The sequence below is a fragment of the Sphingomonas sp. HITSZ_GF genome (assembly GCF_029543155.1).
Lineage (GTDB): Bacteria > Pseudomonadota > Alphaproteobacteria > Sphingomonadales > Sphingomonadaceae > Sphingomonas.
In genome coordinates this window covers 1-57,671 of sequence record NZ_JARQXA010000005.1, presented here as the reverse complement: position 1 = coordinate 57,671, position 57,671 = coordinate 1, and the positions used below count along the sequence as shown (strand labels likewise).

General features: G+C 67.2%; 35 protein-coding genes and 2 tRNA genes. 23 read left to right on the top strand and 14 right to left on the bottom strand.

The genetic code is table 11. The features are described 5' to 3' along the window. The first annotated feature begins 92 nt into the window (after positions 1-92). The 11 genes from leuD to nadA all read left to right on the top strand — a co-directional run bounded on the left by leuD (position 93) and on the right by nadA (position 8,815). Positions 93-722, top strand: coding sequence for a 3-isopropylmalate dehydratase small subunit (gene leuD / locus P6144_RS14370; protein ID WP_277768469.1), 630 nt, complete (start codon positions 93-95; stop codon positions 720-722). Next, positions 685-1,680, top strand: a complete 996-nt coding sequence (locus P6144_RS14365) for an NADPH:quinone oxidoreductase family protein (RefSeq protein ID WP_277768468.1) — start codon at positions 685-687, stop codon at positions 1,678-1,680. The genes leuD and P6144_RS14365 overlap by 38 nt, the downstream gene beginning before the upstream one ends. Before the next feature lie 171 nt (positions 1,681-1,851). Further along, a complete protein-coding gene (locus P6144_RS14360) occupies positions 1,852-2,175 on the top strand; it encodes a DUF1476 domain-containing protein (RefSeq protein ID WP_277768467.1) in 324 nt (107 codons plus the stop codon). Continuing rightward, the gene (locus tag P6144_RS14355; protein WP_184169471.1) at positions 2,175-2,414 is read left to right on the top strand and encodes a BolA family transcriptional regulator; all 240 of its coding nucleotides are present in this window, start codon (positions 2,175-2,177) and stop codon (positions 2,412-2,414) included. Before P6144_RS14360 ends, P6144_RS14355 begins: the two co-directional genes overlap by 1 nt. Positions 2,415-2,419: 5 nt before the next feature. Next, on the top strand, positions 2,420-2,734 hold the full coding sequence (gene grxD, locus P6144_RS14350) for a Grx4 family monothiol glutaredoxin (RefSeq protein WP_277768465.1): 315 nt from the start codon (positions 2,420-2,422) through the stop codon (positions 2,732-2,734). A 453-nt stretch (positions 2,735-3,187) separates the two neighbouring features. After that, the gene (locus P6144_RS14345; RefSeq protein ID WP_277768463.1) at positions 3,188-3,556 is read left to right on the top strand and encodes a BlaI/MecI/CopY family transcriptional regulator; all 369 of its coding nucleotides are present in this window, start codon (positions 3,188-3,190) and stop codon (positions 3,554-3,556) included. Continuing rightward, positions 3,553-5,160: a M56 family metallopeptidase gene (locus P6144_RS14340; protein ID WP_277768462.1), complete on the top strand. Its 1,608-nt coding sequence runs from the start codon at positions 3,553-3,555 to the stop codon at positions 5,158-5,160. The genes P6144_RS14345 and P6144_RS14340 overlap by 4 nt, the downstream gene beginning before the upstream one ends. A gap of 154 nt (positions 5,161-5,314) precedes the next feature. Next, the gene (locus tag P6144_RS14335; RefSeq protein WP_277768461.1) at positions 5,315-6,184 is read left to right on the top strand and encodes an MBL fold metallo-hydrolase; all 870 of its coding nucleotides are present in this window, start codon (positions 5,315-5,317) and stop codon (positions 6,182-6,184) included. Continuing rightward, on the top strand, positions 6,166-6,885 hold the full coding sequence (locus P6144_RS14330) for a DUF4230 domain-containing protein (protein WP_277768459.1): 720 nt from the start codon (positions 6,166-6,168) through the stop codon (positions 6,883-6,885). Before P6144_RS14335 ends, P6144_RS14330 begins: the two co-directional genes overlap by 19 nt. 69 nt (positions 6,886-6,954) lie before the next feature. Beyond that, positions 6,955-7,734 carry a hypothetical protein gene (locus P6144_RS14325; RefSeq protein WP_277768458.1) on the top strand — a complete coding sequence of 260 codons (780 nt, stop codon included), beginning with the start codon at positions 6,955-6,957 and terminating at the stop codon, positions 7,732-7,734. A 52-nt stretch (positions 7,735-7,786) separates the two neighbouring features. Further along, positions 7,787-8,815 carry a quinolinate synthase NadA gene (gene nadA / locus P6144_RS14320; RefSeq protein ID WP_277768457.1) on the top strand — a complete coding sequence of 343 codons (1,029 nt, stop codon included), beginning with the start codon at positions 7,787-7,789 and terminating at the stop codon, positions 8,813-8,815. A 153-nt stretch (positions 8,816-8,968) separates the two neighbouring features. On the opposite strand, the gene P6144_RS14315 is transcribed toward nadA, so the two are convergent. After that, entirely contained in the window at positions 8,969-9,961 is a 993-nt protein-coding gene (locus tag P6144_RS14315; RefSeq protein WP_277768456.1) for a phytanoyl-CoA dioxygenase family protein, read from the bottom strand. Between the two features lie 249 nt (positions 9,962-10,210). Here P6144_RS14315 and nadC point away from each other — a divergent pair, with 249 nt between their 5' ends. Continuing rightward, a complete protein-coding gene (gene nadC / locus P6144_RS14310; RefSeq protein WP_277768454.1) occupies positions 10,211-11,065 on the top strand; it encodes a carboxylating nicotinate-nucleotide diphosphorylase in 855 nt (284 codons plus the stop codon). Further along, entirely contained in the window at positions 11,065-11,787 is a 723-nt protein-coding gene (locus tag P6144_RS14305; RefSeq protein WP_277768453.1) for a ribonuclease T, read from the top strand. Before nadC ends, P6144_RS14305 begins: the two co-directional genes overlap by 1 nt. A 7-nt stretch (positions 11,788-11,794) precedes the next feature. On the opposite strand, the gene P6144_RS14300 is transcribed toward P6144_RS14305, so the two are convergent. Continuing rightward, complete coding sequence (locus tag P6144_RS14300; RefSeq protein ID WP_277768927.1) at positions 11,795-12,190, bottom strand: DUF4112 domain-containing protein; 396 nt, start codon at positions 12,188-12,190, stop codon at positions 11,795-11,797. Positions 12,191-12,210: 20 nt separating this feature from the next. Then, on the bottom strand, positions 12,211-13,674 hold the full coding sequence (locus P6144_RS14295; protein WP_277768451.1) for an ABC transporter substrate-binding protein: 1,464 nt from the start codon (positions 13,672-13,674) through the stop codon (positions 12,211-12,213). A 167-nt stretch (positions 13,675-13,841) separates the two neighbouring features. Here P6144_RS14295 and P6144_RS14290 point away from each other — a divergent pair, with 167 nt between their 5' ends. Beyond that, a complete protein-coding gene (locus P6144_RS14290) occupies positions 13,842-14,072 on the top strand; it encodes a hypothetical protein (protein WP_277768450.1) in 231 nt (76 codons plus the stop codon). A gap of 45 nt (positions 14,073-14,117) precedes the next feature. Here P6144_RS14290 and P6144_RS14285 read toward each other — a convergent pair. The 3 genes from P6144_RS14285 to rpsA all read right to left on the bottom strand — a co-directional run bounded on the left by P6144_RS14285 (position 14,118) and on the right by rpsA (position 16,422). Next, positions 14,118-14,204, bottom strand: a tRNA-Leu gene (locus P6144_RS14285). A 52-nt stretch (positions 14,205-14,256) separates the two neighbouring features. After that, positions 14,257-14,535, bottom strand: a complete 279-nt coding sequence (locus tag P6144_RS14280) for an integration host factor subunit beta (protein WP_116838546.1) — start codon at positions 14,533-14,535, stop codon at positions 14,257-14,259. Positions 14,536-14,709: 174 nt separating this feature from the next. Then, on the bottom strand, positions 14,710-16,422 hold the full coding sequence (gene rpsA, locus P6144_RS14275; protein WP_277768448.1) for a 30S ribosomal protein S1: 1,713 nt from the start codon (positions 16,420-16,422) through the stop codon (positions 14,710-14,712). 305 nt (positions 16,423-16,727) lie between these two features. On the opposite strand from rpsA, the gene P6144_RS14270 reads away from it, so the two are divergent. After that, the gene (locus P6144_RS14270; protein WP_277768446.1) at positions 16,728-17,003 is read left to right on the top strand and encodes a hypothetical protein; all 276 of its coding nucleotides are present in this window, start codon (positions 16,728-16,730) and stop codon (positions 17,001-17,003) included. On the opposite strand, the gene P6144_RS14265 is transcribed toward P6144_RS14270, so the two are convergent. Beyond that, on the bottom strand, positions 16,993-18,303 hold the full coding sequence (locus P6144_RS14265) for a pepsin/retropepsin-like aspartic protease family protein (protein ID WP_277768445.1): 1,311 nt from the start codon (positions 18,301-18,303) through the stop codon (positions 16,993-16,995). The two genes, P6144_RS14270 and P6144_RS14265, sit on opposite strands and share 11 nt — an antisense overlap. 59 nt (positions 18,304-18,362) lie before the next feature. Between P6144_RS14265 and P6144_RS14260 the strand changes: the two genes are divergently transcribed. Both P6144_RS14260 and P6144_RS14255 read left to right on the top strand, forming a co-directional pair. Further along, positions 18,363-18,857, top strand: a complete 495-nt coding sequence (locus P6144_RS14260) for a DUF2975 domain-containing protein (protein WP_277768444.1) — start codon at positions 18,363-18,365, stop codon at positions 18,855-18,857. Between the two features lie 10 nt (positions 18,858-18,867). Beyond that, complete coding sequence (locus P6144_RS14255; RefSeq protein ID WP_277768443.1) at positions 18,868-19,086, top strand: helix-turn-helix transcriptional regulator; 219 nt, start codon at positions 18,868-18,870, stop codon at positions 19,084-19,086. On the opposite strand, the gene P6144_RS14250 is transcribed toward P6144_RS14255, so the two are convergent. From P6144_RS14250 to aroA, 4 genes are all read right to left on the bottom strand, one after another. Next, positions 19,083-21,452 carry an HAD family hydrolase gene (locus P6144_RS14250; protein WP_277768441.1) on the bottom strand — a complete coding sequence of 790 codons (2,370 nt, stop codon included), beginning with the start codon at positions 21,450-21,452 and terminating at the stop codon, positions 19,083-19,085. The genes P6144_RS14255 and P6144_RS14250 overlap by 4 nt on opposite strands. A 62-nt stretch (positions 21,453-21,514) precedes the next feature. Beyond that, entirely contained in the window at positions 21,515-22,150 is a 636-nt protein-coding gene (cmk, locus tag P6144_RS14245; protein ID WP_277768440.1) for a (d)CMP kinase, read from the bottom strand. 61 nt (positions 22,151-22,211) lie between these two features. Continuing rightward, positions 22,212-23,198 carry a proline iminopeptidase-family hydrolase gene (locus P6144_RS14240; protein WP_277768439.1) on the bottom strand — a complete coding sequence of 329 codons (987 nt, stop codon included), beginning with the start codon at positions 23,196-23,198 and terminating at the stop codon, positions 22,212-22,214. Continuing rightward, positions 23,195-24,520 (bottom strand): 3-phosphoshikimate 1-carboxyvinyltransferase, encoded by a 1,326-nt coding sequence (gene aroA / locus P6144_RS14235; protein ID WP_277768438.1) that lies wholly within the window; start codon positions 24,518-24,520, stop codon positions 23,195-23,197. The genes P6144_RS14240 and aroA overlap by 4 nt, the downstream gene beginning before the upstream one ends. Positions 24,521-24,622: 102 nt before the next feature. Between aroA and P6144_RS14230 the strand changes: the two genes are divergently transcribed. The 3 genes from P6144_RS14230 to P6144_RS14220 all read left to right on the top strand — a co-directional run bounded on the left by P6144_RS14230 (position 24,623) and on the right by P6144_RS14220 (position 26,050). Next, the gene (locus P6144_RS14230) at positions 24,623-24,946 is read left to right on the top strand and encodes a TIGR02300 family protein (protein WP_277768437.1); all 324 of its coding nucleotides are present in this window, start codon (positions 24,623-24,625) and stop codon (positions 24,944-24,946) included. Positions 24,947-25,029: 83 nt separating this feature from the next. Beyond that, positions 25,030-25,105: transfer RNA gene (locus tag P6144_RS14225), tRNA-Ala, on the top strand. A 138-nt stretch (positions 25,106-25,243) separates the two neighbouring features. Beyond that, positions 25,244-26,050: a phosphatase PAP2 family protein gene (locus tag P6144_RS14220; RefSeq protein ID WP_277768436.1), complete on the top strand. Its 807-nt coding sequence runs from the start codon at positions 25,244-25,246 to the stop codon at positions 26,048-26,050. Here the strand turns inward: P6144_RS14220 and P6144_RS14215 are convergent, their stop codons facing one another. Both P6144_RS14215 and P6144_RS14210 read right to left on the bottom strand, forming a co-directional pair. Beyond that, positions 26,051-27,985: an ATP-binding protein gene (locus P6144_RS14215; protein ID WP_277768434.1), complete on the bottom strand. Its 1,935-nt coding sequence runs from the start codon at positions 27,983-27,985 to the stop codon at positions 26,051-26,053. Further along, positions 27,972-28,682: a response regulator transcription factor gene (locus tag P6144_RS14210; RefSeq protein ID WP_277768433.1), complete on the bottom strand. Its 711-nt coding sequence runs from the start codon at positions 28,680-28,682 to the stop codon at positions 27,972-27,974. The genes P6144_RS14215 and P6144_RS14210 overlap by 14 nt, the downstream gene beginning before the upstream one ends. 195 nt (positions 28,683-28,877) lie before the next feature. On the opposite strand from P6144_RS14210, the gene P6144_RS14205 reads away from it, so the two are divergent. From P6144_RS14205 to P6144_RS14195, 3 genes are all read left to right on the top strand, one after another. Further along, the gene (locus P6144_RS14205; protein WP_277768432.1) at positions 28,878-30,020 is read left to right on the top strand and encodes a helix-turn-helix transcriptional regulator; all 1,143 of its coding nucleotides are present in this window, start codon (positions 28,878-28,880) and stop codon (positions 30,018-30,020) included. Positions 30,021-30,350: 330 nt separating this feature from the next. Then, entirely contained in the window at positions 30,351-32,063 is a 1,713-nt protein-coding gene (locus P6144_RS14200) for a ShlB/FhaC/HecB family hemolysin secretion/activation protein (RefSeq protein ID WP_277768431.1), read from the top strand. Positions 32,064-32,074: 11 nt separating this feature from the next. Further along, positions 32,075-54,823: a YDG domain-containing protein gene (locus P6144_RS14195; protein ID WP_277768430.1), complete on the top strand. Its 22,749-nt coding sequence runs from the start codon at positions 32,075-32,077 to the stop codon at positions 54,821-54,823. Positions 54,824-54,944: 121 nt separating this feature from the next. Here P6144_RS14195 and P6144_RS14190 read toward each other — a convergent pair. Continuing rightward, a partial coding sequence (locus P6144_RS14190; RefSeq protein ID WP_277768429.1) for an autotransporter domain-containing protein occupies positions 54,945-57,671 on the bottom strand: 2,727 nt, incomplete at its 5' end.

Below are 57,671 nucleotides of genomic sequence, written 5' to 3'. Positions count from 1 at the left end.
GAGCGGCCTGGTGGCCGCCTATGCCGCGACGGGCAAGGTCGTGGAAGCCAAGGCGGAGCTTGCAGCCACCCGCTGATCCGGGAGGTTTTGTAATGGAAGCGGTACGCCAGGTTTCCGGCAGCGCCTATCCGTGGGGCGCCAAGAACATCGACACCGACATCATCATCCCCGCGCACTGGCTGAAGACCACCACGCGCGAGGGGCTGGGCAAGGGCGCCTTTGAGAGCGTCCGCGCGCAGCCGGGCAATGTGTTCGACGACGAGCGCTATGCCGGTTCGCCCGTGCTCGTCGCCGGCGACAATTTCGGCTGTGGCTCGAGCCGCGAGCATGCCGCCTGGGCGCTCGCCGATCTCGGCATCAAGGCAGTGATCGCACCGAGCTTCTCGGACATCTTCTCGGGCAATGCCTTCAAGAACGGCATCGTGCCGGTGGTGCTTCCCCAAGAGGCTGTGGACCGGCTGGTCGAAGTCGCCAAGACCGACGAGATCACCGTCGATCTCGAGACGATGACCGTCACCACCCCGTTCCAGGATCGCTTTCCCTTCGATCTTGATCCCTTTCGTCGCCAATGCCTGATGGAAGGGCTGGACGAGATCGGCATCACGCTGGCACAAGATACCGCGATTTCGAAATTCGAATCCGGGATGGCACAGAACCGTCCCTGGATCGCGGTGGAGACGGCGAATGAAGGCACTGCTCTCGAAGCAAGCGGGCGGACCTGATACTCTAATCCTGGAAGAGGTCGCCGATCCGGTGGTCGGCAAGGGGCAGGTGGTCGTGGCAGTGAAGGCCTGCGCGATCAACTATCCCGATTTCCTGATCATAGAGGACAAGTACCAGTTCAAGCCGCCCAGGCCCTTCGCGCCGGGCGGCGAGATTGCCGGCGTGATCGAAAGCGTCGGCGAGGGCGTGACCGATTGGGCAGTGGGCGATCGGGTGATCGCCGTCACCGGCCATGGCGGGCTGGTCGAGAAGCTGGCGATCGAGGCAGTCCGCCTGTTCCGCTTGCCCGAGGGGCGCAGCTTCGAGGAGGGCGCGGCGTTGCTGCTCACCTATGCGACGACGATCCACGCGCTGCTCGATCGCGGGCATCTGCGCGAGGGGCACAACCTGCTCGTGCTCGGCGCGGCGGGCGGCGTCGGCCTCGCGGCGGTCGAGCTCGGCAAGGCGTTCGGCGCCCGCGTGATCGCGGCGGTCTCGTCGGAGGAAAAGGCGGCCGCGGCCAAGGCTGCGGGTGCCGATGAGACGTTGGTCTATGGCCGCGCACCCTTCGACAAGGACCAGTCCAGGGCGGTGGCCGAGCAGTTCAAGGCGGCGCTCGGGCCGCAGGGCGCCGATGTGATCTATGATCCGGTCGGCGGCGACTATGCCGAGCCGGCGCTGCGGTCGATCGGCTGGGAAGGGCGCTACCTCGTGGTCGGCTTCCCCGCCGGCATCCCCAAGCTGCCGCTCAACCTGACCCTGCTCAAGAGCTGCGACGTCTGCGGCGTGTTCTGGGGCGCCTTCGCGGCGCGCGATCCCAAGGCAAATGCCGCGCATGTCGGCCAGCTGTTCCGGCTCTGGTCCGAGGGGCGGATCGCGCCCAAGGTCACCGAGACGTTCCCCCTCGCCGATGCCGGCCAGGCCATCGCCAAGATGGCGGCGCGTGCAGTGATCGGGAAGGTCGTGGTGACGATCTAACCCATATCCGTCATCCCGGCGAAAGCCGGGATCTCAGGCGGAGGCGCGCAACGGCGGGGCAAGAGCCGCCCGAGATCCCGGCTTTCGCCGGGATGACGGTTCTTTCGCGTTCGCTTGCCCTCCGGCCATCGCCCCCCTATCTCCGCAGCAAACGCCACTAAGGGGACTGCAATGACCACGTTCGACGATCGCGAAAAGGCATTCGAGGCGAAGTTCGCCCGCGACGAGGACATGGCCTTCCGCGTCACGGCGCGCCGCAACCGCCTGGTCGGCCAGTGGGCCGCCGCGCAGATGAAGCTGACCCCGGAAGAGACCGATGCCTATGCCAAGGCAGTCGTCCAGGCAGATTTCGAGGAAGCCGGCGACGAGGACGTGATCCGCAAGCTGCTCGGCGACCTGCTCGCCGCTGGTGTGGAGACCGATGAGGCCACCGTGCGCCGCGCGCTCGAGGAGCAGTCGGTCGAGGCGCGCCGCCAGCTGATGGGCGAAGCCTGATGCCGATGGCCGCCAGCGAGATCGAGGACCTGATCAAGGCCGGCATCCCCGATGCCCGGGTCGAGATCACCGATCTGGCGGGTGACGGCGATCATTATGCGGCGCGGGTTGTCGCGCCGATGTTCAAGGGCATGCCGCGGGTGCGCCAGCACCAGGCGGTCTATGCCGCGCTCGGCGGGCGGATGGGTGGCGTGCTTCACGCGCTCCAGCTCACCACCGAAGCGCCTGTCGAGGAGTGAGTGAAGTGACCGACGATACCCAGGCGCGCATCAAGGCGCTGGTCGAAGCCAATGACGTGCTGCTGTTCATGAAGGGCAGCCCGCTGTTCCCGCAGTGCGGTTTTTCCAGCCGCGCAATTGCGATCCTCAACCATCTCGGCGTCGAGTTCGAGAGCGTCGACGTGCTCCAGGACCAGGGCATTCGCCAGGGGATCAAGGAATTCTCCGACTGGCCGACCATCCCGCAGCTCTATGTGAAGGGCGAGTTCGTGGGCGGTTCGGACATCATGATGGAGATGTACGAGAGCGGCGAACTCGCCCAGCTCTTCGCCAAGGCCTGATCGCCGGCATACGAATTCGAACCGCGCCCCGGTGAAAGCCGGGGCGCTTTTCTTTGTCCGGATGACGTCATGGCAGCACGGCGCCATGGCGTGACGTCATTGCGTCAAGCCGTCCGATTCGCTGGTTTGCTGGAGACCCCGGGGTGGGTGGGTCGACGCGAGACCGGGGAGTAAAGCGGTCGACCCACCCTATGAATGAAGCGTAGAACGCTTGGGGTGCCTTATACTTTGCATTCGCCGTGCCAGTTCGTGCCAGGCGCTGATTTCTGCGGGTTTCGATGGTTATCGTATTTTAACCAGACCCCGCACTTGTAAGCCATTCCGACAGTTTGGGAGGTTTTTGACGCCGGCACCCCGCGCCGGATCGTCAGAATTCGTTCAGCCAGCGTTCACCCGCTTGACTACATCCGTAATCGTGACGATTACACAAGTAGTCATTTCAACGAGGAAACGATGACCGAACGGATCAGCGACGCCGAGCACGCCGTGATGGAAGTGCTGTGGGAGGAATCGCCGCTCACCGCTCAGGAAGTGGCCGAGCGCGTGCCTGCCGAGCGCGACTGGAGCGCCAACACGGTCAAGACGCTGCTGGGGCGTCTCCTCGCCAAGAACATCATCGCGCACAAGGAAGAGGGGCGTCGCTACCTCTATCGCCCGCTGGTTGCCCGCGGCGATTATGTCGCCGGGGAATCGCGCAAGCTGATGGATCGGCTGTTCGGCGGCAAGCTGACCCCGCTGGTCGCCCATCTCGCCGAGCGTGACCAGCTCACCGAACAGGACATCGCCGAGATCGAGGCACTGCTGAAGGACCTGAAGCAATGACCGGCTGGATCATCGAGACCTTCGTCGCGAGCACGCTGCTGATGCTGCTGGTGCTCGCCCTGCGTGGCCCGGTGCGCCGCGCCTTCGGCCCGCAAATGGCCTATGCGCTGTGGCTGATGCCGGTGATCCGCATGCTGATGCCGCCGCTGCCGGGCGACTGGCAGCTCACCAGCCTGATCGCGCCCTTCATCCGCCAGGCAAGCGAAGGCCCCGGGGTTGTCGCCGGGGTGATCAAGCCCGAGGCGCTGCCTGCGGGGATCGATCAGAACGCAGTGACGATCGTCGAGCTCGGCACCGGCAGCCACCCGGCTTCCGCCGCGCTGGTCGCGCCGACCGCGGCGGCGGGCGGGCCCAGCCTGCTGGTACTCGCCATCGGCCTGTGGGCGATCGGTGCGCTGGCGTTCCTCGCCTATCACCTGATCGCGCATCGCCGGCACTGCAACCGGCTGCTCAAGGCCGCGCGCGTCGATCGCACCGTCGCCCAGGGCCGGGTGCGCGTGATCGAGACCGATGCGGTGCACGGCCCGCTCGCGTTCGGCGTGCTGCGCAAATATGTCGCCTTTCCGTGCGACTTCACCGAGCGTTACGACGAGCAGGAGCGCGATCTCGCGCTCGCCCATGAACTGGGCCACCATGTCCGCGGCGATCTGATCGCGAACTGGGTCGCGCTGATCGTCCTTGCGCTCCACTGGTTCAACCCGGTCGCGTGGCGGGCCTTCCGTGCCTTCCGCGCCGACCAGGAAATGGCCTGCGATGCCTTGGTGCTCGCCGGCCGCGCCCAGGCACTGCGCCATGCCTATGGCCGTGCGATCGTCAAGTCCGCGCATGGGGGTGCGGTCTCGGCGGCATGTCACTTGCACACGATCAACGAAGTTAAAGGGAGGCTCCGCATGCTCTCGAAGACCCACAAGAACACCCCCGCCCGCCTCGCTGCCGGCCTGGTCGGCACCGGCGCGCTCGGCCTCGCCGCGCTCGGCCTCACTGCCTCCGGCACCCAGGCCGCCGAGACCATCAAGGTCAAGGTCGAGAAGGTGACCGGCATCAAGCTCGGGCAGGACGTGCCCGCGCCGGCTGCTGCGCCCGCCCCGCAGGCAGTGCCCGCCCCGGACGCCACGCCCGAGGCGCCGGCCAAGCCCGAGGGCCCGGTCAAGGTCCGCACCTACACCTACACGGTCAGCGCCGACGGCAAGGACCAGGACAAGGGCAAGGACGGCAAGCGCGTCACCAAGATCGTCATGGTCCACGCCGATGGCAGCCAGACCGAGAACGAGATGCCCGACATCGAGGCGATCCGCGCCTCGGTTCCCGAGGTGAAGAACGGCAAGTGCCCGGGCGATGCCGACAAGCCGGTGGTCGAGAATTTCGAGCGCGACGGCAAGAAGGTCATGATCATCTGCTCGAACCGCATCGAGAAGATCACCGTCAACGCGAAGAAGGTGGCGATGGAAGCCAAGCGCGCCGGCCTGAAATCGGCGATGGTGGGCCTGCGCATCGCCCGCCGCTCGATCGAGAACCAGGCGGACCTGAACCCCGAGCAGCGCGCCAAGGCGCTGAAGGGCATCGACGAGGCGATCGCCGAGGTCGAGAAGGACGACGACAACTGACACGAGGGGAAGGGCGCTCGGCAAATGCCCCTTTCTCGAGCGCCTTTCGACGGGGCCGGCCGACACTCCTTCGCGGCCGGCCCCGTTTCGTTTTGAAATCGGGCGAGTGTCCCCCGGCCTTGCGCTGCGGCGCGGCAAAGGCCATTTCGGGGGCATGGACATCATAGCGGACGCCCCGACCGGGCTGGCCATGGCGCTCGATCCGCTGGTGACGCGCATCCTGGCGCCGAACCCGTCGCCCTTCACCTATACCGGTACCCAGACCTATCTGGTCGGCACCACCGAGCTGGCGGTGATCGATCCGGGCCCGGACGATCCCGCGCATATCGAGGCGCTGCTCGCCGCGATCGCCGGCCGCAGGGTGGTGGCGATCCTCTGCACCCACACCCACCGCGATCACAGCCCCGCAGCCGCGCCACTCAAGGCGCTGACCGGCGCGCCGATCATCGGCTGCGCGCCGCTGTCGCTCGCCGATGCCGGCCCACGCGCCGATGCCGCGTTCGACACCGGCTATGCCCCCGATCGCGTGCTGGCGGATGGCGAGCGCGTGCAGGGCGAGGGCTGGACGCTCACCGCGATCGCTACGCCCGGCCATACCTCCAACCATCTCTGCTTCGCGCTCGAGGAATCCCGAGCCCTGTTCAGCGGCGATCATGTGATGGGCTGGTCGACCACCGTGGTCGCGCCGCCCGACGGCGACATGGCCGCCTATATGCGCAGCCTCGACACGCTGATGGGCCGGGCCGACGACCGCATCTACTATCCCGCGCACGGCGAGCCGATCGAGCGGCCGCACCGCTTCGTGCGCGGGCTGATCGGCCACCGCAAGCAGCGCGAGGGGCAGATCCTGCGCCTGCTCAAGGCGGGCACCGGCGCGGTTCCCGATATGGTGGGCCGCATGTATGTAGGGCTCGATCCCAGGCTCACGGGGGCGGCCGGGCGGTCGGTGCTCGCGCACCTGATCGACCTGCGCGACCGCGGGCTCGTCATCGAGGAGGGCGATGCGTGGAAGATGGCGGCGTGAAGCAGGGGGGCGGCTGCCTCAGGCTGTTCGGCGTTACCCTGGTGATCCTGCTGGCGATCGCGCTGATGCTCGGCGCCGGCTTCTGGTTCCTGGGCGACACGATCAAGCGGCAGTTCCAGGGCGCGACGCCCGAGACGGTGGCGCAGGCCAGCCTGGCAGGCCTGCGCGAGCAGAACCGCCTGTCCGCCTTTGCCGCCAAGTTCGTCGCGGTGGTCACGTCCAAACAGAGCCAGCTCGGCTTCACTGCGCAGAAGACGATGATCATGCCCGGCAGCGTCCGCTACGAGGTCGATCTGTCGAAGCTGCGCCAGGAAGACGTGGTGTGGGATGCGTCGGCGAAGCAGCTGACGGTGAACCTGCCCCAGGTCGAGGCGACCGATCCCGCGGTCGATCTCAACAATATCCGCCAGTACGACAATGGCGGCATCCTCCTCTCGGTCACCGATATCGGCGGCAAGCTCGACGAGGCGAACCGCAAGGCCGGCCAGCAGGAGCTGCTCCGCCAGGCCCAGTCCGCTCCCTATATGCGCATGGCCCGCGACGCGACGCGCAAGGCGATCGAGAGCAGCTTCGCCATGCCGCTGCGCGCCGCGGGGATCGACGCCAATGTGCGCGTGATCTTCCCCGACGAGGCCAATCGGCCGACCGAGCGCTGGGACGAATCGCGCCGGCCGGAGGACGTCGTCACCAACAAGTGGTGAGGCCCGTTGAGCGGCGGACCCGAACAGGATATCTTCGCGCCATTGCAGCCTTCAGTTGGGGGACTGAACATGGCGACCCTTGCCGAACCGATGCCGATGGCGGCGCGCCGCGACCGCTTCTTCCTGATCCTGTCGCTGGCGATGATCGCGGTGATCGTCGGCGGCTTCTCGCTCAATATCGTCGCGGGCCGGTCCAGCTTCGGCCTGCCGCTGATCTATCATGTCCACGCCCTCGTCTTCATGGGCTGGATCGCGATCTACCTGATGCAGACTCTGCTGGTCGCCGGCGGAAACGTCGCGATCCACCGCCAGCTCGGCTGGATCGCGCTGGCCTGGGTGCCGGCGATGCTGGTCATGGGAATGGCGATCACGCTCTATTCGGTGTGCCACCATGGCGGGCCGCCCTTCTTTGCGCTGCCCGAATTCCTGTTCGGCAACCCCGCCGGGTTGCTCTGCTTCGGCGGGCTGGCGTTGGCCGGCTTCTCGATGCGCAAGCGCTCCGACTGGCATCGCCGGCTGATGCTCTGTTCGATGGCGGCGATCACCGGGCCGGGCTTCGGGCGGCTGCTGCCGGTGCCGTTCATGATCCCCTGGTCGTGGTTCGCCGCCGCGCTGGTGGCGCCGTTGATCTTCCCGCTGATCGGCGCGGCGCGGGACTGGATGCGCAGCGGCCGCGTCCATCCCGCCTGGCTATGGGGCATCGCCGCGATGGCCGGCAGCTTTGCCGTCGCCGAGGCGCTGGCCTTCACGCCGCTGGGCGAGGGGATCGCCCGCGCGGTGGTGGCGGGCACGCCCGGCGCCGATCGCCCCTTCGCCGCGCATTGGCCGCCTGCGCCTGTGAACCCTTGAACCCGCGCCCGCGCCGGGCCATGTGCGGCGCGGGCAAGGGAGTTTGAGGACGATGGACGCGCGTAACGGCATTGGCTGCAGCCTGACGGGCCTGGATCTCCGCGCAGAGATCGATCGGCTGCGCAAGGAGCGCAACGCGGTCATCCTGGCGCATTACTATCAGAAGCCCGAGCTGCAGGACCTCGCCGATTTCGTCGGCGACAGCCTCGATCTCAGCCGCAAGGCGGCCGAGACCGATGCCGAGGTGATCGCGTTCTGCGGCGTTCGCTTCATGGCGGAGACCGCCAAGATCCTGTCGCCCCAGAAGATCGTGGTGCTGCCCGACATGAATGCCGGGTGCAGCCTCGAGGACAGCTGCCCGCCCGAACAGTTCGCCGCCTTCCGCGCGGCGCATCCGGACCATATCGCGCTGACCTATATCAACTGCTCGACCGAGGTTAAGGCGCTCAGCGACGTCATCGTCACGAGCTCGTCGGCCGAGAAGATCCTCGCGCAGATCCCGGAGAGCCAGAAGATCATCTTCGGCCCGGACCGCAATCTTGGCGGCTATCTCAAGCGCAAGACCGGTCGCGACATGCTGCTCTGGCCGGGCGTGTGCATCGTGCACGAGGCCTTTTCGGAGACCGAACTGCTCAAGCTCAGGGCGCAGCATCCGGGTGCTCCGATCGCCGCGCATCCCGAATGCCCGCCGCACCTGCTCGATCATGCCGATTATGTCGGCTCGACCCGCGGCATCCTGGAATTCTCGCAGGCGATGGAAGGCGACACGCTGATCGTCGCCACCGAGCCGCACATCATCCACCAGATGCAGAAGGCGATGCCGGGCAAGAATTTCATCGGCGCGCCGGGGGCCGACGGTAACTGCAACTGCAACATCTGCCCGTACATGGCGCTCAACACGATGGAGAAGCTCTACCTCGCGCTGCGCGACCTCGAGCCGCGCATCGAGATCGAGGAGGGGCTGCGCCTCCAGGCCAAGAAGAGCCTCGATCGCATGCTGGAAATGGCCTCGGGCACGGTCGGGCAGGGCGATCTTGGGCCGGTGCCCGTGGTGGGCGGCGATCCGACGAAGGGCGACTGAGCGGATTTCTCTGCTCTTCTGCTTTCCCCGGCGAAGGCCGGGGCCCAGACTAAGCGTGCGCGGCGAAGACGCGTTACCGCGCGTATGTCTTTAAGGGCTGGGCCCCGGCCTTCGCCGGGGAAAAGCTATATTGCCGCGATCCCGGCATGCGCGTCACCGCCAGACCGGCTGCATCGCCATCTTCGCCGCGTAGAAGTTCACATATTGCGCCAGGCGCGGCAGCGCGGCGGTGTTGGGGCTCGCGCCGTGGGGCAGGTCCTGGCGCCAGATGATCAGGTCGCCGGCGCGGCCGGGGACGTGCACCGCACGGTCGCTCAGATCTACCCGGCGCGGATCGGCATCGCCCTGTGTTTCCAGCCATTCGGCCAGTCCGTGATGAAAGCCGGGGACCAGCTCCAGCGCCCCCTGATCGGCATCGGTGTCGGCGAGATAGAGGATCGCCTGCGTGCCGAAGGGGATCGGCTGCACTAGGCTCACATCCCAGTGGAGTCGGGGCGCCGCGAAGGCATGATGCGCGTGCACCGGCGCGTTGAAGCTCATCCGGTCGATATGGACCCACAGGTCGCTGGTGCCCCAGAGCTGGGCAAAGGCCTTGTGCACACGTGTCGAGCGCCGCACCGGCTCCAGCGCTGCATGCTGGAAACGCTGGACCATCAGCCCGTTGGTGCGCGGGCCGTACCAGCTTGACGGGTCCGCCGGGTCCGCGCCTACCGTCTGCCACAGCAGCGTCGCGGCGGCGGCGACCTCCTCCGGCGTGATCGCGCTGCGCAGGATCACATAGCCCTGCGCGCCCCAATGGGCGATGTCCCCCGCATCGAGCGCGTCCGGCATCGCGTCGATCATGGCGAGGTGCGCGGCCGTTTCGGGCGGTGGTGGCGCGCTGTCCAGCGCCGCATGATAGCGCGCGATCGTAAGCGCGTCGGGCAGGCCCGCGGTGGCGACGATCCAGCGGCAGAAGCCCTCGAAACCGGGTGCCTCGGCAGCAAGGAATTCGAGCACCTGCTCCAGCCCAAGCCCGAGCGCGTCGAGCAGCAGCTTGTCGGCGATCCAGTCGCCGGGCGGCGAGGATCGGTGGGCGAGGCGCCGCTCCCAATAGGTGCGCAGGCCGCGGATCGGAGGCAGCAGGGCAGGTTCGGCATCGGCCATGCCCCATCGATGGCCCTGCCGCGCGGCCGCGGTCAATGCGACCGCACGGTATCGGTTGCAATGTAGGATTTTGTCTGCTGACGTGCCGCCATGGCATGTCGCTTTCGCCTTCGGCCCGTTTCCGGCAAGGGGCGGGCAGCTTCGGGCAAAGTGAAACGATTTGCCCCGACTCCCTTCACTTTGCGGGCAATGGCAAGGCCGGGTCATCCCGCCATTGCCGCCGCCGGGCGCGGCTTTTAAGGGGCAGGCATGGCCTTTACGCTCGATCGTTTCGATCTTCCCGCCTTTGTAGCCGCCACCCTCGCCGAGGATCTGGGCGACAAGGGCGACATCACCTCCGCCGCGGTGATCCCCGCCGATGCGGCGTTCACCGGCGTGATGGACAGCCGCGACGCGATCACCGTCGCCGGTCTGCCGCTCGCCGAGGCCTTTTTCCGCGAACTCGATCCCGGGGCCGAGATCGAGACGCTGGTCCGGGACGGCGACCGCGTCGCCCCGGGGACCGATCTGATGCGGATCCGCGGCAAGGCGCGCGCGCTGCTCACTGCCGAGCGCTCGGCGCTCAACACCGTGCAGCACCTCTCCGGCATCGCCACCATGACGCGCGCCTATGTCGATGCGATCGCCGGCACCGGTGCCACGCTGCTCGATACCCGCAAGACGCTGCCGGGCCTGCGCATGCTCGAGAAATATGCCACCCGCATGGGTGGCGCGACCAATCATCGCATGGGCCTGTGGGACGCGGCGATGATCAAGGACAATCATGTCGCCGTCGCCGGATCGGTCGGCGAGGCGGTGCGCCGCGCCGTGGCCGCGGGCATCGAGCAGATCATCGTCGAGGTCGACCGGATCGATCAGATCGACCCTGCGCTCGAGGCGGGCGCCACCCATCTGCTGCTCGACAATATGAGCCCCGCGACGCTGCGCGAGGCAGTGGTGCGGGTCGGCGGGCGCGTGCCGACCGAGGCTTCGGGCGGCGTGCGGCTCGACACGATCCGCGGCATTGCCGAGACCGGCGTCACCTATGTCAGCGTCGGCCGGCTTACCCAGTCGGCGCCCGCCGCCGATATCGGCCTGGATTTCGGGCAGGAGGGAGCGGCGTGATGCGCAAGCGGGTTCTCAGGTTCGCCGGTGCGGGGCTGGCGCTGCTGCCCGGCATCGCCTCCGCCCAGGCGCTGGTCTGCCGCCCCGCCGGCGGCGTCGAGCGGCCAAGGCCCGATCTGCCCGATGCCAGGCAACCGCGGCGTATCCTGCCGATCGGCGCCTATACGCTGGCGCTCACCTGGAATCCGGGCCTGTGCCGGGCAAATGGCAGCGACCCGGAGAACCGCTTCCGCTGCGGGCGCGATGCGCGCTTCGGCTTCACGCTGCACGGCCTGTGGCCAGACGGCGTGGGCAAGACCTGGCCGCAATATTGCGCCGGCACCCGCATCCTGCCGCCGGCGCAGATCAGGCAGATGCTCTGCACCACGCCTTCGGCGCAGCTGATCCAGCACGAATGGGCCAAGCACGGTACCTGCACGACCATGTCTCCCGCTGCCTTTTTCGGCACCGCCAAGCGGCTCTACGATGCGGTGCGCTATCCCGACATGGACCGGCTGTCGCGCGGCGATCTCACCGTCGGCCAGTTCAAGGCGCGCTTCGCCGCGGCAAATCCCGGCATCCCGGCGCATGCGATTCGCGTGACGGTGACGAAGGAAGACTGGCTCGACGAGCTGTGGCTCTGCCTCGATACCCGCCTGCGCTACGAGCCCTGCCGGCCGGGCAGCGGTGGCGCGGCGGACGGCAACCCGCTCAAGATCTGGCGCGGCGGCGGGCGGCGCTGAGCGTCGGCTAGCGATGGTTGATCGTCGAGGTGCCCGGGTGGTGCTTGTCGAGGTGTCGCTTGATCAGCTTGAGGTTGCGGCTGTTCGACTTGAACACGAAATCGGCGGCGTCGCCGACGACGGGGACCAGGCCGATCAGCCAGTCGAAGCCGACATTGCCCAGCATGCGGGCCATGGTGGTCGCCGGCATCTTCAGGTTGCGGGCTTCCCAGACGATGTAGAGGCCGAGCAGCGCCGCGATCACGTCGCCGCCGACGGGTACCAGGCCGAGAATGGCGTCGAGGCCAACCTTGGTCTTCAGCCCGGGGATGGGCACGCTGCGCTCGAGCAGATGCTCCATCATCTCGATGCGCCGGCGGACATCGCCCGCATGGCGGCCCAGGGGCAGGTTTGCCGAAGCCATCCGCGTCGTCTTCGCCACGTTCACCTCGTTTCGTTGCGCAGGTGGTTCAACGGGTGCCACGCCCGGGCGTTCCCCTGCCACGCCTGCAAGCGCAGCGCGACGATAGACCATCGGAAGGGCTGGGCGATAGGGATGTATGCAACATCGGCTGTGAGCGCCGCATCGGCCTCGGCGATCCGCTGGGCGCGGGCGTCGAGATCGGGGGCATCGCGACCCGCCTCGACCAGCAGCTGGGCGTCGCCCGAGCAGGGCTGGCAGGCCGATGCGACGAACCAGCGCGCGCTGTCATAGGGTGCGACGGCGTCGATCAGCTTCAGCTCGGCGGGATCGTCGATGCCGACGCGTACCGGGGTGATCCCGATCGCATAGAGCGCCTCGGCGAGCCGTGCCCAGACCAGGGTGGCACCCGGGCCGGCGGGGAGGGCGAGGCGCAAGGTCACCGGGCCGGGATGCGCCCGCTTCCAGGCCGCAACCGCGGCGCGGGCATTCTGGCGGCGCTGGCCGAGGTCGAGCGGTGCCCAGCCGGGCTGGGCGGGGGGTGCCGCCGAATCGAGCTGGGCGGGGAGCAGCGTCTCGGTCGGCGCCCAGTCCGGATGGACCTGGTGGGTGACCATCGGCCGGTCGATCGCCATCGCAATTGCGGCGCGGTTGGCAGTGTCGGCCAGGAAGCCGCTGCGCGAGACCACGAGGAGCCCGAACAGGCCCGATGTCGCGTCGATCCGGACGTTGGGTCGGGCGATCCCCGTCGCCTCGATCAGCGGCCAGTCGACGAAGCTGCCGCCCAGCACCAGGTCGGACCGGCCTTCGCGGAAGCGGGTGACCGCCACTGCAGCGCGCTCGCCGCGGAAGAATAAGGTTTCCTGTGGCCGGGGCGCCGCGCCGTCCTCGCCGTCGCCCGGCTGGGGCACCGGGCGCAGCACGATGCCGTTGCCGCGCGCGCTGGCGCGGAAGGGGCCGCTGCCGTCGAGCTTGCCGGTGCGGAACACCGCCATTTCGGGCTGGGCGAACAGCTTGAGCAGGTCGGGGCGCGGCCGCTTCAGCCGCACCTCGATCACCTGCGGAGTCATCTCGACGATCTCGTCGATCACCGCGAGGAAGGGCGCCAGCTCGTTGTGGGTGCGCGGCGCGATCACCCGGCGCAGCGTGCGCACCACTTCCTCGGCGGTCACCGGCGTGCCGTCGGGCCAGGTCGCGTCGTCGCGCAGGCGGAAGATGTAGCTGCGGCCATCGTCGATCACGATCCAGCGCTCGGCCAGGCCGGGCTCGATCTGGCCGGCAGCATCGAAGCGCACCAGCCCCTGTGCGGTTGCACCCAGCAGCGCGCGGCGGGCGGGGTCGAGCGGGCCGGCGTCGGGATCGGCGAGCGCGCTGCTCGCGCCGATCGCGCTGACCACAACGGCGGTGTCGTCGCGTCGTTGCCCGGTGCCGCTGCTACACGCTGCGAGCGCGAGTAGGGGGAGCAGGCAGGAGAGGCGAGGGCGCATCAGGTCATCCGGGCGAGGTGTTCCCGGTGTATGGAAGCGGGCCGCAGCTGCCAACCCCTGCGGCGCTTGTCGCAGTGCAGCAACGACTCGACGTGTTGCGGTGCAACATGAGGAACCGCGCCCGCGGGGACCGGTTTTCCGTTGCGTCTCGGAAGGGAGTGTAACCTATGCGTATCCTAGGCCGTGCGGCAGCTGCTGCCGCGCTTGTGTCGCTGGCGGCTGCGCCGGCATTTGCCGCGCCCGGCTCCGCCTCGAAGCTCTCGCTGCGTGCAGTGACCGATTCGGAGCATGATTCGGATATCGCGGGCGCGCCGATTATCGCGATCATCGGCGTGGTGGCGATCGTGGCAGGCGGCGTGATCATCGCCACCCAGGACGACGATCCTGACAGCCCCTAACATCGGTTGAAGCCTATCCGTCTTCCCTGCTCAGGCGGGGAAGGCTGGTGCGGACGGCGGGACTCGAACCCGCACGCCCCGAAGGGCAGAAGATTTTAAGTCTCCGGCGTCTACCGGTTCCGCCACGTCCGCACGCGCCCATGCCAAGCGCATGGGGTCGCCAGCGTCAAGCGGTACGCAGCGCTCAGACGTTGAGCTTGATGCGCATTTCCTTGCCGGGCTTGAAATAGGGGACGCGCTTCGCGTCCACTTCGACCGTTTCGCCCGTGCGCGGGTTGCGGCCGGTACGCGCATCGCGTGCGCGCGTCGAAAAGGCACCGAAGCCGCGTAACTCGACGCGACCATCTTCCTGCAGGCGACCGACGATCTCGTCGAAGAAGACCGACACGATCTTCTCGACCTCACGGACCGAAAGGCCCGGATTGTCCTGCACCAGCAACTGAACCAGCTCCGAGCGGATCATCCGCAACCTCCCTTTGCGCGTCCCTGCCGCGGAAATTTCCGCGCGCGCCCAATCCCTTTGGGTTCTCTAGCCCCGTTCAGCAACCTGCATCAACCCGCAGATTGTGATTAACCCATGATATTCGGATATAGTCGGAAACGGGGAGCGGTTTTGCCGCTCCCCGTCCCAAGGTTCTTAGTTCTTTTCGCTGCGGGCCTTGAGGGCCTCGCCCAGGATGTCGCCCAGCGACGCGCCCGAATCGGACGAGCCATACTGCGCCACCGCCTGCTTCTCTTCGGCGATCTGCATCGCCTTGACCGAGAAGGTGGGCTTCTTCGAGCGATCGAAGCCGGTGACCATCGCATCGAGCTTCTGGCCGACCTGGAAACGCTCCGGACGCTGCTCGTCGCGGTCGCGGCCGAGATCGGTGCGCTTGATGAAGCCGGTCGCGCCGTCTTCGCCAACCTGCACTTCGAGGCCCGCGTCGCGAACTTCGAGGATGGTCACGGTGACGACCTGGTTCTTGTTGAGGCGATCGGCCGATGCGGTCGAGGTCGCCGCGGCAACGCCGCCGCGCTCGAGCTGCTTCATGCCGAGCGAGATGCGCTCCTTGTCCGGCTCCACGGCGAGAACGATGGCCTTAACCACCTCGCCCTTGCGGTGCAGGTTGAGCGCGTCTTCACCCGAGATGCCCCAAGCGATGTCCGACATGTGGACCATGCCGTCGACGTCGTTGTCCAGGCCGATGAACAGGCCGAACTCGGTGGCGTTCTTGACTTCGCCCTCGACCTCGGTGCCGACCGGATGGGCAGCCGCGAAGGCCTCCCACGGATTGCCCTGGGCCTGCTTGAGGCCGAGCGAGATGCGGCGCTTCTCGGCGTCCACCTCGAGCACCACGACTTCGACTTCCTGCGAGGTCGAGACGATCTTGCCCGGGTGCACGTTCTTCTTGGTCCAGCTCATCTCCGAGACGTGGACTAGGCCTTCGATGCCCGGCTCCAGCTCGACGAACGCGCCATACTCGGTGATGTTGGTCACGCGGCCGGTCAGCTTCGCGCCGACCGGATACTTGGCGCCGGCGCCATCCCACGGATCGCTCTCGAGCTGCTTCATGCCGAGCGAGATGCGCTGGGTGTCGCGGTTGATGCGGATGATCTGCACCTTCACCGTGTCGCCGATGTTGAGCATCTCCGACGGGTGGTTGACGCGCTTGTAGCTCAGGTCGGTGACGTGCAGCAGGCCGTCGATGCCGCCCAGGTCAACGAACGCACCGTAATCGGTGATGTTCTTGACGACGCCGTCGATGATCTGGCCCTCGGCCAGGCTCTGGATGAGGCCCGAACGCTGCTCGGCGCGGGTCTCTTCGAGCACGGCGCGGCGCGACACGACGATGTTGCCGCGCTTGCGGTCCATCTTGAGGATCTGGAAGGGCTGCGGGATGTCCATCAGCGGGGTGACGTCGCGCACCGGGCGGATGTCGACCTGCGAGCCGGGGAGGAAGGCCACCGCGCCCGAGAGGTCGACGGTGAAGCCGCCCTTGACGCGGCCGAAGATGACGCCTTCGACGCGGGCCGACTTGGAGAATTCGGTCTCGAGCTTGTCCCAGGCGGCTTCGCGGCGGGCGCGGTCGCGGCTGAGCATTGCTTCGCCATTGGCGTTCTCGACGCGGTCGACATAGACTTCGACTTCGTCGCCAACCTTCAGGTCGGCCTTCTGGCCAGGGGCTGCGAATTCGCGCAGCGGCACGCGGCCTTCGCTCTTGAGGCCGACGTCGATGACGGCGAGGTCGTTCTCGATGCCGGTGACGGTGCCGATCACGACGCGGCCTTCGAAGCCGTCAGCCTGACCGATCGTCTGGTCGAGGAGTGCCGCGAAATCGTCGCGGCTCGGATTTGCCGAAGTGGCCATGTGTTAGAGTTCCTACTTCACGTTTTTCCGGCCAACCGGTTGAATCCGGCGGTCTTTGGGCCAGAATTGCCGCGGCGGCCGAGCGCCGTTCGCGGCATCCTGCGGACAAGGGCAAGCGGAGGAAAAGCCAGACGCCGATCAAAGCGAAAAGGGCGCGTGAGAGTCGTCCCTCCGCGCCTTCCTCCGCGGGCACCGCCCGCTGGACGCGCGCGCCTTAGCCGAAACCGCCTTTTGCCGCAAGCATTGCGAAGCGGCGGCGAGGATGCGACGTGCGGGCTTTACGGCGAGGTCGCGAGAGAATCAGCATGGTCTATGAAAATGAGCTTTTCGAAGGCGTGACCGTCACGCTCGACGGCAATTCCTACAACAAGTGCACCTTCCGCAACGTCCAGCTGCAATATTCGGGCGGCCCGGTCGACATGAGCGAATGCGGGATGGACCGCTTCTCCTTCGCCTTTGGCGGCGATCTCGCCCAGGGGCTGTTCACGCTCTACCAGCTGTTCGGCACCGAAGGCATGCTGCAGATCATCCGCGGCTTCACCGAGCCGAGCCAGGGCGGCGAGATCGAGATCAAGGTGTAGCCGTCACGGGCGGGCCGAACTCGAAGCGCATCGCGCGGAAGTCGACCGCCCACCATTCGAAGGCGTGCAGCACGTCCTGGCCGATCGTGCCGGTGTTGGCCTCGCGCCCGGTCGGGCCTGGCGTGAGCACCAGCTGAACCTGGGGCAGGGTAGTGGTGCGTCCGTCGATCGCCACCGTTGCCGGGCGCCACCAGGCGATCGGCTGCTGGATCACGCCGCCCGCGCCGGCGATGTTGCGTGCGCCGCGCGGCAGCGTCGCCACCAGGGCAGCATGGTCGCCGGCGAAGCGCGAGGTGAGCGCGGTGGCGCTTGCGCCGGTATCGAGATGCAGCGTGGCGGCCGCGTCGTTTATTCGCGCCGCGACATAGAGATCGTTGCCGGTGGAGCGCAGATTGGCCGCGCCCGGCGCCGCCGCGCCGCCGGGCGTGAAGCTGCCGGCGCGGTCGAACCGCACCCGGCCCAGCGCGCGGAACACCGGGAAGCCGATGATCGCGTCGATCTGATAGCCGCCGGGGATCGGGAAGCTGAGCGCGGCATCGTCGAACACCAGGAAGACGACGTCGTGCAGTTCGATGCCGGCGATCACCAGCCGCTCGGCGATGGCGAGGCGCGTCGGCACCTTGGCGCTGCCGGTGCTGACCACGCTGGCCTCGCCTTCGAGCATCTTCAGGCCCAGGCGCTTCGCCGTGGACGCAGTGACGACGGAGAGGTTGGCGCCGGTATCGAGCACCGCGTCCTGCGCGGTTCCGTTCACGCGCACCTCTGCCCGGACGAGCCCGGCCTTGTCGCGCGCCGTCAGCGTGGCGACCGGGACGCCGCCTGCGACGCCCTGGCGCGGCACTGCCGCCAGCAGCGCAGCGACCGAGAGCGTTCGGCGCGCCTCATTCGCCGCATCGGCCTTGCCGTTCGCCTCGAGCAGCGGCGCAAGCGCATCTATCGCCTCGGCGGCGGCGGCATAGTCGCCCTCGGCAAAGGCGAGATCGGCGCGGATCGAGAGCGCCGCGGCGCGGTGCAGCGGGGTGCGGTCCCCCGAGCGGTCGAACGCCTCAAGCGCGGCATCGGTGGCCGGGCGATCGAGCCGCAATGCGGCGATGCGCGCGCGGAGCAGCGACGCCGTACCCTTGTCCCTTGCCGCTGCCAGCGCGGCCTCGAGCGGGGCGATTTCGCCAGCGGGGGCTTCGTCGATCAGCGTCGAGACGTCGCGGTCCTGCGCAACGGCGATTGCCGCGGGGCCGAGCGCCAGCGCGGCAAGCAGCAGGGCGGCACCGGGGCGGCACAAGCTTGTGAACGATCTGGACATGGCGTACCTTCCGAATCGCGAGAATATCTTTTCGTAAAACAGAAAGATCATTTTGTAAAATGGCAATCCCCTTGCCCCTGGCGCGCCATGCCCGGCGCCTTCGCATCGCGGCCGTCGCCGGTGCGGTGGCGCTCCCGTTGTTGCTGGTCGTCGCGGCGTTGCTGCCGGCCGGGATCGTCCATCTCGAAACGGATGGGTTGCCGCTCGGCTGGGGCGTGGTGATCGCGCTTGTCGTGATCCTGCCGATGTCGGCGGCGCTGTTCGCGCTGGCGGCGATGCTGGGGCGGATCGAGGTAGGAGACCGCTTCAGCCCGGCGGTGACGCGCGACTTTCACCGCTTCACCCGCCTGCTGCTCGTCACCGCGATCGCCGAAACGCTCCGGCCCAGCCTGGCGCAGCTCGTCGCGGCGGCGCTCGGAACCGGCAAGCGCATCCTGCTCGGCATCGATGACAGCCATTTCCTGCTGCTGATCGTCGCGCTGGTGCTGTTCCTGGTGGCGCGGCTCTTCGACGAGGCTGCGCGCCTCGAAGAAGACAGCCGCTCGATCGTCTGAGGCGGAGGCAATGGCGATCACCGTCCGCCTCGATGTGATGCTGGCGCTCCGCAAGGTCCGCTCGAAGGAGCTGGCGACCTATGTCGGCATCACCGAAAGCAACCTGTCGCTGCTCAAATCGGGCAAGGTGCGCGGCATCCGCTTCGAAACACTCGAGAAGATCTGCGAGTATCTCGATTGCCAGCCGGGCGACATCCTCGTCTGGGAAAAGGACGCCGGCCCGGGCTAGGCGGCGGCGCGGAGCTGGACGGTTGCCGCGCGGGCGACGACCGGGCGGAACACCAGCGACAATACCATCGGCTCGCTGCCCTCCGGCGGAGCGGCGATCAGCACGCCGGTGGGGCTCGCACGGAACAGGCCCGGGCTCATCTGCTCCATCGCGTCGGCGGTGGCCTTGGCGGCGACCGTGGCGGCGCTCTGGCCCTTCTTCAGATTCTCGAGCGGAATGAAGCCGAATTCCTCGACCTGGACCCATTCGCAGGTCTGGCCGAGCTGCACCGCGATCACCGGGCGCTGCTCCCCCACCGGCACGCGCAGCTGGTAATAGCCCTCTGCCGTCGGCCAGGCGGTGAACTCCATCACGCCCTGCTGTGCGGCGCCGGCGAGGATCACCGGAACCTGGATCCCGCCCACTTCGAAATCGGTGGAGCGCAGATCGAGCTTGAAGCGCGAGGTCGCGAAATTGGCGAGGCTCATCGATAGGCCCTGCGCCTGGAGCTCGGCGGAGAGGAATTGCGGGCGCTGGTCATTGTAGAAGGTAAGGCCCCGGCGCCGCAGCCCGTTGCGGCCGCGGTCGGTGTCGACCAGCGTTTCGGTGTGGGCGAGACCCATATTATAGTCGAAGTCGAAGCGCTCGAAGACCGAGACTTCGCCGGCATTGGGCAGGAACGACAGGCGAGCCAGGATCGCGGTGGCGGCGCGGCAGCGGCTGTCGAGATCGTCCGCCTCGGGCGCCTTGAGCACGGCGTTCCCCGCCGCACGGACATAATCCATGCAGGCGGCCTGGACGGCATCGCGGGTTGCGTTATGCGTCGCCTTGCGATCGAGCTTCTCGCGGATGGCTTCGCCCGTCGCGGTGAAGTCGATCGTCGATCCCTGCGACACATTGCACAGCTGCTCGAGCGACACGATCGACAGCGAAAGGGCGTGGAGCGTGCGATAGTCGTAATTGCGCACGTCGATCATACCGCGCTTGTCGAGCCCCGACCTGCGCTTCTCGCGTAGGAAGACGTAGCGGCCCATCACCGACACGCCCATCGTCTCGGCGAGGATCGGCGTCACCAGGTTCTGGACGGTGCCGTTATAGCCGGTATCGACCAGCATCACGGTGTCGCCGGGCGCGATGCCGACATGGTTCATGTGCGCGACCAGGCGCTTCAGGAATGCCTCGCGGCGGGTGAAGATCTTGCGCTGGATGTCGGAATTACCGCGCACCCATTTGGCAAGTGCGGCGCTCTGCGTCTCGGCGCTGCCCGCCTTGGCAAAGCGGGCATATTCGTTCTCGAACAGCATCAGCTGGCGCGCCAGCGACGGGAGCGGCAACGTGTCGCTCCATTCATCGAGATGCTTGCCGAGCGAAGCTTCGTCCTTGATGCTGGCGCGCAGCGCGACGAAGCGGCTGAGATCGACCGTGCGGGCGCCGACTTCCGGATAGAGCGCGTCGAACACCTTGTGCGGCAGATAGCCGTCGCGCATCACAAACAGCGGCTTCACCGGCTTGCCGGCAGCTTTGCTGGCCGTATCGATCTCTGCCTTCAACCAGTGCGCGTAGGTCGCCATGGCCGGGCCCATGATGTCATGGCCGAGCACATAGGTGGGCTCGTTGCAGGTGCGCATCGCCACGGCGGCGCGGTGGGCCTGGGCGATCGGCCGGCTGATGCCGCACAGCGGATCGAGGATGCGGGCGGTTGCCGCTTCCATGCGCAGGCGCGAGGCCGATTCTGCGTCGAACTGCGCGAGGTGGACGGCATGCAGGCCGTGCTCGATCGCCGCGTCATAGTCCGCCGCGCGATTGTCGCCGATGTGCAGGATGCGGTCGGGCGCCACGCCCAGCGCCTCGATCACATGGTCGAACAGGCCGTCGCGCTTGCCTTCGCCATAGGCGCTGGAAACGAAGACCTGGTCGATCAGCGCCATGACGTCCTCGCCCGCCGCGGCGCCGATGTGCGCGCGCAGCTGCGGTTCGGTCAGATACATGTCGGAGACGATGACGATCTTGAGGCCGCGGCGTCGAGCCTCGCGCATCAGCGCCACAACGGGGCCGAAGGCGAAGGCGTGCCGCGCCTCCAGCGTCAGTTCATGGGTGACCGCCGCCTCGACCTCGTCTTCGGAGGCATGGGCAAGCATCTCGCGATAGATGTCGGTGAGGCCGATCTCCTTGGCGCCGCTGCGTGCCATTGCACGCCGGCGGGCATTGCCCTCGGCCCAAGACCGCGGCTCGACGGCGCCGCCGGTCATGTCGATCTCAGCGAACACGTCGGACGGCGCATGGGTGTTGCGCCAGATCAGCGTGTCGAAACAGTCGAGCGACAGGACCTCGATGCCCTCAGGCGCCTGGTCGAGCAGGCCCTCGATCTCGAACGCGCGCACCGTCATCTGCATTGGTAATCCCCCGGGTTCCTCCGGGACAATACTGAGCAGTCATGGTTATAAAGGCGTTAACCAGAATGTTCGGGGTGCATCTTCGCATCGACGATCGCGATCGCGCGCTGCACGGCGGCGTCGATCGAGAGGAAGCTCGTGTCGAGCAGCGTGGCATCGGGCGCCTGGAGCATCGGCGCTTCGCTGCGCTTGGAATCGCGCTCGTCGCGCGCGCGGATATCGGCGAGCACCTTGTCCAGGCTGGTGAGGATACCATTCTTGCGCAGCTCGAGATGACGGCGCTGGGCGCGGATCATCGGGGTTGCCTTGACGAACAGCTTCACGTCCGCGTCGGGCGCGATCACCGTGCCGATGTCGCGCCCGTCGAGCACGGCGCCGCCGGGCTGGCGGGCGAACTTCTTCTGCCGGTTGAGCAGGGCGGCACGGACCAGCGGATGCGCGGAGACGATCGAGGCGACCTTGCCCACCTCGTCGGTGCGCAGCCACGCGTCGTTCAGCAGATAATCCTCGAAGCTGCAGGCGGAAACCGCATCCGCTTCCTTCGCCGGATCCAGCTCCTCGCGCAGCACGGTAGCGGCGACGGCACGGTAGAGCAGCCCGGTATCGAGATGCGGCAGTCCGTAATGCTGCGCCAAGGCGCGCGCGATGGTGCCCTTACCCGAGGCTGCCGGTCCGTCGACTGCGATGATCATGATGGCCTCAGCGTTCGCGGCACGCGGGCGCGCCGTCAAGCGATTCGGACACAAATCGGCATCAAATAGCGTCGTGGCGCGCCATCCAGCCGCGCAGCAGCGCCAGATAGGCCTCGGGCTGGTCCGAAAGGATCGAATGCGCCGAGCCCGCGATCTCCCTGAAGGTCGCGCCGGGGACGCGTGCCGCGAACCGCGATACGGTCTCCGGGCGGGCCTCGTCATATTCGCCGCAGACGAACAGGGTCCTGGGCCCATCGAGCTTCTTGAGCAAAGGTTCGCCGTCATAGTCGCGCAGGGTGCCGGTCGAGACGAACTCGGCCTTGCCCCACATCCGGTTGTAGAGCGTGTCGCCGGCGTCGCGCGGGGCCTGGGCGCGATATTCGGCGATGCCTTCGGCGCGCTTCGACCGGATCACATAGCGGCGATAGAAGTCCCAGGTCGCTGCGTCACAGGCCGCTTCGGGGGGCGGGGCGGCGGTGTCGCACTTCTCCAGCGTGGTGCGCACCGCGGCGGGCATTTGCGCGCGGAGCAGATTGGCGTCGGCGATCCAGCTCTTCGTCGAGACTAGCGGCGACTGCACGATCAGGCTGGCGGTGTCCGGCCGGCGCCGCGCGCCATATTCGATCGCCAGCGTGCCGCCCCAGCTGCCGCCGCCGACATGCCAGCGCGTGATGCCGAGCGCGTCGCGGATCCGCTCGATCTCGTCGACGAAGCGCCCGACCCGCCAGTTCTTCTGATCGAGCGGTGCATCCGAGCGGCCGCTGTCGAGCTGGTCCCACAGGATCACCGCGCGCTCGCCGGCCAGCGCGGTCAGGGGCAGCAGGCCCGAATGATCGCCGCCCGGACCGCCATGGGCATAGATGATCGGCGGGCGCGGGCCCTTCAGGTCGCCGTTCACGCGCACATAGACGCTGCCGCCCTCTACCGGGATCATCCGCTCCAGATCGGGCTTGAACCGGATCTCGTCGCGCATCCGCGCCCAGGCGGGCAGGGTGACGGCCCCGGCGGCCAGGCCGCCTAGAAAGGCGCGGCGGCCGAGCAGGGTCATGCGGTGAGGCTGTCCAGCACGTCGAAAAAGGCCGGGTAGCTGGTCTGGACCGGCGCGACATCATCGATCGCGATCGGCGCTGCAGCGGCGAGGCCGGCGACGGTCATGCTCATCGCGATGCGGTGATCGAGCATCGTCACCGCGCCGCCGCCGCCCGGGATCGGCGCGCCGCCGGTGCCGGTGATCGCCAGGCCGTCTTCGAACTCCTCGGTCACCACGCCATTGGCTTCGAGAGCGGCCCGCATGGTGGCGATCCGGTCCGATTCCTTGACGCGCAGCTCGTGCGCGCCGCGCGCGACGGTGCGCCCCTCGGCGACGGAGGCCGCCACGAACAGGATCGGATATTCGTCGATCATGCTGGGTGCCAGCGCGGGCGGTACCTCGATCGCCTTGAGCGGCGCATGGCGCACGCGCAGATCGGCGACCGGTTCGCCGCCCACTTCGCGCGAATCGACTGCCTCGATCGAGGCGCCCATCATCCGCAGCGCCTCGATCAGGCCGGTGCGGGTGGGGTTCATGCAGACATTGGCGATGGTGATGTCGGATCCCGGCACGATCGACGCGGCGACCATCCAGAAGCCGGCGGAGCTGGGATCGCCCGGCACGACGATGTGCTGGGGCTTCAGCTCGGCCTCGCCGCGGATCGAGATGATCTTGCCTTCGGGGCTGTCCTCGACGGTCAGCTCGGCGCCGAAGCCGCGCAGCATGCGCTCGCTATGGTCGCGAGTCGGCACCGGCTCGATCACGCGGGTGATGCCCGGCGTGTTGAGCCCCGCGAGCAGGACGGCCGACTTCACCTGCGCCGAGGCGACGGGCAGGGTGTAGGTGATCGGCACGGCGGGATTGATACCCCGCAACATCAAGGGGAGGCGGCCGCCCGGGCTGGCGGTGATCTCGGCGCCCATCTGGCTGAGCGGCTCGATCGCGCGGCCCATCGGACGGCTGGAGAGCGAGGCGTCGCCGGTGAAGGTCACGGTGATCGGATGGCTGGCGACCAGGCCCATCAGCAGCCGCGTCGAGGTGCCCGAATTGCCCATATCGAGCGCGGTCTCGGGCTGGAGCAGTCCGCCGACGCCGACGCCGTTCACCGTCCATACGCCATCTTCGCCGCGCATGATCGTTGCGCCCATCGCGCGCATCGCGGCGGCGGTAGCCAGCACGTCTTCGCCTTCGAGCAGTCCTTCGATTCGGCTTTCCCCCACGGCGAGCGCCGAGAACATCAGCGAGCGATGGCTGATCGACTTGTCGCCGGGAACGGTGACTCGACCCTTCAAAGGGCCACGGGAAGAGACGGCGAGCGGGCGGGGCGTGGAACCGGACATGACACGCGGCTTTGACAGCGCCCTTGCGGCATGGCAAGGCGCGCCCCACTTTCCGGGACAACATCCCGAAATCCGAGATTTTGAAAGGCGAAGAGGCAACACATGGTGAAGCCGGAATGGGGCACCAAGCGCGCGTGCCCGAAGTGCGGTACGCGCTTCTATGATCTGACCAAGGACGAACCCGTCACCTGCATCAGCTGTTCGTTCAGCTGGGATCCGGAACCGATTCTCAAGTCGAAGCAGCCGCTGCCCTTCGAGGTGGTGAAGAAGGACGGCGAGAAGCCCGAGACCGAGGATGGTGATCTGGGCGATGAGGATCTGGACATCGGCGACGACGACGAGGAGCCCTCGGCGGATGACGACGTCGATCTGGGCGGCGACGACGACCTGGGCGTCGAGACCGGCGGCGACGACGACGAGCAGTAATTTCGGGAAAAATGGCGGGGCCCCGAAAAAGGCCCTTGCCAGACCGGAAGGGGCCATCTAGAGGCCCCGTCTCCCGAGGAAATGGGGCCGTAGCTCAGCTGGGAGAGCGTCGCAATGGCATTGCGAAGGTCAGGGGTTCGATCCCCCTCGGCTCCACCATTCCTCCCGAAGAAGCCCGCGGCGATGCGGGCTTTTTTCGTTTCCGCGGACGCGGTTGATCCAGGTGCCGCCGGCGCCTACCCAAGGCGGGCGCTGCCTGGCCGGCATCGCAGGTGAAACCGGGAGGACGAAGCAAGCATGATCGGTCGGAAGCTGCGCTATGCCGTGGGGGCGGTGCTGATCCTGGGCGGCGCCGCCGCGTTCAGCGCCGACAAGCCCTATGGCGGCTATCTGACGCCCGGCGAGTTCGAAGTCACCCGCGTCCTGCCGCCGGCGCCGATCGCAGGAGACGCCCGCTACGAATCGGATCGCGCGATCTTCCGCGGCACGCGCGCCCTGCTGACCACGCCGCGCGGCGCGCTCGCGACTTCGGACGTGGTCAGCTCGCCCGAGGCGCTGATGCGCGACTTCAGCTGCGCCGTCGGCGTGTCGCTGACCCCGGAGAATGCCCCGAAGCTGATGCACGTCATCCGCCGCGCCGGCATCGATACCGGCGCGCAGACTAACATCGCCAAGAACCTGTTCAAGCGCGAGCGCCCCTTCAAGATCGACGAGGGCGACATCTGCGAATCCAAGGCCGAACTCGCGGACAGCTATGACTATCCTTCCGGCCACACCACGCGGGGTTGGACCTGGGCGATGATCCTTGCCGACCTCGCGCCGGACCGGGCGCAGGAGATATTGAAGCGCGGCCGCGCCTATGGCGAAAGCCGCTTCATCTGCGGCGCGCACAACCAGAGCGCAGTCGAGGCCGGGTTCATCTCCGCCAGTGCGACGCTGACGCTGGTGCGCACCAAGCCCGCCTATCGTGCCGACCTGGCGGAGGCGCGGGCCGAGCTGGGCGCGTTGCGCGCGAACCCGAAGGCTGCGCAGCCGACTGCGTGCGCCGCCGAAGCTGCCCTGATCGACCAGCCGGTGACGATCCCCGCCGCCGCGGGCCGCTGATCACTCGGCCCCGGGGGCCGCTTCGCCGGACTGCGCCGTGCCGGCCACGGGCAGCAACAGGGTGAAGCGGGTGCCCGCAGGCCCCGATTCGAGCTCGACGCGCCCGCCGATCACTTCTGCGCGACGGGCCTGGTTGCCCAGGCCGCGACCCTGCGCCGCCGCCGCGGTGTCGAACCCCCGGCCATTGTCGGCCACGCCCACGCAGACCTGACCCTCGCGCACGCCGGTGGTGACGACGATCTTCGTCGCCCCGGCATGCTTGATCACGTTGGTGAAGGCTTCCTGCAGGATGCGCAGGACGTGGAGCGAGTGGCGCTGGTCGAGCCAGGGCAGGGGCGGGACGTCGCGCACGTCCCAGCGCAGCCTGATGCCCGTCGCCTCGAGCCGCGGCTGCAGGCGGAAGCGCAGCGTGCCGAGCAGCAGCAGCAGGTCGGTTTCCACCGGCTCCATCGAATCGATGGTGAGCTTCAGATCGTCGATGCAGCCCTTGAGCAACTGGGCGATGTCGGCCTCGTCGATATGGCCGTGCTCGACCATGCGCAGTGTGCTGACCAGCGAGGAGCCGAGCCCGTCATGCATGTCCTGCATCAGCCGCTGGCGCTCCTGGAACAACACTTCGCGCCGCTCGACCTCGCGCAGCTTCTGGTGGCTCGCGGTGAGCTCCGCCTCGCGCTCGGCCAGGCTGCGGGCAAGGACGACATTGGCTTCGCCTACTGCCTTCATCGCCTTGAGATAGCGGCTCATCATGATCTGGCTGAAGACGACGATGAGCAGAATCTGCGCATAGAAGGAGACGAACAGGCTCTCGATATCGATGATGTTGCTCTGGAGCAGCATGTCGCGCGCGCCGAGGATGAAGGAAAGCAAGCCGCATATCGCGAGCCCGGCACCCTCCAGCTTGCCTGCTCGGCGGCTCCAGAAGATGTGCAGGGTAAAGGTGGCGGCGCCGACCGCTACCATGGTGACGTACATCAGCGGCGAGATGATCGTCGCGTCGGTCGTCCCTTCGAACAGCGGCAGGGTGAGCCCGCCTAGCCCGACGCACATCATCACGATGATCCAGGTCAGCACGCGGGCGCGGTGATGATGGATGGCAGCGAGGAACAGGTGGATGATCAGCACTGTCCAGCCGACCGAATTGACCGTGATCCAGCCGAACCAGGCGTCGGAAACCGGCAGCCGGTCGGCGCCCATATAGGCGTGCATCACCCGCAGGAAGGTCGCGAGCGTCATCACCGCATAGAGCAGGTACATCTTCTCGTGCCGCGAGCGCAGCCAGATCAGGAAGGCGAAAACGCCCGTCGCAAGGAACACCGCCGAGCTGATATAGGGCAGCTCGGCCTGGAAGAAGGCGCGCATGTAATAGGCAGCGCCGAGCTGGCGATAGTCGCCGATCCACAAGGTGGAGAGCGCCCCGCCGATGCCGCGGACATGGCGAATGCGGATCAGGATGTCGCGGGGCGGGGCGCTTTCGGCGGCTTCCTCGAGCGGAATCCATAGCGGGCGGTTCGAGCCGTTCCATTGGAGGTTGGCATGGGTCTGCCAGAACAGCCGCCCGTCGATATAGATGGCCAGCTCGCCATCGGTCTTCCAGCGCGGGATATAGATATAGGCGCCCCGGGGGGCGGCATGCTCGGGACCGAGGGCGAAATGATACCAGCTCGTCTGGGTAGGCAGGAGACCGGCATCGCCCGACCCCGGCACCATCTTCGGCTTCGGCGCATGGGGCAGGTCGACTTGCTGCCATTGGCCCTTCAGCGCCCGCCAATCCTGCACGCGGGAGGGCGGCGGATACCCCAAACCATCCTCCACCAGCAGATCGGCGCGGGTCAGGTGGATGCCCTGGGGCCGTGATCCGTAATAGCAGGCGAGCAGGACCAGCAGAGCAATCCCGCCATAGATGAGGATCGCCCGCAGCGTCCTAGAGAATACCATGGTTGCGGGCCTCGAAGATGGCTTCGGCCTTCGAGGTGACCTCGAGCTTCTGGTAGATGCGCCGCACGAAGGTCATCACCGTGTTGCGCGAGACGAGCATCAGTTCGGCGATCTCGTCATAACTGAAGCCCTTGGTGATCAGCTCGAGCGCCTCGCGCTCGCGCGGGGACAGCGGATTGGCGATCGGCGTGACTTCGGCCAGCGTCGTCGCTGCCGGAACCGGCTCGGCCGGGCGGAAGCGCAGCAGGATCTGTCGGGCGATACGCGGGCTGATCGGGCTGCCCCCGGCATGCAGCGCGCGGATCTCGTCGGCGATCTTCTCGGGCGAGCTGTCCTTGAGCAGATAGCCCGCGGCCCCCGCCTCGATCGAGGCGATCACATGCTTCTCGTCGGCGAAGGTGGTGCTCACCATGATCCCGCAATCGGGCCAGGCGGCATGCGCTTCGCGGATCACGTCGATGCCCGAGCCGTCGGGCAGGCCGAGATCGACGACCAGCACGTTCAGCGGTTCGCCGGCGAGCATCTTGCGCGCCTGCGCCACGTTGTGGGCCATGCCGATCAGCTGCATGTCGCCCGAGCTGCCCACGGCGGCGGCGAAGCTGTTCTGGAAAGCGATGTCATCCTCGACCAGCGCGATCCTGAGCTGCGGCGAGGCGGAATCGGCCATCGGGACTTCCTGGAGCGGTGCGCGTTCCATCGCGCGACCGGAGCGGCGATCGGTTGGGCGCGTGGCAACGCCCTGCTTTCGCGCTTGTACCATCGGAAACGCCCTGCGCTTGTCCCTATAAATAGCGACATACGCATGATTTCGCAGCCGGTACAATTTGTTTCCGGGCCTTGTCCGGTTTAGAACGGATGCCGCCAGGACCGGCAGTCAAGAACGAGTCGCGCGATGCCAAGCCCGGAACCCTTGACGCCGATGCTCGTCGCCGAGCTGGTCGGCAACATCTACGAGGCGGCGCTCGAGCCGCGGCTCTGGCGCCCGCTCGTCGAACGGATCGAGCGGATCTATCCCGAGCTGACCATCCTGATGTTCAGCCACGAGGCCAGCGGCGCCGACGAGCTGAGCGTGGTGCTCAATTATCCCGAGGCAGCGCTGCGCGACTATGCGGCCTATTACTTCGCCCATAGCCCTTATGTCGATTTCGTGCCGCGCAACCAGGTCGGCCGGCCGACACTGTCGGAGGTGATCATCAGCGAGGCGGAGCTGCACCGCACCGAATATTATACCGATTTCATGCGGCCGCACCGGCTTTCCCAGCATGGCTGCGGCATGGTGCTGGAGCGCGAGCCGGCGGGCTGGGCCTCGCTTTCCTTCGCCGACCAGCATGACGATATCGATCGCCGCGCCCACCAGATGACGCTGCTGGGCCTGCTCGCGCCGCATTTCGCCCGCGCGCTCAAGCTGCGGCGTGCGCTGATCGCGGCGCGCGCGCCCGGCACTGCGCAGCAGGCGGTGTTCGACGGCTGGGCGCACGCCGCCTTCGTGCTGGATGCCGAGGGGCGTGTGGCGACGATGAACCGGCGGGCCGAGGCGCTGATCGCGCGCAGCGAAGGCATCACGCTCAATCGCCGGGGCCAGCCGCGCAGCTTCGACGACCGCTGCAGCCGCGCGCTGGAGGCCGCGGTCGCCCATTGCCGGCTGCGCCTGGCCGATGAAGCGCTCAACGGCGTGATGCTGCCACGCGCGGGGCGCGCGCCGCTGCACGCAATGCTGTGGCCGCTCGCGCTGGTGAGCGATTTCGGCGTGCCGACCATGCCGGGGCAGGTGCTGATGATCGTCTCCGATCCCGAGGATACACCGCCCGGTGCGGTCGCCTGGATCGGTCGCCGTTTCGGGCTGTCGCCCTCGGAGGAAAAACTGGCCGATGCGGTGATCGCCGGCGTGCCGCTCAGCGAGGCGGCGGAGCGGCTCGGCATCCAGCTTTCCACTGCGCGCACCCGCCTGAAGATGATCCAGGCGAAGACCGGCTGCCATCGTCAGCTCGATCTCGTGCGGCTCGCCATGTCAGTGCCGGGAATCCATCTGCGCTGATCTCGCCGGTCGTGCCGAAGCAGGCTCCCATATGGGAGCTATCGGCTCCAGGGGCGTCTCCCTAGCACCTTCCGCCGGGGTTTAGCGCGGGGGGAGATCGCGTCGATGCGTTGGGGGAAATTCTGCCGGGAAAGCCGTGCCTTGCGCGGCTTGCGCAAAGTCACTCGCGAAACTCCGCCATTCCGTAACGTCATTTCACCGCTGTCACTATTAGTAGCGACAGACGGTCCCGGCCAGCTCCGGTACATTACGGATGCAGGATCGCCCGTCCCGGTCGTGGGGGCGGGGCGGCCTCCGAAGTTCTCCGTTCCAGACAAAAAAGGCCGAGTGATGCCGAAGGTTGCCGCGCAGCATCTTGCCCACGCGCACAAGAGTCTTGCCGCGTTCCTGCTCCTTGCCGGCACCGCGCTGGCCACACCGGCCGCAGCGCAGGTGCTGCCTTCGCGGCAGCAGCTCAACCCCGCCCAGCAGAGCGCGGTGGCGGGTGCGCCGCGTGGCGAGCTGTTCCGTGATATGGAAGTCGGGCCGTGCCCGTTCGCCGGCAGCGACCTGAAGGTCACGCTCTCGGGCGTCGAGTTCCAGGGTGCGGGCGGCAAGCTCGCGCTCGACGATGACAGGCTGCGCCTTGCCTATGCCGATCTGATCGGCCGCGAAGTGCCGATCGCCGCGATCTGCACGATCCGCGACCGGGTCGCAGCGCTTTACCTGCGCCGCGGCGTGCTCGCCGCGGTCGAGATTCCGCAGCAACGCATTGCCGACGGCAAGCTGATCCTCTCGGTCACCGAAGCGCATGTCGTCTCGGTCAGCTATCATGGCGATGTCGGCCCGGCGCAGCGCCAGGTCGAGCGCTATCTCGACAAGCTGAAGGGCATGACGCCGTTCGACCTGAACGTCGCCCAGCGCTATTTGCTGCTCGCCTCCGACATTCCCGGCGTGATCGTCCAGGCCTCGCTCAAGCAATCGCCGGGCGGCCAAGGGGCGGTGGACCTCGACATCGCCGTGTCGCGTACGCCGGTGACCGCGAGCTTCAGTGTCAACGACTATGGCTCGCTCTCGATCGGGCGCGACCTTGCGACCGCCCGCGTCGACTATAACAGCTTCACCCCGCTCGGCGAGCGGACCTCGATCATCGGCTATGGCACCATCACCAGCCCCGAGCAGCGCGTCATCCAGGCGACCGAGAGCGTCAAGCTGGGCGGGGAGGGGCTCCAACTCGACCTGTCGGGGTCGTTCGCGCGCACCAGGCCGGGCGCGGCGCTCAAGCCGCTCGACCTGCTGGGCAACAGCTTCGCTGGCCAGGCGCGACTGACCTATCCGATCCTGCGCCACCGCCGCTACAATCTGAACGTCGCCGGCGGCCTGGAATGGATCGACCAGAAGGTGGAGTTCGGCGGCGGCGTCGCAACGCTGACCAACGACAAGCTGCGCGTGTTCTTCGCGCGCGCCGATGGCTACATCGCGCCGCGCGCGCTGGCTGCGCATTCGGTGGTGGCAACGGGCTCGCTGGAGCTGCGCAAAGGCGTCAATGGCCTGGGCGCCACGCCCTATGGCAATGCGCTCGCCTCGCGCTTCGGCGGCCATCCTGATGCCACGGTGGTGCGCGCCGACCTGTCGGTCGCCGGGCGGCTGTTCGGCCCGCTCACCGCGACGGTCTCGACCAGCTGGCAATATACCGACACGCCCTTGCTCTCCTATGAGGAGTTCTCGGCGGGCACGCTGTCGATCGGCCGCGGCTATGATCCCTCGGCCGCTTCGGGTGACCGCGCGCTGGGCTCGACGCTCGAGATCAGTACCGCGCCCTTCCAGTTCGCCAAGCGTTCAGTGTTCCGACCCTATGCGTTTCTCGACGCGGTGCGGCTCACCAATATCGGGCCGGGTGCCGGCCAGCAGACGCTGCGCTCGGCCGGCTATGGCATCCGTGCCCAGATCGGCCCCTGGTTCGCGCTCGACGCGGCCTGGGCGCATCCGTTCGACCGGCTGACGCCGGGCCTGCCCAAGCCGGCCAACCGCATCCTCGTCAGCCTAACCGCCTCGATCTTCTGAGGGATATGATCATGCCCGCGCCCCGCCGCCGCAGCAGCCGCCGCCTCTTCACCACCTCCGCGTTCAGCGCGCTCGCGCTCGCGGCGGTCTGGGCCGCCCCCGCGCATGCGCAGCTCGTCCAGACGGGCGCATCGAGCAATGGCGGCGCGCCGGTGGTCGACCAGTCGGTCGCCAACACCACCACGGTGACGCTGAACGCCTCGCGCACGGTGGTCGACTGGAGCCAGTTCGACATCAACAATGGCGACACGGCGAACTTCGTCTTCGCCAACCGCAGCGACATCGTGCTCAACCGCGTGGGCGGCGCGGGCAGCACGATCAACGGCAACCTCAACGGCACGATCGGCTCGACGGGCGGCACCACCGGCGGCAATATCTGGATCTACAACGCCAACGGCGTGGTGATCGGCGCCAACGCACGCGTGAGCACCGGCGGCCTGCTCGTCACCACCGCGGCGGTGGACCGCGCGACCGACAGCAGCGCGGGGGGCTTCCTTGACGGGACCTCAACCAGCTTCGGCTTCACCGGCGCGGGGACCGGCAACATCACCGTGCAGAACGGCGCGCAGATCGCCAGCCACGGCGGCGCGATCGCGCTGGTGGCACCGGTGGTCACCACCGAGGCGGGATCGGGCATATCGGCGCAGGATGGCGGCAATGTGCTCGTCGGCTCGGCGTCGAAGTACCAGATCAGCTTCCGGCCGACCTCGACCGACGACATGGACCTGCTCAGCTTCGAAGTGGCGAACGGCGCGGACGGCGCCGGCACTTCCGGTTCCGATGCGATCAACCTGGGCGGCGACATCAGCGGTAATCGCGTGTTCGTCGCGGCGGTATCGAAGTCGGGCCTGGTGGCCAGTGTCATTAACACCGGCACGATCACCGCCACCACGGCGATGACCGACGAGACCGGCGCGATCGTGCTCAGCGCCAACCACAATATCGTGAACGGCGCCGCGGCGGCGGCTCCGGTTTCCGGCACCGGTGAGGGATATGTCGGCACGATCGGCGGCGCGGTCACGGGTCCCAAGGTGGACTTCGTCGCGTCCGAGAACGTGCTGCTGCGCAGCGATGTCGGCGAGGCAGGCGCCACCGTCAATCTCCACAGCGACAATACCAATATCAACCAGTACACCGGCGTGATCACGGCGGACACGCTCACCGCCAGCGCGCAGACCGGCATCAACTTCAATTCCTTCAGCGCCAACAAGGTCGACAAGCTCGGCGATCTCACCACCGTCAGCGGTGACCTCACCTATCTCGGCGACGAGGACGGAGTCATCCTCACCGGCGCGATCAGTGCACCCGGCAAGGTCACGCTCGGCGTGCGCGGCTTCATGGACACCACGACCGGCTCGATCACCGCGTCCAGCCTGGAGCTGTACCTGGGCGGTGGCGGCTCGTTCAACGTCAATGGTGACGCCAATCTCGGCAGCGGCCTGTCCAACGGCGCGGTGACGGTCCACGCGACCGGCGGCATCACGCTGTCCAACGAGTTCGCCATGAATCTTGGCGACCAGCTCTCGCTGACTGCGGATACCGGCGCGATCCGTGAGACCGGTGGCTTCATCTCCGGCGGCGGCGCCGTCGTGGCCAACGCCGGTGACGAGATCGACCTGGGCGGCGCCAACAGCTTCACCAGCCTCACGGCCAATTCCTCCATCGGTGGCGGGCGCGTCACGGTCAACGCGACGGGCAATCTCGATTTCAAGGTGAATACCTTCTCGGGCGCGCGGTTCACCGTCGGGGGCGACGCGACGTCTTCGGGGACGAACGCACTGATCTCCGGCGGGCTGTTCGTGACCGCGGGCGGCGCGATCAACCTCAGCTCAGACGGCGGCTACACCGAGTTCGGGGATCTGAGCGCGGGCGGCAACATCACGCTCGCGATGGACGGTAATCTCGTTCTCGGCGGCGTTATCCAGGCGGGCGGCGCGCTGTCGCTCACTTCGCGCGGCGGCGCGATCCGGCAGACCAGCGGCACGATCAGCCTGGGCACCAGCTTCACCCTCAACGCCGTCACCGGGATCGATCTGAACCAGACGGGCAACCATCTGGGCGATACGGCGAGCTATGTCTCGGACGCCACGAGCGGCAGCGGCACCGATGTGCGGATCCGCGGCGACGCGCTGAACCTCAATCTCCACGGCGCGCTCGGCGATGTCAGCCTCTATTCCGGCGGCAGCCTGTCGCTGAACGCTGGCTTCTCCGCCATCACCGCCGATTCGCTGACCGCCCAGGCTGGGGGCTCCATCATAGTGGGCTCGTCGAGCGCCCGCGCCAATATCACCACCTATCATGGGCTCGAGGGGAGCAATGTCTTCGTCGAGAACGCGGGCAGCTTCACGGTCGACGGCGATCTCGGCAGCAGCACGGCCGGCTCCGTCTCGCTGAACTCCGCGACCGGCTCGATCACCCTGGCGGCCGGCACGATCCGGGCCGCCTCGAGCATCGTGCTCCACGCCGCGGGCTCGATCGACCAGGACAGCAGCGCGAGCGCGCTGGCCGGCGCATATTTCGAAGCGGGAGCCGGCACCAACCTGCTGCTCGCCGGCGCGAACCAGTTCGGTGGAGGCGACCCGAGCCTTTCCTGGGGCGTCGGCGCCAACGTCACGCTCCGCTCGATCGGCAGCTTCGCCTTCCGCAACCCCGGCATCGCTGCCGGCACGCTCACCCTGATCTCCGATACCGGCAGCATCAGTCAGACCAACGGCCTCACCGCCGACACGCTGGTGGTGCGCGCCGCGACCGGCATCAGCCTGACCGCACCGTCGAGCAACAACAGCGTCAACACCTTGGGCGGGCTGACCACCGCCGCTGGCGACATCACCTTCCTCGAAGGCGATGGCTTCGACCTGGCGGGTGATATCAGCGCGCCGGGCACGATCTCGTTCGGCACCAGCGGGGCGATCACCTGGAGCGGCGGCCAGCTATCCGCCGGTACGCTGGAAGTGACCGCGGGCCAAGGCGCGACGTTCGACGCGGTCGGCAACATCAAGCTGGGGGCGATCAGCACGCCCGGCGGCGATTTCTCGCTGGGCACCACCGGTGATATCGATCTGACCGGCGCGATCAGCACTAGCGGTCACAGCATCTCCCTGTACACCTCCGGCGGCGCGGTCACGACCCATAGCGGCACGGTCTCGACCGGCATCGGCCTCGGCGTGGCCAATGCTACCGCCAAGGGCGGGATCACCCTGGTTGGCCAGGGCTTCGCCAATTTCTGGGCGACTTCCACCAATGGCGGCGACATCGACCTGAGCGGCGACAGCGACGTCGGCTTCGCGGCGAATACCAGCGGGAACGTCACCGTCACGTCTTCCGGTGGCAATGTCACCGGCAATGGCGACATCACCGCGGGCACGCTGGGGATCACCGCGGCCGGCTCGATCGACGTGCAGGATTCAAGCTTCTCCGATATCGGCAGCATCCGCTATCTCACCGCGCAGGGCGGTTACATCAACGTCATTCTCCACGGCGACATCAAGCTTGACGGCAATGTTTCCGCCGGAAGCGACCCGGACCTCTATTCCGTCAACCTGACTTCCTCGACCGGGAGCCTGTTGCAGAATTCAGGCACGATCACCGGCGACGCGATCACGCTGCAGGGCATGTTAGGGATCACCCAGGGCAGTGGCGCGAGCGTGCATGGCGGCGCGCTGACGCTCTCCAGTGCTGGCAATATCGCGCTGGGCGGGGCCAATGACTTCGCGTCGCTCGCCGATGTCTCGGTGAGCGGTGACCTGACGCTGCGCAACAAGGGCAGCATCGAACTCAATGCGTCGGGTACCGACTTCTACGCCGGCCAGCTGGACCTGACATCGGATACCGGCGACATCACCGCGGCCAATAGCGTTACCCCCCTCCGGTTGACCGCTTCGGCGGCAAACGGCTCCATCCTGTTCGGCGGATCCGGCAACCAGATCTACTCGCTGGGCACCCTGTTCGCCGGGGGCGACATCGAGATCGGCACCTCGGTGGCCGGATTTGGCCTGTTCGGCAATATCACCGCCACGAATCTGACTCTGCTCGTGCAGAATGGCTTTATCACCCAGAATGCCGGCAAGATCACCGCGGGCACGCTCAACGTCACCGCCAATGGCGATATCGACCTCCATCAGGCGAACGCGGTCAACACGGTGAGTGGGCTCGTCGCAAACCTGTCCACCAACGGCCACAGCATCAGCTTCCACAACGAGGGCGGCTTCACGCTGGACGGCATCGTCAATGCCACCGGCGGCAACCTCACGCTCACCTCGGACACGGGCGGCATCACCCAGAACAACGGCGCCAGCGTCTATCTCCGCGCGAACCAGCTCTTCCTGAACACGGCCGGCTCCACCCAGCTGAACAGCACCAACAACAATATCGCGACGCTCGGCGGGATCACCAACACCGATTACGATACCCAGTATCAGGACGCCGACGGCTTCGACGTGGCGGGCAACCTTACCGCCAGTGCCGTCGGGAGCATCCTATTGCGCGCCGGCAGCAACGGCGCGATCACGCAGAGCGCGGGCATCGTCAGCGCCGGCGCTTTCGGGGCGCAGGGTGGCTCGGTCAGCTTCACCCGGGCGAACCAGTTCACGAAACTGCTCCAGACGCAGGTCGACACCAGCGCCACGATCAACACCGTAGGCGACCTCCAAATCTGGTCGGGCCTCACGGGCGACACGATCTCGCTGACCTCGGGCGGCGCGATCACCCAGGGCGATGGGAGCTACCTCTATGCGTACAACACGCTCAACCTGAGCGCGGTCACCGGCATCGACCTGTGGGGCGGTGCCTTCGGCGCGAACAACATCATCAATCTCGGCACGATCACCAACACGACCAGCGGTGGCATCCGCATCGTCATCAACAACGGTGGCTACGGCACCACGCTGGCCGGCAATATTAGCGCTGCCGGTCAGACGGTATCGATCTCCGACCAGCTAGGCGCGATCAACCAGACCGGCGGCGTGATCACCGCCGATACGCTCAACCTGTCGGCGACCGGCGCGATCAACGCGACGAGCGCCAACGCAGTCTCCAATCTCGGCACGCTGAGCGCGGGCGGGGCGAGCGCCTTCACCAATGCCGGCAGCTTCAACCTGACCGATGCGGTGACCACGGGCGGCAATGCCCTCACCCTGACCTCGCAGAGCGGCGCGATCACCCAGACCGGCGGCACGATCACCGCGAGCGCGATCACCGCCGCCGCCGCGACCGGGATCTCGCTCCAGAACGCCAACGACATCACCGCGATCACCGGCCTGTCGAGCACCAGCGGGGATATCCTCTACCGCGCGCTCGGCGATGTCATCGCGCCGGCGATCACCGCGACCGGCACGATCTCGCTCACTTCGGACAATGGCTCGGTCTCGCAGACCGGGGCGCTCACCGCGAACGCGCTCGTCGTCATCGCCGGCGGCGCGATCACGCTGGACAATGCGGCCAACAACGTCGCCCAGATCGGCAATACGACGATCGGCGGCTGGATCGCGCGCGGCGGCGACATCACCTATGTCGACGCCGACGGCTTCAATCTCGGCTGGATCATCAATTCCGGGGTGAACACGCTGTCGTTGACCGCCGGCGGCACCGGCTCGATCGGCCAGAACGCGGGTGGCGGCTATATCGTCGCCCACACCTTTAACGCCACCGCCGGCGGCAGCATCACGCTCGACAATGCCAATGGCGTGACCATTCTCGGGAATCTGACCGCGGGCGGGACGGGCGACATCGTCTTCCGCGCCGGCAGCTCGCTGTACCTGGAAGGCAATATCACCGCAGGCACTGGCGGCGACGTGACGCTCAACAACGACGTCGGCGCGATCACACAGAGCAGCGGCCGGATCACCGCCGACAAGCTGACCGTGAACGCCGTCGGCGCCATCCTCCTCGATCAGGCCGCGAACGATTTCGATCGCCTCGGGGCGGGCCGCAGCCAGAACGGCGCCCTCACGATCCGCGATACGGATGCCTTCGATATTACCGGCCAGGTCCAGGCGGCGGGGGCGCTCTCGCTGACTTCGGGCGGCGCGATAACCACCACCGGCGGGCTGGTCATCGCGGGCGGCCTGCTCAACGTTGCGGCGACCAGTGCCAATCTGGTTGCGGGCAACAATATCCAGCTCGGCACCGTCACCACCAACGGCAATTTCGCGATTGATACTGACGGCAATCTCACCGTCGCAGGCCTGCTCAACACCAATGGCGGCGACGCGACGCTGAAAGCGAATTTCGGCACGATCGGGCACGGCGCCAGCGGCACGATCTCGGCCAACTCGGTTACCGCCACCGCGCGTGACAGCATCACGCTCGATAGCACCGGCAACGCGATCATCTGGGCGAGCTCGAGCAACGGTGGCGACATCACCCTCACCGGCAATGGCAACGTCGAATTCAAGATTGACACCGCCGGCGACCTGACCGTCGATGTCGCGGGCGGGGCCGCCAACTACGACAGCGTGATCGCGCGCTCGGTGGGGATCAACGCGGTCGGCGGCATCTATCTGAATGACCAGACCGTCACCATCGACGTCGGCAGCTATCGCTACCTCACCTCGTCGGCCGGTGCGATCGACGTCGAGAACCAGGGTGACATCAACCTCGACGGCAATGTCACCGCGAGCGGCGGGACCGGCTCCAGCTATGTCCGCCTAAACTCGAGCCTGGGCTCGCTCCTGCAGAACAGCGGGACGATCAGCGGCTACAGCGTCGAGCTCGACGCCGCCCAGTCGGTCACGCAGGACGTCGATGCCAAGGTGGTGACGGGCGATGGCGGCCTGAGCTTCCGGGGCACCGATGTGTCTCTGATCGGCGCGAACGAGTTCCCCTGGATCAGCATCTATACGGTCACCCATGACCTGACGCTGCGCACCGTCGGCTCGCTCAGCCTGGACTGGACCAGCAACCAGGCCGGTCACGCCCACAACTTCACGCTGATTTCCGACACCGGCAACGTCAGCATCGGCTATGGCGTGATCGACGTCGACATGCTGAGCGCCAGCGCGGTCAATGGCAGCATCACGATCCAGAACGGCAATACGGCCAACAGCATCCGCGCGCTCGGCGATCTCACCGCCAAGAACACCGGCGGCATCTACATCTACACCAACACCAATCTCGACCTGACGGGCTCCATCTCGGGCGGCGGCGTCGAGCTTCGCGCCGAGGGCGCGCTCACCGAGAGCACCGGCGCGATCGCTGCGGACACGCTGTCGATCGGCGCGGGCGGCAACCTGCTGATCGGCGGCGCGAACAATTTCGGCACGCTGACCGACTTCGGCCATGGCAACAACGCCAACGTCACGATCCGCAACGCCGGAAGCCTGCTGCTGCCCACGACCGGCATCCCGATCGGCACGCTCACCCTGACATCTGACAACGGCTCGATCACCCAGACGAGCGCGATGACGGTGGGCACGCTCATCGCGCATGCCGCCACCGGCATCGGCTTCAACAGCAGCTCGAACAATTTCGGCACGCTGGCGGGCCTCGCCACCACGGCCGGCGACATCCGCATCCGCGACACCGGCAACCTGGCGATCGAGGGCGACATCACTGCGCCCGGCACCGTGCTCCTCAGCACCACCGGCAACATCACCACAGGCACCACCACCGTCGGCATCGTGACGACTCCGCACGGCAAGGTCGATGCGGACACGCTTAGCGTCGTCGCCACCAACGCCACCATTTATACGGCGGGCGACATCAAGCTCGGCGACGTCGGCATCACCAGCGGCTTCACCCTGGTCGCCGACAACAATATCGACATGACCGGCGACCTCAGCGCCTTCGTCGCCAGCCTGATCGCGAACACCGGCTCGATCACCCAGAGCGGCGGCACTGCGAGCGGCAACACCCTGCTTACCGGCGCCGCCGGCAGCATCACGCTGGACAAGGCCAACAACCTCACCAGCTTCGGCGGTACGTCTCAGGGGGGCGGGACCGTCACGTTCAACAATGTGAGCACGTCCACGCTCGACCTCACCGTCAGCACTACGGGCAACGCGGTCGTGACCACGGCTGGTGGCGTGCTCGGATCCTATATCCGGGCGGGCGACCTGTCGCTCGACGCGGGCGGGGCGATCGACCTCACGTTCAATACCGACGTGAACAGCGTCAGCAAGCTGGCCAGCGCCTCCGGCAGCGTGCGCCTCACCGATGCCAACGGCTTCCATCTCACCGGCGACGTCACCGCCGGCACCGGCACGCTCCACACGGTGGACCTGCGGGCGAGTGCGGGCGACATTTTCCAGGACAGCGGCACGATCACCGGCGACGATGTCCACCTCAGCGCCACCGCCACCCTCACCCAGGGGGCCGGCCGGGTCGACGCCGGCACGCTTTCGCTGAGCGGTGCCTCCATCCTGTTCAATGGCGCGAACAGCTTCGACAGCAGCGGAAGCTCGGTCTCCGTCGGTACGCTGGGTACCCTGCTCCTTCGCAATTCGGGCGACATCGATCTCGGCGCGATGGGCGGCTACACTGCGGGCGGCGATGTGATGCTGACCTCGGATACCGGCTCGATCCTGTCGAGCAGCGCGGTGTCCGCCTCCACGCTGAACGCGCAGGCGGCCCAGGGCATTGTCACTTTCGACAACGCCGCCAATGCGATCGCAGCGATCACCGGGCTGAATGCCGGCGGCAACATCAAGATCATCACCGCCGGCGCGCTCGATCTCAACGGGACCATCCTGACCGGCGGCCAACTTTTCCTCGGCGCTGAGGGCACGATCACCCAGGTCGGCGGCACGCTCAAGGCGGATGCGCTGTATGCCTACAACGTCAACGGGGTTGGCAACATCTACCTGGACGGCAACAATGACGTCCGTACGCTGGACTCGCTGCTTTCCATCGGGGACGTGCGCTTCCACGACATCAACGGCTTCGCCATCAGCCAGACGGTGATGGGCGCCGACGTCCAGCTCACCACCGACGCCGGTGCGATCGGGCAGCTGGGGGGCTCGTTGATCTACGCGGACAGCTTCGTCGGCCGTGCGGTCGACGGCCTCTGGCTCGACCAGACCAACGTGATCGGCAATGTTCGCCTGCTGACGAACAGCGGCACCGGCGGGATCAGCTTCAAGAGCAGCGGCACCTATTACACGATCACCGGCGACGTCACCGCCGCGGGCCAGACCGTGACGCTGGCTTCCTCCGACGGGCAGATCATCCAGAACAACGGCACCGTCAACGCCGGCCTGCTGAACATCGATTCGGCCGGATATGTCGGCCTGCGCGGCGGCGTGATCGACGCGATCGGCACCGTCCAGAGCAACTATACCGTCTTTGTCGGTGGCATCACCGGCGACGTCGCGCTGACTGGCGACGTCCATGCGAACTCGTTCGGCATTACGGCCAGCGGCAACATCACCCAGACGGGCGGCGCGATCACGACGCCAGAATTGTCGCTGACCGCAGGCGGCGACATCACCGCGCTGGCCGCCAATAACGATGTCGATCTGGTGCGGCTATCGACCTCGGGCACCGGCACGATCCAGTTCAACACGCTGGGCGACCTGAGGATCGGGCACAGCACGTCGAACGCCAATGGCCTGCTCGACATCCGCGCGGGCGGCAAGATCACCGTCGACCAGTTCGACACCGTCACCGCGCGCCAGCTCGCGCTGCACGCTGGTGGCGACATCGCCATCGACCCGCTGGCCGATCTCCATATCGGCACGGTGAAGGGCCTGGTCAGCGACACGGGCGACATCGCCTTCTACAATTATGCCGGCTTCATCCTCGACGGGAACCTCAGCGCCGCCGGCACGGTGACCGTGCGTACCGGCATGGGCGATATCACCCAGCAGTCCGGGATCATCACCGCCGCCCGGCTCAACATCCGGACGGACTTCGGCAACATCACGCTCGGCAAGGCCAATGCCGTCGACCTGTTGGGCGACGTCTATGCCGGCAATGGCGATTTCACCTTCACCAATGCCGGTGACCTGGTGGCCGACGGCAGCATCCATGCGCCCGGCATGGTCACGCTGACTTCGGGCGGCACCCTGCGCACAACCACCAATGGCGAGATCATCGGCGGCGGGCTGATCGGCAATGCCGAGACCGGCATCGTGCTGCGCCGCCAGCTGTTCGGCACGGTCTGGGGCCTGTCGAGCGCCACCGGCGGCATCGAGTTCACCAACAATGGCGCGTTCGACATCCAGGGCGACATCGACGCCGGCACGGCGAACGTCTCGCTGACCGCCAATGGCGGCGGGATCACCGGCCAGCTCGCCGGCACGATCACTGCGCAGACGCTGACCCTCGACACGGACGGCGATGCCGATCTCAGCCAGACGAACCATGTCCAGAGCCTGGGCGCGGTCGACACCGGCACCGGCTATTTCCACTTCGGCAATGCCGGCGACATCGTCGTCAACGACATCTGGACCACCGGCGGCGACATCGCGCTGACCAGCGGCGGCGCGATCAGCCAGACCGCGCGCATCACCGCTTCGCAGTTCACCGCGAGCGCCGTGAACGGGATCACGCTCGACAACACCGGCAACGCGATCGACGCGGTCGGCGGGCTGAGCAACAGCACCAGCGGCGGCATCGCCTTCGCGACGACCCGTGACCTCGCCCTGAACGGCAATGTCGCGGCGGCGGCCCAGAATGTCTCGCTGAGCTCGACGCGCTCGATCACCCAGAACAGCGGCGCGATCACCGCCACCAATTTCCGCGCCAACGCCAATCTCGGTCTGTCGCTGACCAGCACGACCAACAATGTCGCCAACATCACCGGCCTGACCAACGCAGTCAGCGGCGGCCTTGCCTATACCGATGCCGACAGCTTCGACATCACCGGTGACATCAATGCGCTGAACGGTCAGACGCTGTCGCTGCGCGCCGTCGATCCCACTGCCCAGGTCCGGCAGATTGGCGTGCTGGTCACCGCAGGCAAGATCAATCTGAACGGCGGAACCTTCGATCTGCGCGGCGACGGCACGACCTGGAACCACATCACCGGGATCGGCGATGTGACCAGCCTGGGCTATGTCTACAGCGAGGACGGCTTCGACCTCAGCGGCGCGATCGTCTCCGGCTATCTCGGGCTGCGGAGCAACGGCGCCATCACCCAGAGCGGCGGCCAGATCACCTACGTCGCGGGCAATTTCCTCGACATCCGCGGCACCAGCATCGCGCTGACCAGCGCCACCAACCGGCTCGGCACTGTCGATACGCTGATCGCCTCGGGCGGCGGGGCCGTCACCATCGTCTCGAACTTCGACACCCGGTTCGGCACCCTGGTGGGCGGCAATGTCTCGCTCACCGTCACCAACGGCAGCATCAGCAGCCCGGGCGACAACGTCGATATCGGCACGCTGACCGCCTATGCGGACAGCGGCATCGATCTGGGCGGCACGATCGGCGCGCTGGGCAATGTCACGGCGGGAGGCGATAGCGCCTTCCGCTCGAGCAGCAGCCTGAACATTGCCGGCCAGGTCAATGTTGGCGCCAACCGGCTGACGATCAACTCGGGCGGTGACTTGAGCTACAGCTATCCCAGCGGCTCGGTCGTTACCGATACGCTGGTGGCAAATGTCACGGGCGACATCTTCCTGAACCAGATCTATTCGAGCGGTTCGGTGCTCCATGTCGATCTGACGGGCAACATGGTCAGCCTGGTCGGCGGGGGAGCCGTGGATATCCTCGGCCTCACCGCACAGGCGGGCGAGGTCATCGCCAATGGCGGTGCGCTCACGCAGAGCGGCGCGATCCACGTCTATACCCTGATGGCGCGGGGCGATTCGATCACGCTCAACGATTCAACCAACAGCTTCACCTCGCTGCTCGCGAACGTTTCGGCTGGCACCGGCGACATCTCGATCGTCAGTGCCACTGGCTTCAGCATCAATCGCAACATTGTCACCACGGACACGGTAAGCCTTACCGCGCTCGGCACCGGATCGATCAGCCAGGGCGTAGGCACGGTTACCGCCGGCACGCTCAACCTGAACGCCGGGGGCGACCTTGATTTCAACCTCGCCAACGCCGTTGGCACCTATAATGCCACGGCCGGAAATGGCGGCACGATCACGCTGCACAACCAGGGCGATCTGACGGTCGACGCGATCACCGCGCAGAACGGCGTGGTCAATCTGGTCTCGAACACCGGCAAGGTCACGCAGCTGATCGTCCCTGGCAATTCGATCTGGACCGGCACGCTGAACGCGACCGCCGCGACCGATATCGATCTGACGGCGGACAATATGGTCGGTGCGCTCGGCGACATGAGCGCGGGCGGCTCGATCGCGTACAACAGCTATCAGACCCTGATGCTGGAAGGCGCGATCAGCGCCGGCGGCGCGCTGACCATGGATGTGTCAGGCTATCTCGGCCAGACCACGGGCACGATCACCGCCGATCATCTCGATCTCACCGCAACGGGCATCGCGCTGCTGAGCGCCAATGATGTCGGCTCGACCACGGCTAGCAACTTCACCGCCAGCGACGACATCACCTTCCGTTCGGTGAACGCGATCCTGCTCGGCACGGTAAGCACGCCGGGCCTGCTCTCGCTGACTGCGGACAGCGGCGACATCACCCAGACGGGCGCGATCTCGGCCGCCCGGCTGGACGCCAGCGCCGCCGGTGGCGACATCGTGCTCGACCAGCTCAACGCGATCGCTACGCTCAACGACATCACCGCGCTCGATGGCTTCTCGCTACGCACCAGCACTGACCTGACACTCGACGGCCGGATCACGGCGCACGACCTGGTCAAGCTGGTCGCCGGCGGCGACATTACGCAGACCGGCATCCAGGCGATCTACAGCGACTATCTGGAGGCGACGAGTGGAGCGGGGGCCGCGAACGGCATCTCGCTGCTCAACCATAACCAGATCGGCCAGGCGACGCTGAACTCGAACGGCAGGGACCTGCGCTTCCGCAACACCGGCGATTTCGCGCTCGGCAACATCAGTGCGGCCGGCCATGTCGTCGAGATGATCTCGGATACCGGTGGCGTCACCCAGATTGCCGGCACCTCGATCATCGCCGGCACCTTCTCGGCCACCGGCACCAATGTCGATCTGAGCAACACCGGCAACCAGATCGCCCGCATCGGCCTGATCTCCACCGGCTCGGATCTCACACTGACCAACGGCGTAGCGCTGACGATCGACGCGATCGACGCCGGCAGCCACAACGTCACGATCAACAACACCGGCGATGTCAGCGGCGGCAACATCACCGCCGGCCTGCTGACGGTGAGCCCGGTCAATGGCAGTGCCTTCCTCAACACCACCAATCATGTCGCATCGCTCGGCGGCTTCAGCGGCTACCAGCTCGAGTTCGTCAACGACGACAGCTTCACCATCGCCGGTGCCATCCAGAACGGGATGTACCAGACCTTCCTGACCAGCCAGACCGGCTCGATCTCGATGGCTGGCGGTGCGGTCAACAGTGGCGGGATCACCGTCGCGGCGGCGACCGGCATCTCGCTCACCGGCAACCTGAGCTATGTCTATGGCGCGACCACCGCCGCCGGCGACGTGTCGATCCTTTCCGGCCTGCTCGATATCCAGGGCGACATCAGCGGGGACACCGTCACGCTCGGCGGCACGGCTAATAGCGGCTTCGTCCGCCAGACTTCGGGTTCGATCACCGCAAACCTGCTCAATGGCAGCAGCTATGGCGATTTCGATCTGGCCGGCTCCACCAACCACATTGCGGCACTGGGCACGCTGAACACCGGCGGGCACATCAATATCGCCAGCCTCGACGCGGTCGATCTGACCGGCAACATCGATACGGGTGACACCTTCACGCTCAACGCCGGTGGCGCGGTCAACCAGATTGGCGGGCGGATCAGAGGCTATTGGCTCAACGTGACCGGGGTGGGCGACATCACGCTCGGCGCCGCGAACCAGATCGACGGCGGCGGCAGCGTCCGGCTGTTCGGCGACAACGTGACCTTCGTCAACGACGGCACCTTCACGATCGACCAGATCGATGCCGGGACGCATTCGATCGCCCTGACCTCGACCAACGGCAATATCTGGCAGTCGGGCGCTATGGTCGGCAGCACGTTGACTGCCTCGGCGCATGGCTCGCTCTCGCTCAACCAGGGCAATGCGATCGATTATGTCGGCGCGCTCAGCGCCGGTACCGAGCTGACCTATAACAGCGCGACCGCCTACGCGCTGACCGGCGACATCACCGCGGGCACCAGCGTCACGCTGAACGGCGCCTCGGACATCAGCCAGACCGGCGGCACGATCACCGGCGACACGCTGAACGTCAGCGCCGGCAGCGCGGACCTCCAGCAAGCCAATGCCGTTGCGCGACTCGATACCATCAACACCAGCGGCGACTTCCGCTTCCGCAACGCCGGCGACATCGAGATCTGGGGTAGCATCCACTCGGGCTCGCTGCTCGGCCTCTATTCGGATGGCGGCAGCGTCACCCAGCCCGGCAACGCCTTTTCCGCGGGCACCCTCGACATCACGGCTGCCCAGGGTGTGGACCTGCTCGGTGGCACCTTCAGCTATATTGATCGCCTGACGACCACGGCCGGCGATATCTCGCTGGTCACCAGCTCCAACATCTTCGGCGGTACCCTGATCTCGGCCGAGAACGGCACTGTGAGCCTCAGCGTGGGCCGCATCACCGTCGACTCGGTCAAGGCCAACCTGCTCAACGTCGACACCTATGGCGATGTCGAGATGACCGGCGACAACGCGATCGCGCATCTCGGCAACATCTATGGCGACAATGTCTCGCTGGGCGTCGGGGTGACGAGCATCACTGGCTCGGTCACCGGCGTGAACAGCGTCGCCTTTGTCCGCTCGGGCCTGGCGACCGACTTCGCGCTCACCATGGCCGGCGGCGCGATCTCTGCGCCGATGGTCAGCCTCAGCAACACCGGCAGCGCCGGCATCGCGGTGCTGAACAACATCCACGCCACCGGCGCGCTGGAGCTGAACCTCAATTTCAACGGCGATGCCGACATCACGGCGCCGCTCAGCGCGATCAGCCTGAACAATGTGTACGTGGACGGCGACCTGGCGCTCCACGCCAGCAGCGGCATCAACACCACCGGGGCAGTCACCGCCATCGGCGGCACGTTCAGCGCCCTCACCGATACCGGCAATATCGACCTGATCCTCAACGGCACCGTCGGCCATTTCGGCAACATCACAGCGAACAGCGGCACGATCCGTCTCGGCGCGGAATCGGTCGATCTCATCGGCGCGATCTCGCCGGCCGGCCAGCCGCTCGAGCTGGTGGCAAGCGGCGGCTCGGTCACCCAGGGCGCGAACAGCGTCATCGACTCGAGCCGGATCGAGGGCAGCGCCACCAATGGCGACTTCCTGCTGACCGGCGCCAACCATATCTCGACGCTGGGCGCGATCACCGTCAGCGGCGGCAACTTCACCGTCGCGACCGATCGCTCGCTCACGATCGATGCCGACGTCACTACCGACCGGAACCACAGCATCACGTTGATCAGCACGCTGGCGAGCGGCCCGGCGATCCAGAACAGCGCGAGCGGCGTGCTCCACACCGGCACGCTCAACATCCAGGCGATCGGCGACGTCGTCCTCGCCAACCAGGACATCCTGCGCCTCGGCTTCATCGATCCGACGCTGTTCAGCTTCTCGCAGGCCGCCGATTATGACGTCACCAGCGACATCATCGCCGATGCCGTCGTGCTGACCTCGACTGCGGGCCGGATCACCCAGTCGGGCGGCGTGATCACCGCCGACACGGTCACGCTTTCCGCGCAGAACGGCATCGAACTTCTCGGCGACAATCATTTCGGCTCGCTCTCGCTGACCACGCTCAGCGGCGACATCAACATCAACAATGTCGGCGATCTCGTGCTCGCCTCGCTCACCAGCCCCGGCAATGCCAGCGTGGTCGTTACCGGTGGCGGCTTCCTGACGATCAACGGGCCGACGGTCACCGCAGCGGGTGACCTGCTGCTCGAGGCCGACAGCCACATCATCGTCAACCCCGCGATCGACGTCGAGGGCGACGTCTCGATCACCAGCCATAACGGCGCGGTGCAGCTGTCCACGGTCCAGGCCGGCGACGACATCTCGATCGCCGCGGGCAGCGCCTATGCGGTATCGCTCACCGCTGCATCGATCGGCGCGAGCGGCGATGACGACGAAGCCGATGGCCACAACATGGTGTTCAGCGGCGACCGCGTGATCCTTGGTGCGGGCGACCCCGCGAGCATCTCGGTGGCCAACACGCTGCGGTTCAACGGCTGGAGCGGCAGCGCGACGATCAACGCCGGCGCGGGCGGGGCGTTCGTCAATCTGGACAGCATGGATCAGGCACTCTCGATCCTTGCCTTTGGCAATGTCCAGGCGCAGGTCGGCACCGGCGACCTGTCGCTCGGCGACGTTCAGGGCGGCAATGTCTCGCTGCGCTCGGTGCTGGGCTCGGTCAATGCGACCGGCGTCACTGTCAGTGGCGACTATACGCTGTGGAGCGGTACGGGCTTCAACGCCGGCGCGCTCTCACCCTGTGGTTGCGGCGTCGCCAACCTGACGATCACCCAGGACAGCGGCAATCTCTTCCTGCCGACCTCGATCGCGGCGCTCGGAAATATCCTGATCACCGTATCCAACGGTGCGCTCGATGCCGATACCGGCGTCCAGCTCGGCGCGAACGGAAATGTCGAGATCCAGGCAAGCAACATCGGCATCGGTGGCCTCAGCGGCGACAATGTCTCGCTGATCGCCAATTCGGGCCTCGTCGACGTCCGCGATTTCCTCCTTGTCGCCAACGACTACACGCTTACCGGCCGCAGTTTCGCGGGCGCCGCGCTTGCTCCCGCCTACACTCGCGCCGGCACCTGGACACTGACCGCCACCGGCGCGCTCGACATGGGTGGCAACACGCTCGAATATGAAGGCGACATCGATTTCTCGGTGAGCGGCCTGCTCGGCAACGGCACGATCCAGTCGCTGTCCGGCGCCGTGACGGGCTCGGCCAACTCGGTCAATGCCTATGAGCTGCTCGCGGGGACCGATATCGACGTCTCCGCCAGCAACGGCGCCTTAACGGTCTTCCACGCTGCCGCCGATACTGGCAGCGCAACGCTCCGGAGCAGCCAGGGGCTCAGCGTGACGGGCAGCGTCGAGGCGGGCGCCAATATCGGCATCTCCGCCCAGTTCGGCGCGGCGAGCGTTGGCTATGCCAGCGCGGGCGGCGACCTGACCGTCTATTCGTTGTTCGGCAACGCCACCCTGCGCCAGGCGACGCTCACCGGCGCCACCGGCGACGTCACCGTGCAGAGTGTCCTCGGCACGGCTACGCTCGGGGCTAACGACTATCCGTCGATCGCCAGCGACAATTATTTCGAGCGAGCGGCGGGTTCGACCGGCAGTGCCTATGTCCTGGGCTCGACCGGCGCGCGGGCCAATCTCGACCATTCGGCGGACCTGGCGCTGCTCCAGGCGAACAACGTTTCGGTCAACGTGCTGAACGGTGAGCTGACGATCGGTCTGCTCCAGGGCTATACCGGCTACGCCACGGCCGAGGCCTATGGCGGCTCGCTCACCGTGAACGCGGCTTCCGGTACGCAGGTTGACCTGCGGGCGCAGGGCGGCGACCTGACGCTGGGCGGCGGCGGCATCAACGCCAGCAACTCGCTCAATCTGGAGAGCACCGGCACCGTCGACACCACTGCCATCGCCAACCTCTCGGCCGGCAACGCTCTGACTATTCAGGCCAACGCGATCCGTGCCGCCTCGCTCAGCTCGGGCGGCACCCTCGACGTTTATGGCGATGTCGGTGGGTTCACCGCCGATCTCCTCAATGGCGTCGATGTTACGATTGCCGTCGCCGGGGATGTGCAGGTCAACCAGGTCGCGGCTTCGGGCACGGCCTATCTCTATACCGACGCCTCCGCCACGGTTCGGGGCCTCACCGCGTCCAACGGCTTCACGCTGGCGGCCCAGGGCAATATCACCCTCGGTGCCGATGCCGGCGCCATCGCCACCGTCGCGAACACGGTCGTGACCAACGGCACGCTGGGCGCCGGCTGCGGCTGCACCGGTGGCTGGCTGGTCTCGTCGGGTGGTAACATCTCGATCAACCTGCTCAGCATTACCGGCGTGCTCGATCTTGTCAGCGCCGATGCGGGCGATATCGGCATCGCAGTCGCCTCGGGCGACCTTGGCATCAACCTGCTGCGCGGTCACGACATCGCTGTCTCGACCGCGGGCGTGCTCGACATCCGGGATGCGCAGAGCAGCGGCGGCAGCTATGCGCTGACCGCGGCGGACTTCGGCACCTTCACGCTGAGCCCGAGTCTGTTCGGTGGCGCCACCAGCCTGGGCGACGTGACGATCCTCGACACCGATGGCGACCTGCATTCCACGGGTTCGCTCACTTCGTCGGGGGATATCCGTGTCGAGGCGCAGGATGGCGCGGTTACCGGCGGCTTGCTCCTCAGCACCATCGGCAACGTCACCGTCATTGGTCAGGGCGTCGCCCTGCAATGGGTCGAGGGCCACGACGTCACGATCGATGCCGGCTCCGGCACGGCGGATATCTCCAATACGCTTGGCGTCGGCCGCAACTATACGGTCACCGCGGGCGATTTCGCGGGCCACGCGCTGCCGGTCGGCCCGATCAGCGGCGCGCTCGCAATCACCGATACGGTGGGTGACTTCGATTTCGGCACGGTGAACCTGACGGTCGGGGGAACGGCGTCGATAAGCGCGCTCAACGGCTCGCTGCACACCGGCTTCATCGAGACCGGTAGCGCGATCACGCTTGTCGCGGGCAACAATCTCTCGCTCGCCGGCGCGGCGCTGACCAGCAACGGCGTCAATGCGCTGTCGCTCACGGCGGGCGGAGACCTGGTGATCGGCGCCGCGGATCCGGCCTCGATCAGCGGCGCGAACGTCTTCAGCAGTGCCGGCTCTGTCCAGGCGGGCAGCGGTATCCGTGCCGGCAATGGCAACCTCGTCATCAATCTCGACAGCGCAGACGGCTTCGGTGCAATCGAGGGTGGCACCGTGCAGGTCACGACCCGCAACAGCGGCTTCTTCGCCGACGACGTCCAGTCGGTCGGCGTGATCTCCATCGCCGCTCAGGGCGGGGCGGTCGGCCTTGGCGACGTCACCACCAGCGCGGGCATCATCGATATCGCGGGGCAGGGCGATGTCCAGCTGGGCGATGTCTCGGGCAATTTCGGGATCAACCTGAGCTCGGGCACGGGCGGTATCGCCGCGGCCAGCATCACCGGCGGCACGCTGAGCGTGACGGCGGAGGACAGCGTCAATCTGGACGCCGGCGGCGCCGGTTCGCGGGTTGCCAGCCTCGGTGCGATCAGCGTTGCCAATGGCGATTTCGCCCTGCGCAACCTTCGGGGGCTCACCCTCGAAGATACCGTCGCGGTGAGCGGCCTGCTCGATCTCCAGGTGGACGGCGCGTTGACCCAGAACAGCGGCCATATCGAAGCCGCGCAGCTGCTCGCCAGCGTCACCGGCTCGGCGACGCTGGGCGGCGACAACCGAATCGGCGCGGTGACCGGCTTCTCGAGCAACGGGCTGAGCCTCAACAACGCAATCGCGCTGACGATCGTTGGCGATATCGACGCGGGCAGCGGCGCGGCGGCGATCGCCTCGCATGGCGGCTTGACGATCGGTGCCAATGGCAGCGTCATCTCCTCGGCCACCGGCGATGCGATCACGCTCGCTTCGGACGGGCTGTTCACCAACCTGGCGGGGGCCGGGGCCCTCAGCACCCCGAATGGCCGCTGGCTGGTCTATACCCAGGCGGCGGGCAATCCGGGCCAGTCCGACCCGAGCAATGATTTCGGCGGGCTGGCAGGCATCAGCTATTATGGCGACGCCTATGATTTCGGCACCGGCAGCTTCGCCGCCGCGCCGAATGCGGGCAACCGGTTCGTCTATGGCTATAGCCCGGTGCTGACGGTCACCCCGTCGAGTCTCCATCTGGTCTATGACGGCACGACGCCGAGCGTCACCACGACGATCACCGGCCTGGTGAACGGCGATAGCGCCACTGCAGCCTATGCCGGCACGGCGGAGGTCAGCGGCGCTGGCAGCAATGCGGGCACCTATACCGTCAATGCCTCGCTCGGCTCGCTGGCATCGGAGATGGGTTACACCTTCGCCTTCGTGCCCGGCACGGTGATCATCGATCCGCGCGTGATCAGCGTAGTGCTGAACGCCAACGATCGCACCTATGACGGCACCACCGCCGCCACCGGCACGCTCACGCTGAACGGCGTGCTCGGCAACGACGTGGTGGCCGCCAACGCCGCCAGCATGAGCTTCGACAACCGCAATGCCGGCACCCGCACGGTCACGGCGGGGGGCATCACGCTCTCCGGCGCATCGGCGGGCAACTATGTCGTCAGCGCCACGGCGACCGACCTGGCCGACATCCTGGCCCGGGCGATCACGGCGACGCTTACCGCCAATGACCGCACCTATGACGGCACTACCGGCGCTACCGGCGCGCTGTCGCTGAACGGTGTGCTCGGCAACGATCAGGTGAGCGCAGTCGCGGCCAGCCTGGCCTTTGACAGCCGCAATGCCGGCACGCGCACCGTCACCGCCAGCGGGATCACGCTGACCGGTACCGATGCCGCCAACTATGTCGTCAACGCGACCGCGACCGACCTCGCCGATATCCTGGCCCGGGCGATCACCGCGACGCTCACCGCCAATGACCGGACCTATGACGGCACTACCGATGCGACCGGTTCGCTCGCCTTGAACGGCGTGCTCGGCAACGATCAGTTGGGTGCCACCGCGGCCGGCCTGACCTTCGACAGCCGCAATGCCGGCACCGGCCGCACGGTCACCGCGAACGGCATAACCCTGTCGGGTGCCGATGCGGCCAACTATACGGTGAACGCGACCGCGACCGACCTGGCCGACATCCTGGCCCGGGCGATCACGGCGACGCTTACCGCCAATGACCGCACCTATGACGGCACCACTGCTGCCACCGGCACGCTGTCGCTGGCGGGCGTGCTCGGCAACGACCAGGTCGCTGCCAATGGCAATCTGATCTTCGACAGCCGCAATGCCGGCACCGGCCGTACGGTCACCGCGAACGGTATCACGCTGACCGGCACCGATGCGGCCAACTACACGGTCAACACCACTGCCACCGACCTGGCCGACATCCTGGCCCGGGCGATCACCGCGACGCTCAGCGCCAACGACCGTACCTATGACGGCACCACCGACGCGACAGGCTCGCTCACCCTGAACGGCGTGCTCGGCAACGATCAGGTAGGTGTTGCCGCGGCTGGCCTGGCCTTTGATAGCCGCAACGCCGGCACGCGCACCGTCACCGCCAGCGGGATCACCCTGAACGGCGCCGATGCGGGCAACTACATCGTCAACACCACGGCGACTGACCTGGCCGACATCCTCGCCCGCGCGATCACGGCGACGCTGAGCGCCAACGACCGCACCTATGATGGCACCACTGCCGCCACCGGCGCCCTGTCGCTGGCCGGCGTGCTCGGCAACGACCAGGTCACTGCCAATGGCAACCTGACCTTCGACAGCCGCAATGCCGGCACCGGCCGTACGGTCACCGCGAATGGTATCACCCTGACCGGTACTGATGCGGCCAACTATGTCGTCAACGCGACCGCGACCGACCTGGCCGATATCCTGGCCCGGGCGATCACGGCGACGCTGAGCGCCAACGACCGCACCTATGACGGCACCACCGATGCCACCGGCGCGCTGTCGCTGAGCGGTGTGGTGTCCGGCGATACGGTCTCGGCAGGGGCGGGCAGCCTGGCATTCGACAGCCGCAATGCCGGCACCGGTCGCACCGTCACGGCCAGCGGCATCACCCTGAACGGCGCCGATGCGGGCAACTACGTCGTCAACACCACAGCGACCGACCTAGCCGATATTCTCGCCCGGGCGATCACCGCGACGCTCACCGCCAATGGCCGCGTCTATGACGGCTCCACCGTTGCCACCGGCAGCCTCGCCCTGAACGGCGTGCTTTCGGGCGACCAGGTGACCGTGAGCGCGGGCAACATCGCGTTCGACGGTCGTAACGCCGGCACGCGCACCGCCACCGCAACCGGCCTGACGCTGGGTGGCGCGGATGCGGGCAACTACACGGTCAGCGGCACCGCCACCGGCACCGCCGTCATCAGCCCGCGCGCGATCACCGCATCCGCTACGGCGGACAGCCGGGTCTATGACGGCACCACCGCTGCCACCGGCCGCATCGCGCTCACGGGCGTGATCTCCGGCGACACGGTGACCGGCACCGCCACCTATCGCTTCGCCGATGCCAATGCCGGCACCGGCCGTACGGTCCAGGTCAGCGGCCTGTCGCTCTCGGGCGCGGACGCCGCCAACTACACCGTCTCGCTGGCCGCAACGCCGGTGACTGCCGACATCACCCGCCGCGCGGTGACGGTGACGGTGGGCGACGCCACCAAGATCCTCGGCCAGCCCGATCCGGCGTTCGGCTACACCGTCACCTCGGGCAGCGTGGTCAGCGGCGACAGCTTCAGCGGTGCGCTGGTCCGCGAGGCAGGGGATCAGGTGGGCAGCTATGCGATCCTGCAGGGCACGCTCGCACTTTCGGCCAATTATCTGCTTACCGTGGTTCCCGGCACGCTCGTCATCAGCTTCACCCAATCGGGTGCGGATGCGAGCGATGCCCTCAAGATGCTGCAGGGCGGCGTCGGCATCCGTTTCTCTGTGAACCAGAACCCTTCCCGGAATCTCGAGGGTGATGGCGATCAGGATACGGACGGCGACGGCGACTGAAAGCAAGAGAGCCCGCGCAGTATCCCTGCGCGGGCTCTCGGCCCCCCCGTGGTGGGGCCATGGCGGGGTCCGGTAGGAAGCAGGATTCCGTCTGCTTAGAACCGTGGCTCCGTCAGTCCGGTCAGAAACCGATCTTCACGCGCACCGACGCACGGCCCTCGCGGGTGTTCTCGCCCGCCGAGCCTTCCAGCGCGATGCCCAGGCGCACATTCCTGCTCGCCCGTGCATCGATGCCGACGCCGAGCATGCCGAGCACCGGCGCGATCCGCACCCCCTCGACCGCAAAGCTGCCCGTGCCCGCGGGCGCGCCCGAGAAGCGCAGGTTGCCAACGGTATCGAGGTCGCCCGAATTGTAGCGCACGCCCATGCTGACCCACGGCATCGCCATGCCGGCGCCGGTCTTCACCTTGGCGCCGAGGCGCAGTTCCGCGCCGGCGGTGAACAGGTCGCGATTGGCCGAGGCCATCTCGAGGCCCAGGCCGCCCGTCGCATTCTCGGTGAAGCCGTCGCGCTGGTCGCGCACCTTGCTCGCCGTGCCGATCAGCGCCAGGCGCAGGCCGTTGGCGAATTCGGTGCGGAAGCCGCCGGTGACGCCCACCGAATAGCCGGTCGAGTGGATGTCGCCGGTGGCCAGCGCCGTGGTGCTGCCGACGATCAGCGTGCGCTTGCTGTTCAGGTCGCTCGAATACCAGCTGCCCGAAGCCGCGACGAAGGCGACGCCCGCATCGTAGCTCAGATAGCCGCCCAGCTGATACTGGTTGCCGCTGACGGTCGAATAACGGCTGTCCATATCGGCATCGATCTGGGCCACGCCGCCGGCAACGCCCGCAGTGAAGCCGTCCATCCGCGTCTCCACGCCCATCGCGACACCCGCCATGGTGGTGTCGAGGCCGGCATGCACGCCGTCGCCGAGCAGCTTCTGGTAGCCGCCATAGACCTGGCCCCAGATGCCGCCATTGCCGGCTTCCTCGCTGCCGGTGCCCGGCAAGGTTGCGCCCGAAAGCGCGCTTGCGAAGCTGTTGCCCGCCGTGCCCGTGGTGCGGACATCAGCCAGGCTCGCTCCGGCGAACCCGCCGCCGATCAGCGCATCGCTGCCGTCGCCCACGCGCTGGCGCAGCAGGTCGGTGAACAGGTTGTTGGCCGAGATCGTCGCGGTGGAGACATCGGCCAGCGCTTCGCCGCTGAAGCTCTTGAACGCCGCGACGCGCTCGCCGGTGCTCAGCGCCGTGATCGAATTGAGCGTCGCTGCCCACTGATCCGAAGCATTGCCCGTCGTCGAGTTGCCCAGCGCATTGGCCACGGCCAGCGTGTTGACGTCGCCCGGGGCCACGCCGTCGGTGAACTCCATGTTCTTCTGGACCTGGAGGACGACGGCATTGGCAACCAGATCGTAGCGCAGACGCCACTTCAGGTTCGGGTTGCTCGCCACCGTGGCGAACACCGATCCGTTGGCGAAGGTGCCGGTCAGGCTGTTCGCCTGGACGATCGTGTAGAGCTGGTTGAAGCGGTAGTCGCTCGCCGCCGCGGTCAGCGCGTTGACCTGCACCGTGCCGCCCGAGAGCGTGGCGGTGCCGTTCACCCGGATCGTGTCCGACGCGAAGTTCAGGCCGATGCCGCCGAAATCGAACAACAGGGTGCCGCCGGTGGCGACCAGGCTGCCCACGGTGAAGCTGCCGATCGGGTTGATCGCACCCAGCGCGCCGGTGGCGAGGCCGCCCGGCGAGAAGCTGCCCGAGTTGACCGTCAGCGCGCCTGCCAGCGTGCCGCCGCCGATCAGCGTTCCGCCCTGGACGCGGATGCCGCCCTGGGTCGAGCCCGAGAAGGCGAGGGTGCCTGCCGAAACGTCGAAGCGACCCGTGGTCGCGAAGGTGCCGGCCAGCGTCAGCGTGCCCAGGCCCTGCTTGTCGAGCGTGCCCGAACCGGTGATCGAGCCGCCAAAGCCGGTGCTCGACGCGCTGTTGAGCGTCAGGCGGCCGGTGCCGAGTGCGATCGTGCCGGTGCCGGCAAGGCTGGCGACGGTCTCGTTATAGGTTGCGAGATCGAAGGTCGCTCCCGCGGCAACGCCCAGCACGGCATTGTCGGCCAGCCGGTCGCTGGCGCCAAGGCGCAGCGTGCCGTCCTGGACGGTGACGGTACCCGCGGCCGCCGTGCCGTTCAGCACCGAAGTGCCGGCCATGTTGACGAGCGTGCCAGCGCCCAGATTGGCGTTCACGGTGGCGTCGGTCAGCTGATACTGGCCTGCGGTCAGCGTGCCGGTGCCAGCCAGCGTGCCGCCGAGCGCGAGCGCAGCGATCGTGTCGCTGTTCGCTCCCAGGTCCAGCGTCGCGCCCGATGCGACCACCACCGTGGCTGTGTCGGCGAGGCGGTTGGCGCCGCCGAGCGCCAGCGTGCCCGCCTGGACCGAGACATCACCCGCCGCCGTGCCGTTCAGCGTCGAAGTGCCGCCCAGGTTGAAGACGGCGCCTGTGCCCAGGTTGGCGTTCACCGTCGCGCCGGTGAGCTGATACTGGCTCGCGGTCAGCGTGCCGGTGCCGGCGAGCGTGCCGTTGAGGCCAAGCGCGCCGATCGTGTCGTTGAACGCGCCGATGTCCAGCGTCGCCCCCGAGGCGACCACCACGTTTGCGGCGTCCGCCAGACGATCCGCCGCGCCGAGCGCCAGCGTGCCGGCTTGCACCGAGACATCGCCTGCCGCCGTGCCGTTCAGCGTCGAGGTACCGCCGAGGTTGAACACCGCACCCGTGCCCAGGTTGGCGTTCACGGTCGCGCCGGTCAGCTGATACTGGCTCGCGGTCAGCGTGCCGGTGCCGGCGAGCGTGCCGTTGAGGCCAAGCGCGCCGATCGTGTCGTT

What these genes read in the sequence shown, in the direction of transcription:
- leuD (WP_277768469.1), top strand. Translation starts at nt 93, where the DNA reads ATGGAAGCGGTACGCCAGGTTTCCGGCAGCGCCTATCCGTGGGGCGCC.
- P6144_RS14365 (WP_277768468.1), top strand. Translation starts at nt 685, where the DNA reads ATGAAGGCACTGCTCTCGAAGCAAGCGGGCGGACCTGATACTCTAATC.
- P6144_RS14360 (WP_277768467.1), top strand. Translation starts at nt 1,852, where the DNA reads ATGACCACGTTCGACGATCGCGAAAAGGCATTCGAGGCGAAGTTCGCC.
- P6144_RS14355 (WP_184169471.1), top strand. Translation starts at nt 2,175, where the DNA reads ATGCCGATGGCCGCCAGCGAGATCGAGGACCTGATCAAGGCCGGCATC.
- P6144_RS14345 (WP_277768463.1), top strand. Translation starts at nt 3,188, where the DNA reads ATGACCGAACGGATCAGCGACGCCGAGCACGCCGTGATGGAAGTGCTG.
- P6144_RS14340 (WP_277768462.1), top strand. Translation starts at nt 3,553, where the DNA reads ATGACCGGCTGGATCATCGAGACCTTCGTCGCGAGCACGCTGCTGATG.
- P6144_RS14335 (WP_277768461.1), top strand. Translation starts at nt 5,315, where the DNA reads ATGGACATCATAGCGGACGCCCCGACCGGGCTGGCCATGGCGCTCGAT.
- P6144_RS14325 (WP_277768458.1), top strand. Translation starts at nt 6,955, where the DNA reads ATGGCGACCCTTGCCGAACCGATGCCGATGGCGGCGCGCCGCGACCGC.
- nadA (WP_277768457.1), top strand. Translation starts at nt 7,787, where the DNA reads ATGGACGCGCGTAACGGCATTGGCTGCAGCCTGACGGGCCTGGATCTC.
- P6144_RS14315 (WP_277768456.1), bottom strand. Translation starts at nt 9,961, where the DNA reads ATGGCCGATGCCGAACCTGCCCTGCTGCCTCCGATCCGCGGCCTGCGC.
- nadC (WP_277768454.1), top strand. Translation starts at nt 10,211, where the DNA reads ATGGCCTTTACGCTCGATCGTTTCGATCTTCCCGCCTTTGTAGCCGCC.
- P6144_RS14305 (WP_277768453.1), top strand. Translation starts at nt 11,065, where the DNA reads ATGCGCAAGCGGGTTCTCAGGTTCGCCGGTGCGGGGCTGGCGCTGCTG.
- P6144_RS14300 (WP_277768927.1), bottom strand. Translation starts at nt 12,190, where the DNA reads ATGGCTTCGGCAAACCTGCCCCTGGGCCGCCATGCGGGCGATGTCCGC.
- P6144_RS14295 (WP_277768451.1), bottom strand. Translation starts at nt 13,674, where the DNA reads ATGCGCCCTCGCCTCTCCTGCCTGCTCCCCCTACTCGCGCTCGCAGCG.
- P6144_RS14290 (WP_277768450.1), top strand. Translation starts at nt 13,842, where the DNA reads ATGCGTATCCTAGGCCGTGCGGCAGCTGCTGCCGCGCTTGTGTCGCTG.
- P6144_RS14280 (WP_116838546.1), bottom strand. Translation starts at nt 14,535, where the DNA reads ATGATCCGCTCGGAGCTGGTTCAGTTGCTGGTGCAGGACAATCCGGGC.
- rpsA (WP_277768448.1), bottom strand. Translation starts at nt 16,422, where the DNA reads ATGGCCACTTCGGCAAATCCGAGCCGCGACGATTTCGCGGCACTCCTC.
- P6144_RS14270 (WP_277768446.1), top strand. Translation starts at nt 16,728, where the DNA reads ATGGTCTATGAAAATGAGCTTTTCGAAGGCGTGACCGTCACGCTCGAC.
- P6144_RS14265 (WP_277768445.1), bottom strand. Translation starts at nt 18,303, where the DNA reads ATGTCCAGATCGTTCACAAGCTTGTGCCGCCCCGGTGCCGCCCTGCTG.
- P6144_RS14260 (WP_277768444.1), top strand. Translation starts at nt 18,363, where the DNA reads ATGGCAATCCCCTTGCCCCTGGCGCGCCATGCCCGGCGCCTTCGCATC.
- P6144_RS14255 (WP_277768443.1), top strand. Translation starts at nt 18,868, where the DNA reads ATGGCGATCACCGTCCGCCTCGATGTGATGCTGGCGCTCCGCAAGGTC.
- P6144_RS14250 (WP_277768441.1), bottom strand. Translation starts at nt 21,452, where the DNA reads ATGACGGTGCGCGCGTTCGAGATCGAGGGCCTGCTCGACCAGGCGCCT.
- cmk (WP_277768440.1), bottom strand. Translation starts at nt 22,150, where the DNA reads ATGATCATCGCAGTCGACGGACCGGCAGCCTCGGGTAAGGGCACCATC.
- P6144_RS14240 (WP_277768439.1), bottom strand. Translation starts at nt 23,198, where the DNA reads ATGACCCTGCTCGGCCGCCGCGCCTTTCTAGGCGGCCTGGCCGCCGGG.
- aroA (WP_277768438.1), bottom strand. Translation starts at nt 24,520, where the DNA reads ATGTCCGGTTCCACGCCCCGCCCGCTCGCCGTCTCTTCCCGTGGCCCT.
- P6144_RS14230 (WP_277768437.1), top strand. Translation starts at nt 24,623, where the DNA reads ATGGTGAAGCCGGAATGGGGCACCAAGCGCGCGTGCCCGAAGTGCGGT.
- P6144_RS14220 (WP_277768436.1), top strand. Translation starts at nt 25,244, where the DNA reads ATGATCGGTCGGAAGCTGCGCTATGCCGTGGGGGCGGTGCTGATCCTG.
- P6144_RS14215 (WP_277768434.1), bottom strand. Translation starts at nt 27,985, where the DNA reads ATGGTATTCTCTAGGACGCTGCGGGCGATCCTCATCTATGGCGGGATT.
- P6144_RS14210 (WP_277768433.1), bottom strand. Translation starts at nt 28,682, where the DNA reads ATGGAACGCGCACCGCTCCAGGAAGTCCCGATGGCCGATTCCGCCTCG.
- P6144_RS14205 (WP_277768432.1), top strand. Translation starts at nt 28,878, where the DNA reads ATGCCAAGCCCGGAACCCTTGACGCCGATGCTCGTCGCCGAGCTGGTC.
- P6144_RS14200 (WP_277768431.1), top strand. Translation starts at nt 30,351, where the DNA reads ATGCCGAAGGTTGCCGCGCAGCATCTTGCCCACGCGCACAAGAGTCTT.
- P6144_RS14195 (WP_277768430.1), top strand. Translation starts at nt 32,075, where the DNA reads ATGCCCGCGCCCCGCCGCCGCAGCAGCCGCCGCCTCTTCACCACCTCC.